This is a genomic window from Geodermatophilus sp. DF01-2, assembly GCF_004571065.1.
Classification (GTDB): Bacteria; Actinomycetota; Actinomycetes; order Mycobacteriales; family Geodermatophilaceae; genus Geodermatophilus.
Map to the genome: position 1 here is coordinate 1 of NZ_SPQN01000020.1, position 50080 is coordinate 50080.

47 protein-coding genes and 4 tRNA genes are annotated in these 50080 nt (G+C 74.2%); 20 read left to right on the forward strand and 31 right to left on the reverse strand.

Annotation, left to right across the window (positions count from 1 at the left end; all coding sequences use genetic code 11):
• The 8 genes from E4P41_RS22640 to E4P41_RS07970 form a co-directional block, all read right to left on the reverse strand.
• Positions 1-1673: DUF222 domain-containing protein (locus E4P41_RS22640; RefSeq protein ID WP_209307593.1), on the reverse strand; the 1673-nt coding region annotated here is incomplete at its 3' end.
• Between the two features lie 194 nt (positions 1674-1867).
• Complete coding sequence (locus E4P41_RS07940) at positions 1868-2569, reverse strand: PIG-L deacetylase family protein (RefSeq protein WP_135140360.1); 702 nt, start codon at positions 2567-2569, stop codon at positions 1868-1870.
• Positions 2562-3125, reverse strand: coding sequence for a hypothetical protein (locus tag E4P41_RS07945; protein ID WP_135140361.1), 564 nt, complete (start codon positions 3123-3125; stop codon positions 2562-2564). Before E4P41_RS07945 ends, E4P41_RS07940 begins: the two co-directional genes overlap by 8 nt.
• 109 nt (positions 3126-3234) lie before the next feature.
• Positions 3235-3963 carry an HAD family hydrolase gene (locus tag E4P41_RS07950; RefSeq protein WP_245177180.1) on the reverse strand — a complete coding sequence of 243 codons (729 nt, stop codon included), beginning with the start codon at positions 3961-3963 and terminating at the stop codon, positions 3235-3237.
• On the reverse strand, positions 3957-5138 hold the full coding sequence (gene wecB / locus E4P41_RS07955) for a UDP-N-acetylglucosamine 2-epimerase (non-hydrolyzing) (protein WP_135140362.1): 1182 nt from the start codon (positions 5136-5138) through the stop codon (positions 3957-3959). The genes E4P41_RS07950 and wecB overlap by 7 nt, the downstream gene beginning before the upstream one ends.
• Positions 5135-6190, reverse strand: a complete 1056-nt coding sequence (locus E4P41_RS07960; protein ID WP_135140363.1) for an ATP-grasp domain-containing protein — start codon at positions 6188-6190, stop codon at positions 5135-5137. The genes wecB and E4P41_RS07960 overlap by 4 nt, the downstream gene beginning before the upstream one ends.
• Positions 6187-7344, reverse strand: a complete 1158-nt coding sequence (locus E4P41_RS07965) for an exosortase/archaeosortase family protein (protein WP_135140364.1) — start codon at positions 7342-7344, stop codon at positions 6187-6189. The genes E4P41_RS07960 and E4P41_RS07965 overlap by 4 nt, the downstream gene beginning before the upstream one ends.
• Positions 7344-8675 carry a glycosyltransferase family 2 protein gene (locus E4P41_RS07970; RefSeq protein WP_245177181.1) on the reverse strand — a complete coding sequence of 444 codons (1332 nt, stop codon included), beginning with the start codon at positions 8673-8675 and terminating at the stop codon, positions 7344-7346. The genes E4P41_RS07965 and E4P41_RS07970 overlap by 1 nt, the downstream gene beginning before the upstream one ends.
• Positions 8676-9068: 393 nt before the next feature.
• On the opposite strand from E4P41_RS07970, the gene E4P41_RS07975 reads away from it, so the two are divergent.
• Positions 9069-10673 (forward strand): EAL domain-containing protein, encoded by a 1605-nt coding sequence (locus E4P41_RS07975; RefSeq protein ID WP_245177186.1) that lies wholly within the window; start codon positions 9069-9071, stop codon positions 10671-10673.
• A gap of 24 nt (positions 10674-10697) precedes the next feature.
• On the opposite strand, the gene E4P41_RS07980 is transcribed toward E4P41_RS07975, so the two are convergent.
• Both E4P41_RS07980 and arsB read right to left on the reverse strand, forming a co-directional pair.
• Entirely contained in the window at positions 10698-11117 is a 420-nt protein-coding gene (locus E4P41_RS07980) for an arsenate reductase ArsC (RefSeq protein WP_135140366.1), read from the reverse strand.
• Complete coding sequence (gene arsB / locus E4P41_RS07985; RefSeq protein WP_135140367.1) at positions 11114-12232, reverse strand: ACR3 family arsenite efflux transporter; 1119 nt, start codon at positions 12230-12232, stop codon at positions 11114-11116. The genes E4P41_RS07980 and arsB overlap by 4 nt, the downstream gene beginning before the upstream one ends.
• A 112-nt stretch (positions 12233-12344) precedes the next feature.
• Between arsB and E4P41_RS07990 the strand changes: the two genes are divergently transcribed.
• On the forward strand, positions 12345-12719 hold the full coding sequence (locus E4P41_RS07990) for a metalloregulator ArsR/SmtB family transcription factor (RefSeq protein WP_209307594.1): 375 nt from the start codon (positions 12345-12347) through the stop codon (positions 12717-12719).
• 333 nt (positions 12720-13052) lie between these two features.
• Positions 13053-13613: a Panacea domain-containing protein gene (locus E4P41_RS07995; protein ID WP_245177182.1), complete on the forward strand. Its 561-nt coding sequence runs from the start codon at positions 13053-13055 to the stop codon at positions 13611-13613.
• Between the two features lie 85 nt (positions 13614-13698).
• On the opposite strand, the gene E4P41_RS08000 is transcribed toward E4P41_RS07995, so the two are convergent.
• The 3 genes from E4P41_RS08000 to E4P41_RS08010 all read right to left on the reverse strand — a co-directional run bounded on the left by E4P41_RS08000 (position 13699) and on the right by E4P41_RS08010 (position 16117).
• Complete coding sequence (locus E4P41_RS08000; protein ID WP_135140371.1) at positions 13699-14853, reverse strand: SPFH domain-containing protein; 1155 nt, start codon at positions 14851-14853, stop codon at positions 13699-13701.
• A gap of 291 nt (positions 14854-15144) precedes the next feature.
• Positions 15145-15909, reverse strand: coding sequence for a hypothetical protein (locus E4P41_RS08005; protein WP_135140373.1), 765 nt, complete (start codon positions 15907-15909; stop codon positions 15145-15147).
• Positions 15899-16117, reverse strand: coding sequence for a hypothetical protein (locus tag E4P41_RS08010; protein WP_135140374.1), 219 nt, complete (start codon positions 16115-16117; stop codon positions 15899-15901). The genes E4P41_RS08005 and E4P41_RS08010 overlap by 11 nt, the downstream gene beginning before the upstream one ends.
• 496 nt (positions 16118-16613) lie before the next feature.
• Here E4P41_RS08010 and E4P41_RS08015 point away from each other — a divergent pair, with 496 nt between their 5' ends.
• Positions 16614-17447 carry an alpha/beta fold hydrolase gene (locus E4P41_RS08015; protein WP_135140375.1) on the forward strand — a complete coding sequence of 278 codons (834 nt, stop codon included), beginning with the start codon at positions 16614-16616 and terminating at the stop codon, positions 17445-17447.
• A gap of 211 nt (positions 17448-17658) precedes the next feature.
• Entirely contained in the window at positions 17659-19176 is a 1518-nt protein-coding gene (locus E4P41_RS08020) for an NAD(P)/FAD-dependent oxidoreductase (RefSeq protein WP_135140377.1), read from the forward strand.
• Positions 19177-19317: 141 nt separating this feature from the next.
• On the opposite strand, the gene E4P41_RS08025 is transcribed toward E4P41_RS08020, so the two are convergent.
• The 3 genes from E4P41_RS08025 to E4P41_RS08035 form a co-directional block, all read right to left on the reverse strand.
• Positions 19318-19390: transfer RNA gene (locus tag E4P41_RS08025), tRNA-Lys, on the reverse strand.
• Positions 19391-19754: 364 nt separating this feature from the next.
• Entirely contained in the window at positions 19755-20600 is an 846-nt protein-coding gene (locus tag E4P41_RS08030) for a hypothetical protein (RefSeq protein ID WP_135140379.1), read from the reverse strand.
• Between the two features lie 39 nt (positions 20601-20639).
• Complete coding sequence (locus E4P41_RS08035) at positions 20640-21521, reverse strand: Rieske (2Fe-2S) protein (RefSeq protein WP_135140381.1); 882 nt, start codon at positions 21519-21521, stop codon at positions 20640-20642.
• A 192-nt stretch (positions 21522-21713) separates the two neighbouring features.
• Here E4P41_RS08035 and E4P41_RS08040 point away from each other — a divergent pair, with 192 nt between their 5' ends.
• From E4P41_RS08040 to E4P41_RS08080, 9 genes are all read left to right on the forward strand, one after another.
• The gene (locus E4P41_RS08040) at positions 21714-22214 is read left to right on the forward strand and encodes a GtrA family protein (RefSeq protein ID WP_245177183.1); all 501 of its coding nucleotides are present in this window, start codon (positions 21714-21716) and stop codon (positions 22212-22214) included.
• A gap of 194 nt (positions 22215-22408) precedes the next feature.
• Positions 22409-23011, forward strand: coding sequence for an NAD(P)H:quinone oxidoreductase (gene wrbA, locus E4P41_RS08045; protein WP_209307595.1), 603 nt, complete (start codon positions 22409-22411; stop codon positions 23009-23011).
• 87 nt (positions 23012-23098) lie between these two features.
• Positions 23099-24604: a metallophosphoesterase gene (locus E4P41_RS08050; RefSeq protein ID WP_135140382.1), complete on the forward strand. Its 1506-nt coding sequence runs from the start codon at positions 23099-23101 to the stop codon at positions 24602-24604.
• A 23-nt stretch (positions 24605-24627) separates the two neighbouring features.
• Positions 24628-24963 carry a hypothetical protein gene (locus E4P41_RS08055; RefSeq protein ID WP_135140384.1) on the forward strand — a complete coding sequence of 112 codons (336 nt, stop codon included), beginning with the start codon at positions 24628-24630 and terminating at the stop codon, positions 24961-24963.
• A 10-nt stretch (positions 24964-24973) separates the two neighbouring features.
• The gene (locus E4P41_RS08060) at positions 24974-25312 is read left to right on the forward strand and encodes a hypothetical protein (protein WP_135140385.1); all 339 of its coding nucleotides are present in this window, start codon (positions 24974-24976) and stop codon (positions 25310-25312) included.
• Positions 25313-25430: 118 nt separating this feature from the next.
• Positions 25431-25503 (forward strand) — tRNA-Glu (locus E4P41_RS08065).
• A gap of 14 nt (positions 25504-25517) precedes the next feature.
• Positions 25518-25591 (forward strand) — tRNA-Asp (locus E4P41_RS08070).
• 23 nt (positions 25592-25614) lie between these two features.
• A tRNA-Phe gene (locus E4P41_RS08075) sits at positions 25615-25688 on the forward strand.
• 162 nt (positions 25689-25850) lie between these two features.
• Positions 25851-26213: a GNAT family N-acetyltransferase gene (locus E4P41_RS08080; RefSeq protein WP_167760973.1), complete on the forward strand. Its 363-nt coding sequence runs from the start codon at positions 25851-25853 to the stop codon at positions 26211-26213.
• Between the two features lie 7 nt (positions 26214-26220).
• On the opposite strand, the gene E4P41_RS08085 is transcribed toward E4P41_RS08080, so the two are convergent.
• On the reverse strand, positions 26221-27225 hold the full coding sequence (locus tag E4P41_RS08085; protein ID WP_135140389.1) for a glycosyltransferase: 1005 nt from the start codon (positions 27223-27225) through the stop codon (positions 26221-26223).
• 220 nt (positions 27226-27445) lie between these two features.
• Positions 27446-28147 carry a phosphodiesterase gene (locus E4P41_RS08090; RefSeq protein ID WP_135140391.1) on the reverse strand — a complete coding sequence of 234 codons (702 nt, stop codon included), beginning with the start codon at positions 28145-28147 and terminating at the stop codon, positions 27446-27448.
• Between the two features lie 188 nt (positions 28148-28335).
• On the opposite strand from E4P41_RS08090, the gene E4P41_RS08095 reads away from it, so the two are divergent.
• On the forward strand, positions 28336-28524 hold the full coding sequence (locus E4P41_RS08095; RefSeq protein ID WP_135140392.1) for a hypothetical protein: 189 nt from the start codon (positions 28336-28338) through the stop codon (positions 28522-28524).
• A 164-nt stretch (positions 28525-28688) separates the two neighbouring features.
• Positions 28689-30725, forward strand: a complete 2037-nt coding sequence (locus E4P41_RS08100) for a transglycosylase domain-containing protein (RefSeq protein WP_135140394.1) — start codon at positions 28689-28691, stop codon at positions 30723-30725.
• Positions 30726-30738: 13 nt separating this feature from the next.
• Here the strand turns inward: E4P41_RS08100 and E4P41_RS08105 are convergent, their stop codons facing one another.
• The 5 genes from E4P41_RS08105 to E4P41_RS08125 are packed head-to-tail and all read right to left on the reverse strand — an operon-like array spanning position 30739 to position 37025.
• The gene (locus E4P41_RS08105; protein WP_135140396.1) at positions 30739-32247 is read right to left on the reverse strand and encodes an AMP-binding protein; all 1509 of its coding nucleotides are present in this window, start codon (positions 32245-32247) and stop codon (positions 30739-30741) included.
• Positions 32247-33233, reverse strand: a complete 987-nt coding sequence (locus E4P41_RS08110; RefSeq protein ID WP_135140397.1) for a phosphotriesterase — start codon at positions 33231-33233, stop codon at positions 32247-32249. Before E4P41_RS08110 ends, E4P41_RS08105 begins: the two co-directional genes overlap by 1 nt.
• Positions 33234-33250: 17 nt before the next feature.
• Positions 33251-34312, reverse strand: coding sequence for an ABC transporter permease (locus tag E4P41_RS08115; protein WP_135140399.1), 1062 nt, complete (start codon positions 34310-34312; stop codon positions 33251-33253).
• The gene (locus E4P41_RS08120) at positions 34309-35835 is read right to left on the reverse strand and encodes a sugar ABC transporter ATP-binding protein (RefSeq protein WP_135140401.1); all 1527 of its coding nucleotides are present in this window, start codon (positions 35833-35835) and stop codon (positions 34309-34311) included. Before E4P41_RS08120 ends, E4P41_RS08115 begins: the two co-directional genes overlap by 4 nt.
• Positions 35836-35852: 17 nt before the next feature.
• The gene (locus E4P41_RS08125; protein ID WP_135140403.1) at positions 35853-37025 is read right to left on the reverse strand and encodes a substrate-binding domain-containing protein; all 1173 of its coding nucleotides are present in this window, start codon (positions 37023-37025) and stop codon (positions 35853-35855) included.
• A gap of 206 nt (positions 37026-37231) precedes the next feature.
• Here E4P41_RS08125 and E4P41_RS08130 point away from each other — a divergent pair, with 206 nt between their 5' ends.
• Both E4P41_RS08130 and E4P41_RS08135 read left to right on the forward strand, forming a co-directional pair.
• The gene (locus E4P41_RS08130) at positions 37232-38509 is read left to right on the forward strand and encodes a helix-turn-helix domain-containing protein (RefSeq protein WP_135140404.1); all 1278 of its coding nucleotides are present in this window, start codon (positions 37232-37234) and stop codon (positions 38507-38509) included.
• Between the two features lie 108 nt (positions 38510-38617).
• Positions 38618-39451 (forward strand): alpha/beta fold hydrolase, encoded by an 834-nt coding sequence (locus tag E4P41_RS08135; protein ID WP_135140406.1) that lies wholly within the window; start codon positions 38618-38620, stop codon positions 39449-39451.
• 61 nt (positions 39452-39512) lie between these two features.
• On the opposite strand, the gene E4P41_RS08140 is transcribed toward E4P41_RS08135, so the two are convergent.
• The 4 genes from E4P41_RS08140 to E4P41_RS08155 form a co-directional block, all read right to left on the reverse strand.
• Entirely contained in the window at positions 39513-40451 is a 939-nt protein-coding gene (locus E4P41_RS08140; RefSeq protein WP_209307596.1) for a vWA domain-containing protein, read from the reverse strand.
• Complete coding sequence (locus E4P41_RS08145; protein WP_348536471.1) at positions 40433-41431, reverse strand: MoxR family ATPase; 999 nt, start codon at positions 41429-41431, stop codon at positions 40433-40435. Before E4P41_RS08145 ends, E4P41_RS08140 begins: the two co-directional genes overlap by 19 nt.
• On the reverse strand, positions 41428-42564 hold the full coding sequence (locus E4P41_RS08150; protein WP_135140408.1) for an NDMA-dependent alcohol dehydrogenase: 1137 nt from the start codon (positions 42562-42564) through the stop codon (positions 41428-41430). The genes E4P41_RS08145 and E4P41_RS08150 overlap by 4 nt, the downstream gene beginning before the upstream one ends.
• Positions 42565-42684: 120 nt before the next feature.
• Positions 42685-43287 (reverse strand): QsdR family transcriptional regulator, encoded by a 603-nt coding sequence (locus E4P41_RS08155; protein ID WP_135140410.1) that lies wholly within the window; start codon positions 43285-43287, stop codon positions 42685-42687.
• 132 nt (positions 43288-43419) lie between these two features.
• Between E4P41_RS08155 and E4P41_RS08160 the strand changes: the two genes are divergently transcribed.
• Positions 43420-44892 carry an NAD(P)/FAD-dependent oxidoreductase gene (locus tag E4P41_RS08160; protein WP_135140412.1) on the forward strand — a complete coding sequence of 491 codons (1473 nt, stop codon included), beginning with the start codon at positions 43420-43422 and terminating at the stop codon, positions 44890-44892.
• Positions 44893-44933: 41 nt separating this feature from the next.
• On the opposite strand, the gene mftG is transcribed toward E4P41_RS08160, so the two are convergent.
• From mftG to E4P41_RS08175, 3 genes are all read right to left on the reverse strand, one after another.
• Positions 44934-46556 (reverse strand): mycofactocin system GMC family oxidoreductase MftG, encoded by a 1623-nt coding sequence (gene mftG, locus E4P41_RS08165; RefSeq protein WP_135140413.1) that lies wholly within the window; start codon positions 46554-46556, stop codon positions 44934-44936.
• Positions 46553-47869, reverse strand: coding sequence for an AMP-binding protein (locus E4P41_RS08170; protein WP_245177185.1), 1317 nt, complete (start codon positions 47867-47869; stop codon positions 46553-46555). The genes mftG and E4P41_RS08170 overlap by 4 nt, the downstream gene beginning before the upstream one ends.
• Positions 47870-47936: 67 nt before the next feature.
• Positions 47937-48803, reverse strand: a complete 867-nt coding sequence (locus E4P41_RS08175) for an MBL fold metallo-hydrolase (RefSeq protein ID WP_135140415.1) — start codon at positions 48801-48803, stop codon at positions 47937-47939.
• Positions 48804-48959: 156 nt separating this feature from the next.
• Between E4P41_RS08175 and E4P41_RS08180 the strand changes: the two genes are divergently transcribed.
• Positions 48960-49478, forward strand: coding sequence for a hypothetical protein (locus E4P41_RS08180; protein ID WP_135140417.1), 519 nt, complete (start codon positions 48960-48962; stop codon positions 49476-49478).
• A 59-nt stretch (positions 49479-49537) separates the two neighbouring features.
• Here the strand turns inward: E4P41_RS08180 and E4P41_RS21985 are convergent.
• The coding region (locus E4P41_RS21985) for a M23 family metallopeptidase (RefSeq protein WP_167760974.1) at positions 49538-50080 on the reverse strand (543 nt) is incomplete at its 5' end.

Sequence of the window (50080 nt, forward strand, 5' to 3'; positions counted from 1 at the left end):
AACCGCGCGGCGTGCACCGCGGCCCCGGCGTCGTCCACCGCGCGGTCGGCGGCCGCCCACCAACCATCCGACGGTGGCCGGTCGGCATCTGGCGGTGGCGGCCCGGCCGCGTGCGGCGGCGGGTCGGCGTCCGGGGATGCGGCCTGCGGTGGCGGCCCGGCGTGCGGAGGTCGAGCCGGGATCGCCGGCTGGAGGTCCAGGCTCCACTCCAACTCCTGCCCGGCGGCGATCCACTCCGCCCGCTCGACCGGATCGGTGACCCAGTCCGGCGGGTGGATGGTCTCCGACCGGTACGGCTCGCCGGGTTCGACCGCATCCCCGAGGAACGCCGACCAGCCGGGCAGCCCGGCGCCGGAGAAGTCACCGGCGGCGATCCGGCGTTCGGCCTCGGCCCACCACGCCGGATCGTCGAACCAGTCGCTCGGCCCGGTCGGCACGGCCTCGGCGCCCGGGCCGACCGGGTGCTCGTCCGGGGCGTTCACCGGCTCATCGGCCTTACCGCCCGAGCCGGCCGGCTCCTCCTCCGGCGCGCCGACCGGCTCGCCGGCCTCGGCGCCCAGACCGGCCGGGTCCTCCTCCGAGGCGTCGACCGGCTCATCGACCCCAACGCCCGAACCGGCCGGAGCGGACTCGGCCGGGGCGGCCGGGTCGGCGGGCTCCGTCGGGTTCGCCGGATCGGCGGCGTCCGTCGCAGCAGGTGTGGAAACCCGGCCCAGGCCGGCGAAGGCGCGCACCAGCTGGCGGGCCATCTCCGCGGGCACCAGCTCCCCATCCACCTCCGCCGGAGCGTCCCCACCCAGCAGCGTGCCCACCGACGCCACGACGGACAGCAGCACCCGCACCGGCGGCAGGTCGGTCTCACCGGGGCGCAGCACCAGGTCCAGCAGCGCGTCGACCATCTTCTGCCCCCGCGTCCGCACCGGCCCCTCCGACCCCTCCGGACCGTCCGGACCGTCGGGGTCGTCGGCCAGCGCGTCGGCGTACCGCACCAGCGCGGCGTGCAGCGCCCGCGCCTCGGGCATCGTGCACACCACGGTCAGCGCGGCCATCCCCTCGGCCCGCTCCGGCCGCAACGAGATCCCCCGCTCCGTCAGCGCCCGGGCCAACCGCCGCGCCGCCGCGGCCGCGTCGCGCTGGGCGACGATCCGGCGGGCCTTGTCCCCCAGCTGCGCCGGCGAGGTGACCGTCTGCCGCCGGCCCATCCAGGCGATCAGCTCGGCCTCGACCTCCGCCCGCACCACGTCGTCGGCGACCGGGGCGACCTTGTCGATCAGATGCCACAGATGCCCGGCGTGCAGCACCCCGGCCTCCAGCGCCGCCAGCGTCGCCGGCAGCCGGTGCACCAGGATCAGCGACTCGGCCAGCAGCCGCTCGGCGCCCTGCCGGGTCAGGTTCAGCGCGATCGCCACCTCCGGCGTGGCCCACTCCGAGATCGGGCGCAACACCTCGGCCCGCGCCGCCCACCGCTCGGCACTCATCGCACCGCGCTCACCCTGCGCCCGATCCGCCGACGCCGGCCGGGAGGCGGCGAACTCCGCCACCGCCCGCGCCCGCACCGCCGTGGCCCGGGCGATCTCCCGTGACGCGGCCTGCACCACCCCCAGCGGCCCCGACGCCCACCCCACGGCAGGCGCGCCAGCACCCGGAGTGCCGGTCTGCGTCCCGCCGTCCATGCCCTCGATCATACGTTCGAGCGACGACAGTCGCAAGCCGCGCGGCGGAGAACGGGCTGGTCACCGGCACGAGCCGGGTGCACGAGAGGGAGCCGAACCGGGCACCCGGCTCGAGATGGGGGCGGGTAACGGCTCGAGGCCGGTGCTCGGGACGGAAGTACCGGTCTCGAGCACCGGGCTACGCGGGAGGGACGTCAGCGGCTCGTGGCCGCCAGCGAGGCCGACAGGGTCAGCCGGTAGGCATCGGGCACCTCGGCCGCCGGGCGACGCGGGGTGGGCATCAGGTCGATCACCATCCGGGTCGGCGCGAAGGCCTCGGCGTAACCGATCCGCGCCTGTGCACCCCAGTGCCTCGCCGAGGCCACCACCGCGTCCGGCTCCACCATCGCCGACATCTCCACCTGCGAGGCGTGCGCGCCCAGCGCCGCCAACTTCCCCGACAGATACGCCGTCACGTCCACGAACGTCGTCGGGGTGAAGGTCAGCGTCGACGGGCTCTGGTAGTGCATGACTCGCGACAGTCGGCGCGCCGCCGACAACGTCGCCGCCGCCACCGCCCGGTGGTCCTGATGACTGTCCTCCGGTGCATGCACGTACACCACGTCGGCGTCGGTCTCCCGCAGCGCGCGCTCCACCACCGCGACCGTCGCCGCATCCGGAACGACCGTGCAGTCCCGCAGCCCGCCCCAGAGCAGCCGGGCGCCCAGCGTCCGCGCCGCCTGCTCCTGCTCGACCCGGCGACCCACGACCGCGGCGTCGTCCCCCGGGCCGTTCTCGCCGCCGGTCATCACGAGCATCGTCACCGCGTCCCCGGCCGCGGCGTGCGCGAGCAGAGTGGCGCCACACCCCAGCTCGATGTCGTCGGGGTGCGCCCCGACCGCCAGGACCCTACGCATCGGAGCGGCCCGCCCCAGCCAGCGCACGAGCCCGCCGGTTCGCCCGGTGCACCAGCACCGCGCCGACCATCCCAGCCGCCACCAGCCCGATCGCCGGCCCGGTCCCGTTGCCCTCCTCCGGCAGCTCCGTCGACGAGGGGCAGGCCGGGGAGGTGCCGGAGGCGGCCGCGAAGTCGAGGACATAGCCGTCGAGTTCCCACCGCGCCCCCGCGCCGAGCTCGGCCGCGGTCACGCGAACCGTGAAGGCGCCGTGCACGGTGCCCGATTCGAAGACGGTCGGCTGCACGCCCTGGAGCCGCGACGGGAACAGGCCGTTCTTCTTGCCGTGCTGGATGCGCCACCCGTCCCTGGTGTAGCTCGTGTATCCGACGACGAGCGTCCGGGAGCCGTCCTGGTTCTCCACGTGGCAGTCCAGGATCGGCTGCACCTTCCAGTTGGCCGACGCCGTGCCGGGTGCGGCGAGCAGCCCCACCGCGGCGATGACCGCGACCAGCGCGGCACGGGTGACACGCGCGCCAGCGCGCCGTGCCCTCGAAGACCTCTTGCGGCCGTCCATGACATGCGTCCTCGTGTCCGGGGCGGCCGATCCGCCCGTCGGGGACGCATCGGCATCCCCGGGCTCGCGCTGTAGAACCGACAGCGCGATCTCCCCCGGAGGGGTGAGGTCATCCCGGAGACAGCGCCGCCGCGTCGGCCCCGAGCAGACCCAGGGCGAGCTCGGCCGCGGCGGGGAAGGTGTCGGTGACCGCCCAGGCGCGCGGCTCGTCGGGGGCGGTGGCGTACTCGCCCTGCCGGATGCGGACGGCGCGGGCGCCGACGGCGGCCGCCACGGCGACGTCCTTGCCCGGGCGGTCGCCGATCACCAGCAGCCGGTCGGGCGGCAGTCCCAGCCGCGCGGCGACGGCGACGAGGCCGGTCGGGTGCGGCTTGCGGACGGCGCGCCCGCCGAGGGCGTCGGTGACGACGACGACCGGCAGCAGGCGCCCCAGGCCGGTCGCGGCCACCTTCGCCGCCTGGATGGCCGGGTTGCCGTCGGTGAGACAGGCCAGCGGTGCGGCCGCGGCCAGCGCGCACAGCGCCTCCTCGGCGCCCGGGTACGGCGACAGCCGCGGTGGCGTGTGCTGTGTGAACGCCGCCACCAGCGGTGGCACCAGGGCGGACAGGGACGACGCCGGCACGCCCACCGCGAGCAGCGCCCGGTCGATCGTGCCCCCGGCGTCCGACCCCGCGGCGAGCTCCTTCCGCAGCGCGGCGTGCACGGCCGCGCCGTCCAGCCCCGCGTGGCCCGCCGCGACCCCGACCGCGGCAGCGGCGGAGGCGAGGTAGTCGGCCTGCGGGTAGAGCGTGTCGTCGAGGTCGACGACCACACCCAGCGGCGCGGGTCCCGTCACCACGGCAGCCGACCGTCGGTGAAGTCCGGCTCGTCGAGGGCCAGCAGAGCGTCGGTGCGCTCGTCGGCGAGGACGGCGGCCACCTGCGGCCCGGTCGTGCCGTCGCCGTACGGGCACGGCGCCGTCGCGGCCCGCTCCTGCCCCTCCGGGCTGGTGTGCCCGGCCGCGGCGGACAGCACCGCGGCCGCCGCCCGGTCGTCGGCCAGCGAGGCGAGGGTCGTCGTCCCCGCCTCCACCCCCTCCCAGCGCGGCGTCGAGCCGCGCAGCACCACCACTGGGACGCCGAGGTAGGCGGCCTCCTCCTGGATGCCGCCCGAGTCGGTGACCGCCAACCGCGCCGTGGCCAGCGCGGCCAGGAGGACGTCGTACGAGACGGGGCCGGTCAGCCTCACGCCCGGGTGCTCCAGCTGCGTACCGAGGCCGGTGTCCGACAGGCGGGCCGCCGTGCGGGGGTGCACCGGGAAGGTCACCGGCCCCACCTGCTCGGCCAGCGCCCGCACCACGCCGACGAGACGGGCCAGGCGGACCGGGTCGTCGACGTTGGTCGGCCGGTGCGCGGTGACCAGCACGCCGGACCGCTCGGCGAGCGGCACCCGACGGACGCCACGGGCGACGAGCGTGTCGATGACCGGGTTGCCGACGACGAAGACGCGCTCCGCGGCGACCCCCTCGTCGGCCAGGAAGGCCGCGGCGCGCTTGGTCGGCGCGAAGTGCAGCTGGGCGACCGCGGCGGCGACCCGGCGGTTGACCTCCTCGACGCTGCGCGGGTTGAGGCTGCGCAGCCCGGCCTCGAGGTGGGCGAAGGGCACCCCCGCGGCTCGGGCGGCCAGCGCGTAGGCCGGCACGGTGTTGGTGTCGCCGAGGGCGAGCACCAGGTCGGGAGCGAACAGGCGGAACGCCCGGAACGCGTCGGCGTGCAGGGCGCCGGTCCGGCCGGCCGGGTCGGTCGGCAGCCCGAAGCGGTGCCCGGGGACGAGGCCGAGCGCAGCCTGCAGCTGCGCGCCCATCTCCGGGTCGGTGTGCTGGCCGGTGTCGACGACGCTCACCCGGTGACCGGCGCTCCGCAGGGCGGCGACGACCGGGGCCAGCTTGACCACCTCGGGCCGGGTGCCGAACGGCACCAGGACGTGCCGGCTGCGGCTGCCCTGCCCGTTCCGTGACCTCGCGAGCTCGGTCACGCGGTCACCGCCGCGGGCGCGCAGGGGTCGACGACGGGGCTGCCGTCGTCGCTGGTGTAGGTCTCGGCGAAGTAGCGGCTCATCGCCACGCCCGGCCGGAAGGACAGCTCCGGTACCGGGGCGCCACGGACACCGGACAGGTACGCGCCGACGACGTCCGCCCCGGCCGCGAGCGTGAGCGGCAGGCCTCCGGAGAAGCGCGGATTGATCTCCACGACGGTTGCGGCGCCGTCGTCGGCGACGAAGCCCTGCACGTTGGCCGGCCCGGTGAGCCCGACGGCGGCCAGCGCCGCGGCGACGACGTCGGTCACCGCCCGGGACTCGAAGGTGCGGCCCTTCACCGAGATCCCGGCCTTGGTCTCCTCCCGCCACCGCGGCACGGCCGCGCGCAGCGCGCCGTCCCGGTCCACCAGGGCATCGGCGGTGAACTCGCGGCCCGCGAGGCGGGTCTGGGCGATGAGACCGGCGTCCTCGCAGAGCGCGGCGACCACCGTGTCCCGGTCGTCGAGCAGCCGGACGCCGCGGCTGCCCCGGCCGGCCAGCGGCTTGACCACCCACGGGCCGGGGACGCCGGCGACCTCGGCGGCGCAAGTGGCGGTCGCCGGGTGCGGCACGCCGGCGGCCGCCATGGCCCGGGCGAAGGCCGCCTTGTCGCAACACAGGGCCACCGCGGCCACGGGGGGCAGCCAGGTGGCGACGCCGGCCGCGGTCAGCCGGCCGGCGCCGGCGGCCAGGTACGGCAGCTCCTCGGCGACCGTGCCGACCAGCGCGTCGACCCCGGAGTCGGTGCAGACCGCGATGAGCGCGTCGACGAAGCGGGGGTGGTCGCCGCGGGGCACGGTGACGCGCACGTGCGCGAGCGCTCCCCCGGCGGCGGCGGGATCGGCGTCGGCGGCGACGACCCGGTGGCCGAGGGCGACCAGCCGGCGGACCACCGCCACGCCGGCCGGGCCACCGGCGCCGGTCACGAGCACGGCGGGACCGTCGGTCGGGTCGGCGAGCGGCGGCGGAGCAGCCGCGGGCGGGCGGGGCTGGGGCAGGGAGGGGGTCATCGGTCGTCCTGGGTCGTCGGGGCGGGGGTGGGGGCGGAGCTGCGCGGCCGGGGGGTCGGCGGTCGGAGGGCGGGGCGGACGGCGGTGGGCGGCAGCCGGTCGGTGGCCGGCTCGGGCGCCGCGACGGCGGGTCCGGGGGCGGCGTCCCGCTCCGAGCGCTGCAACAGCCAGCCCCGCGCCCACAGCCGCAGGGCGCCCACCCGGTGGTTGGTCACCGGCTCCCACTGCCGGGCCGCGATCGCCTCGGCGAGGGCATCGAGCACGGCCGGGTCGTCGTCGTAGGTCGCCACCGCCACCAGGGAGGCGGCGTGTGCGCCCAGCCCGTCGCCGGCCAGCGCCCGGACCCGTGCGGCCCGCTCGACGGGAGGCAGGTGCCCGATCCGGTAGTCGATGCGCCCCGCCTCCCGGCGCGCCCCCATCCACCGGGAGACCCGGCGCGGGAGCACGTAGCGGTGCATCAGGCCGGCGAGGTTGACCCGACGGGAGACGACGCGCACGTCGCCGTCCGCCAGCCGGTAGCCCAGGCCGGGCCGCGCCCAGCTGTCGGGACGGCGGGCCGTGTGCCGGCCGGCGACGTCCTGCTCGGCCCGCTCCGCGGTCGGCAGCGTGATGCAGACCATGAGCAGGAAGCCGCCGAGGGTGGCCGCCAGGTTCCAGACGGTGCCCACCCAGTCGTGGAAGAGGACCAGCGCGGGGGTGCCCCACACCAGGCCGGCGACGGTGCTGCCGGCCAGCCGGACGTGGTTGAGCACCAGCAGGGCGGCGACGGCGACGACGAGCCCGGCGACCGCGTGCTGGCGCCGGCCGCGCAGGACGACGGCGGTCAGCGCGGTGAGACCCAGGACCGACAGGATCGACGAGCAGGACTCGGTGACCTCGGCCAGGATGATCTCGCCGTCGGGGCGGAACACCAGGACGTGCCGTTCCAGGGACGCCGACACCGAGTCCACGCCGAGGAACATCAGCACGTTCGCGACCCACCGGGCCTCGTGCACCTGCAGGAACCCGGCGCCGTATCGGAAGCCGACGGCGCAGATGACCACCGCCAGGCCCAGGTCCAGCAGCACCGGGACGAGGCGCCGGCCACTGCGCCGGGGACGGCGGTACCGGTGCCGGCCGCGCGGGAGCGGGGCCACGGCGACGGCGGTCGCCATCAGGACGCCGTCCCGGCGGGCGCGACCACCGGCGGGTCCACCGTGACCGTGGACGTCGCGCCCGACCGGGAGGTCTTCACCCAGGTGTAGGGGCGGCCGAGCATGCCGTCGACGTAGGCGCGGGTGGTGATCCAGATGGACAGCGCGAACGCGGGCAGGAAGCCGAGCAGCCGCCAGGCGGCCCGCCGCTCCACCCGGCCGATGAGCAGCCCCACGGACAGCTCGGCCAGGGGGCCGACGAAGAGCAGCATCGACAACGGCAGCAGCGCGACGATCGGCAGGTCGCCGATGCCGAAGGCGCGCAGCACGGTCAGCAGCAGGCCGATCCCGCTGAGCAGCGGCACGTGGTAGACGAGCAGGAAGAGCGTCGTCTCGACCTTCTCGACCAGCGACAGGTGCGGGCACCGCATCAGCGGGCGCCAGTAGTCGCGGAAGCACTTCTGGTGGCCCCGGGCCCAGCGGTACCGCTGCTTCCAGAAGCGCTGGGCGCTGACCACCGCCTCCTCGAAGTCGACGGCGGAGAGGTCGTACCGGACGCGCTGGCCGGCCAGCAGCACCCGCAGCGTCAGGTCGGTGTCCTCGGTGACCGTGTGCGGGTTCCACCCGCCGAGCGCGCGGAGCGTGGACATCCGCACCGCGCAGTTGGCCCCGCCGTACGCGGGCAGCTCGAACAGCGCCTGCCGGCCGTACTCGTTGACCAGGTAGCCGGAGAGGAAGTCGACGAAGACCGTCGAGGCCATCTGCGAGTCGCGGCCGTTGCGGATGACGCAGCGCCCCATCACCGCGCCGACGACCGGGTCGCGGAAGTGGCGGACGAGACGGCGCAGCGCCGTCGGCTCCGGCTCGTGGTCGGCATCGAAGACCACGGCGACCTCGGCGTCCACCAGGTGGAGGGCGTCGTTGAGCGCGCCGGACTTCCCGCCGCCGGAGCCCGGCGGCCGGTGCAGCACCCGCAGCCGCGGCTCGCGGGCGGCCCACGCGTCCAGCCGGGCGCCGGTGCTGTCGTCCGAGCCGTCGTCGACGACGACGAGGGTGAGCCGGTCGGCCGGGTAGTCGAGCGCGAGCAGCGCGGTGACCATCCCGTCGACGACGAGCTCCTCGTTCTTGCAGCCGACGAAGACCGCGACCGTGGGCGTGTAGGTGGACAGCCCGACGTCGGCGGCCAGCATGTCCCGCTCGGCCCAGCGGGCGGCGGCCACCGCGAACCCGAGGTGCCGGCAGAAGTAGATGCCGAAGACGACGTTGAGCACGCCGGCGACGACACCGAGGGTCTCGTCGAGACCGTGGAAGAGGGCCACCATGGCGAAGCCGCAGGCGTAGGCGAGCAACACCAGTGGCCGGCCCTCGGGCCGGCCGGCGTGGGGGTCCCCGGCGGGCGCGCCGCCTCCTGGGGGGACGGCAGCCGGGGGGACGTCGGCCGCAGGCGGGGGCCCGGGGCCGAGCGTCGACGGTCCGCGGACCACGGCCTCCCCTCCCACCCTCGGCGGCCTGTGGCGGAGCGCGGACTCCGCCGTTGTGCGTCATCGGCACGGAGCGGACGTGGCTCAAGTCGAAGCCCCCGGCACCCGGGCAGCTGGGCCGCCCGGAGGGAGCGGCACGCCACCTGCTGACCCCGGCGGGGGAACCGGCCGTCCCGCCGGCTCAAGTCCTCCTCCGTTCGTGCCGTCGGGGAAGCGGGACGTGCGCGGGGACGGACGTCCGCGATCAGGGAGGAAGCCGTGGGCATGCCGACGCCGGGCAACCGGCCGGAGACACTCACCGGGCTGCGGTCGGCCGTGGCCCGCGAGGCGGCCGTGGTGGCGCTGCTCACGCTCGTCGTCGCGGTGGCGAGTGGGCTGTGGGACCTGCCCGGACGGGTCTGGGCCTGGTCGCGGTCGACCGTCGGCCCGCTGGACGACGTCGTCCTGCTGCTGGCCGTCTCGCACCTGTTCATGGTCTTCTTCGGGAAGCGGCGCGCCGCCGACCTCAAGGCCGAGTGCGTCCGTCGGGAGCAGGCCGAGCGGGACCTGCGCGAGCGAGCGCGCACGGACCCGCTGACCGGCCTGCTCAACCGGGCCGGACTGGCCGAGGAGCTCGCCGCAGCGGTCGACGACGTGGCCTCCGGCGGCCGGGAACTGGCCGTCGTCATGCTGGACCTCGACCGGTTCAAGGAGGTCAACGACACCCTGGGACACGCCGTCGGGGACGCGTTGCTGCGCGCCGTCGCCGACCGGCTGGCCGGCGAGCTGCGCCAGGACGACGTGCTCGCGCGGCTGGGTGGTGACGAGTTCGTGGTGCTGCTCCGCGGCGCCGCCCCCGACGCCGTCCATCGCAGCACCGGCCGGCTGCTCGACGCGCTCCGGCTCCCCTTCGAGGTCGACGGCCTCGCCCTGGAGGTCGACGGCAGCCTGGGCGTGGCCACCTCCGGTGCCGACCCGGCCGAGCTCCTGCGCGCCGCGGACGTGGCCATGTACGCCGCCAAGGCCGACCGGCGCGGGGTCGTCGTCCACTCGCCGGAACTGGACCGGCACGACCCGGCCCAGCTGCGCGTCTTCGGCGACCTGCGCCGCGGCATCCGCGACGGTGAGCTGCGCGTCCACTACCAGCCCAAGGCCGCCCTGCTCGACGGGCAGGTGCGGGGCGTGGAGGCCCTGGTCCGGTGGGAGCACCCGGAGCGGGGCCTGCTCCCCCCGGCGGAGTTCATCGGCCTGGCCGAGGCCACCGGGCTCATCCGTCCGCTGACCGACGTCGTCCTCGCCCGGGCGCTGGCCGACTGCCGCCGCTGGCGCGCCGAGGGCCGGGCGCTCACCGTCGCGGTGAACCTGTCCGCCCGGGTCCTGCTCGACACGGCGCTGCCCGAACGGATCGCCGGGCTGTTGTCCGACCACGACCTGCCGGCGGCCTGCCTGGAGCTGGAGGTCACCGAGAGCGCGGCGATGCAGGACCCCACCCAGGCGCTCGACGTCCTGCACCGGCTGCGCGCGCTCGGCGTGACGCTGTCCGTGGACGACTACGGCACCGGGCACGCGTCGCTGTCCTACCTGAGCCGCCTGCCGGTCAGCACGCTCAAGATCGACCGCTCCTTCGTCTCCACCATGGAACTCGACGACGACGGGCAGGTCATCGTCCGCAGCACCATCGAGCTGGCGCACGCCCTCGGGCTGCGGGTGGTCGCCGAGGGGGTCGAGACCCGACGGACGTGGGAGCGGCTGGTCGCGTTCGGCTGCGACGAGGCCCAGGGGTACTGGCTGGGCCGGCCGGGTCCGGCCGAGGAGGTGGTCGCGCAGGTGGCCGCGATCGAGTCCTCGACCACCGGGTCCGGCCCGGCGCCGGCGGCGCTGCGCTCCTGAGTCGACGGGGTCGGCCGGCCGCCGTCAGACCGGAGCGCCGCGGACCGGGACCTCCAGCTCGGCCAGCAGCCCGCGGATCCGGAACCCGATCTCGTCCCGGATGGGGCGCACCGACTCGACGCCCTTGCCGGCCGGGTCCTCCAGCGCCCAGTCCAGGTAGCGCTTCCCCGGGAGGACCGGGCAGGCGTCACCGCAACCCATGGTGATCACCACGTCGGAGGCCTCGACCGCCGCAGGAGTGAGCACCTTCGGCTGCTGGCCGGTGATGTCGATGCCGACCTCGGCCATCGCCTCGACCGCCGCGGGGTTGACCCGGTCGGCGGGCAGGGAGCCGGCCGAGCGGACCTCGACGGCGTCCCCCGCGAGGGAGCGCAGCCAGCCGGCGGCCATCTGGGAGCGGCCGGCGTTGTGCACGCAGACGAACAGGACGCTGGGCTTGCTCACGGAGTGCTCCTGACGGGAACGGTCGGGTCGCCGGGGAAGAAGCGGCGGGCGGCCCACAGGGCCACGTGGACCAGCGCGACCAGGACCGGCACCTCGATCAGCGGGCCGACGACGCCGGCGAGAGCCTGGCCGCTGGCGACGCCGAAGGTGCCGATGGCCACGGCGATGGCCAGCTCGAAGTTGTTGCCGGCGGCGGTGAAGGCCAGCGTCGAGGTCTTCGCGTAGCCCAGGCGCAGGCGCATCCCGAGCAGGAACGAGCCGCCGAACACGAGCGCGAAGTAGGCCAGCAGCGGCAGCGCGATCCGGACGACGTCCCAGGGCCGCGAGGTGATCGTCTCGCCCTGCAGCGCGAAGAGCACCACGATCGTGAACAGCAGGCCGTGGAGGGCGATCGGCCCGATCCTGGGCAGGAATCGGCTCTCGTACCAGGCACGGCCCCCCGTGCGCTCCCCGACCGTGCGGGTGAGGAAGCCGGCGAGCAGCGGGATGCCCAGGAAGACCAGGACCGAGAGCACGATCGCCCCGACGCTGAACTCGGCCGACGTCGTCGGCAGGCCGAGCCAACCGGGCAGCACCTGGAGGTAGAACCAGCCCAGCGCCGCGAAGGCGGCGATCTGGAAGACCGAGTTGATCGCGACCAGCACCGCGGCGGCCTCCCGGTCGCCGCAGGACAGGTCGTTCCAGACGAGGACCATGGCGATGCACCGGGCCAGGCCGACGATGATCAGCCCGGTGCGGTACTCGGGCAGGTCGGGCAACAGCAGCCAGGCCAGGGCGAACATCAGCGCCGGGCCGACCACCCAGTTGAGCACCAGGCTGGCGACCAGCAGCCTCCGGTCACCGGTCACCCGGCCCAGCTCGGAGTACCGGACCTTCGCCAGCACCGGGTACATCATCAGCAGCAGGCCGACGGCGATCGGCAGGCTGACGTTGCCGACCTCGACCGCGGACAGGACGTCGCCCAGGGCGGGGACCCAGCGGCCCAGCGCCAGGCCGAGCGCCATCGCGGCGACGATCCAGACCGGCAGGAAGCGGTCCAGGGTCGACAGCCGCGCGAGGACCGGCGTCTCGACGTCGGTGGCCGGGCGTGGGGTCTCGGCGACGGTGTCGCTCATGGGACGGCACGGTCCTTCCGGACGGGGGAGCTCGGGCGGGCATCGACCCGCATCGATCCCTCAGCCTGCCCGGCGCATCGACGCCCGTCAATCTCGTCGGCATACTGGTCCCGTGAGCGTCGACGCCACTCCCCCGCCGGCCGCCGTCTGCTGCGCCCCGCTGGTTCGCCGTCCACTCTCGACCGAGGAGGCCACCGACCTCTCCCGGCTGCTCAAGGCGATCGCCGACCCCGCCCGGCTGCGGCTGCTCTCCCTGGTCGCCGCCCACACCGGCGGCGAGGCCTGTGCCTGCGACCTCACCGAGCCGCTCGGCCTGTCCCAGCCGACGGTGTCGCACCACCTCAAGGTGCTCGTGGACGCCGGGCTGCTCACCCGGGACAAGCGCGGCGTCTGGGCGTACTACGCGCTCGTCCCGGGGGCCCTCGACGCCTTGGCCGGGGTGCTCAGCACCGCCGACGCCGGGAGCCTGCCCCCGTCCGCCTGCTGACGTCTCGCCGGAACCGCCGGCGTACCGGAAAATCCCGTGGCGCCCGCACCGTGAGCATCGGCCGATTCTCGATGTCGACGAGTAGGTCCCCGGCCGATCACCCACCCAGGACGGCGCAGCGAGGCCGAGACCGGGATCTGTCGGCCCGGCCGTGCCACCTGCAGGCCCGCATCGATCACTCCTCGGATCACCCCTTGGGTGATCGCGACCCGCGCATCCGGATCCAGCGGTACAGCCGGGCGGGACTCATCACACCCGAGCTGTAGCATCGAACGCATGTTCGATGCGGCGAGGCCCACACACCCCCGAGGCGAAACTGGCTACTCTCCGGGCGTGGCCTTCGTCAGCGCGCACGTGATCGCGGAAGAGTTGCGCCGCAGGCTCCCCGGACTTGGCAAGAAGAAGCAGCACAAGCTGCTGTACTACTGCCAGGGTCACCACCTCGCCACATTCGGTGAGCCGATGTTCCGAGAGACCATCTCCGCTTGGGACATGGGACCAGTGGTCGGGCAGCTCTGGTACGAGGAGCGGACCGGAGAGGTCCCCATGAACCTCGAAGAACTCGATGAAGCCACGCTCAACACGATTGGCTATGTCATCAGCCGCTACGGCGCGTTGTCGGGGGCCGATCTGGAGCACTTGACCCACAGCGAGGCCCCCTGGCGCGAGGCCAATCGAAGTCGGCGCCCCGGCGAGAGCGTCAGGATCCCGAACGAATCCATCCGCTCCTACTTCGAGGTTGCGGACGAGGACGAGGGCGACAGTCAGACGCCCCCACCCGACTCCCACGCGGTGACCACTTGGCTGAAAGATGTCAATCCCCGCCATGCCCAACAGTCGCGGCCTCGGGATTCCATCGAAGCCTTGCGCCGTTTCCTGTCGGCCGGTGACTAGCTCCGGGCTCCCATGGATTTCTGAAGGCTTCGATGAATGCCTCCAGACCTGGGATGAACTCGAGCGCCCGCCGGACGATCTCCGTTCATGGGTCGTCGAATGGATCTTCACGCGCCTGGACGATCCATACCAGGGCGTCAAGCGAGAACCTGGCTTTCCCAACCTGTGGTGGGGCGTCGTGCCCGGCACGCTGCACCGCGACGGCATGGTGGTGGTCTGTAGCTACTGGGTCGTCGAGTTGGCTCACATTGTCCGCTGCGAGAGCCTCGCCAGTCTCAGCTGGCCGGTGTAGGCAGGGAGCTCGGCAGCCCGCGAGGACCTGAGGTCGGCGGCTCGATCGAGTGACGTTCAGCAGTAGCCGAAGTCGCGTTTCGCGAGGCGGCCGAGGTCCATGGCTCGCTCGGCGACGCTCCGCGTCGGGCGGTGAACGCCTGTCCCATGCGCCCGCGCCGGCGGAACGGTCTCTCCGCCCGGCCTGCCGGCATCCGTCAACACCCCGCACGGGGTGCTGACGGATCCGCGGCGGTGATGCGTGCCCTTGGCTGCTCCGCGCTGATCGCTCAGCCTGCGGGCCGGACGCCCGGCTCCGCGCCGTGGGTGGTCGAGAGCACGACGGTCGCCCCGCGCCGGCCTCCACGGCCTGCAGCGTGCGGAGCTGGAGCAGCGCGGGCTGCTCGGCCACCATCCGGGCGGCGTTGGCCAGCGCCCTGGTGGCCGCCACCTCCGAGCGCGCCCGCTCCAGCGCGGCCTGCCCCTGCGCGCGGGCGGTCGCGACCTCGGCGGCTGCCCGCCGCAGCTCGGCGGGGACCATCACGTCGCGCAGGAAGAGGCTCTCGACGACCACGCCGACCGCCTCGGCCGCCGTCCCGACCCGCTCCCGCACGTCCTGCGGGACGGTGTCCCGCGCGGTCAGCAGCTCGTCGAGCGTCCGGCCGGCCACCGCCTCGCGCAGAGCGACCTGCAGTGCCGCGTAGACGAAGGCATCGGTGTCCTCCACGACCTCGTACCAGCGCCGCGGGTCGGCCGTCCGGCAGGCGACGGTGAGACTGACCTTAACCGACAGGCCGTCGGCGGTGAGGACCTCCTGGCCGGGGACGGCGAGCAGCCGGGGCCGGACGACCACGCGGACGCGGCGGCGCCGCCATCGCAGCCGGCGGTGCCGGCCCGGCTCGAGCGTCTCCTCGAACCGGCCGTCCCGGTAGAGCAGCACGCGTTCCCACTGCTGCACCACGATCCGCATCCCGCTGCCCTCCTCTCGGTCGTCCCGCGCGCGGTGACCGCCCGGCGCACCGTCGGGCGCCGGCGAGGAGCGCACGGGTCGCTGCAGACCGCCGGAACCGGGATGACCGCGCGTCGGACGGCCTCGGGAGTCGAACCCGCGCGTCGGACAGACGCTCGACCATCTGGCACGCCGTGACCGACCCGCAGGACCCGCGGCGGCGATGCCGCCCGGCTGCTGGTCACGGGCGAGCGGGACGGTAGCCGCGGACGGCGGTCGGGCCCGCCCTCTCTTCCCGGCGACCGGGGCACGTCAGGAGGTCGACGCCGACTGCTCGGAGGCCACCAGGTGGCACCCGGACGTCCCGACGGGTGTGACAGGGAAACCCATCTGTGCCAGGACGTCGGCGACCGCGGCGTTCATCGTCCGCTGCACCGCCGTCTCCAGCGCAGCACCGTGGACGTGGTCGACGCTCATCCGGTCGTGCTGGCGCCAGGTGACCAGGATGCCGCCGCCTCCGGGTTCGGGGATCAGGCACACGCCGCCGGCCGCGCTGTCCTCGGCGCAGTCGTAGAGGGCGAGTCCGGCCTCGACCAGCGCCGCGCTCACCTCCACCAGGAGCGTGGTCAACTCGTCGGTGTCCGTCAGCCGCTCGTCCCAGTCGGTGGACAGCCGGTCCAGCTGACCGCCGAGCTCGGCGAGCCAGGCACGCTCCTGGGGCGACTGCCGCCGGCCCAGTACGCCGTCGGCCTGCCGCACGCCGTAGACGGCGTGCGCCGAGGCGGGCAGCGCGCCGGAGAGCGCGGCCCAGTCGGCCGCGATCCGGTCCGGGAAGGGGCCGGCCAGGACCCGGGCGCCCGACCGGTCCTCCGCCTGCCCGTCGGCCAGCCACCAGCCCGCACGCTGACGGGTACGCCGCCCGGCGGGATGGGTCACGGCGACCTCGGACTGCTGCTGCGGTGCCTGCGCCTGGGCGCGCTCGGCCTCGTACCGGGCGGTCGAGCTCCTGCCCAGCACGACGACCAGCCCGAGCAGCCCGAGGAAGGCCAGCACGGTCACGACCGGCTCACCAGGCACGCCAGGCCCCCTCGGGACCGGCGCCCCAGGCGGCCGCGCGACGCACCCACCGCTGCACCCGGGCCCTCAGCTCGAACCGGTGCCAGTCGGCCGGACGACCCGAGCGCGCCTCCGTGGAGGGCTCGACCGCGAACAGGTCCATCAGCAGGCTCAGCCCCTCGTCCGTCGCTCTCGAGAAGCGGAGGAGGGATACAGAAGGCGCGCTCACGCAGGTCTCCTCAGGCGTGTCCCGTCGCGGCTGGGAAGTGCCGCGGACAGCCGGAAACGTAGGTCCCGTCCAGCCGTGACCGGCCCCGTCGGCGGAGGTCAGGGAGGCCCCGTCACTGGATCGTTGTGTGGGCCCCGATCAGCGGCCGACGACCCGCTCTTGCGCGCACTGCCTTGTCGACTTGCCACCCTCTGCCGAGCGTGGAACGGCTCCCGGCGGCACCCGGTCACGCCTCGCCCCGGCGGACCACCGGCGAGTCGTACCGGCGGATCGGCGCAGCGGCCGCTGGTGCGGCGAGCCGACGACGAGACGTGACGGCACACGAAGCCCCGTGGCCACCCTGTCCGGAGCCCGTGACCGCCGGCGCTCGGACAGGGCCGAGGGCAGGGCCGGCCGCGTCGGCCGGGCTCGAGGGGAGTCCTTCCCGAACGGCTCGCGCCTGTGGTGTGCTCAGCCCCGTCCTCCCCTCCCGCCACCGACCAGCGATGGAGACGCCGTGACCCCACCCACCACGCACCCGCAGCGGACCGTCCGGGTCGGCGACATCGCCGTCGCGGTCCAGGAGTACGGCGAGGGGGAACCGCTGCTGATCGTCAACGGGACGACCCAGTCCCTGGGCTTCTGGGCAGAGCCCGCGCCGGTCCTGGCCAGCCGCCACCGCGTGGTCACGTACGACCTGCGCGGCATGGGCGGGTCCGAGCGAGGCTCGGGAGACATCAGCGTCGCTTCGCTGGCGTCGGACGCCCTGGGGCTGCTCGAGGCGCTCGACATCGAGCGGGCACACGTCCTGGGCTACTCCCTGGGCAGCGCCATCGCGCAGGAGCTCGCCCTGGCCGCTCCGGAGCGGGTGGCCTCGCTCGTCCTCTACTGCACCTGGGCCCGCACCGACGGCTTCCAGCGCGCGGTGATCACAGGGCTCGCGCACCCCTGGCGCACCGGCGACCTCGAGGCCGCGCTCGGAGCCCTCGGGATCGCCTTCTCACCCCAGCTGCTCGACAGCCCGCAGTTCGGCGAGCTGGTCGAGCAGCTGCTGCCGCTGTTCCCCAGCACCGAGCAGCAGGTCCGGACCACCGTGGAGCAGTGGGACGCCGACATGGCCCACGACACGCTGGACCGGCTCGGCGGCATCACGACGCCCACACTGGTCATCGCCGGCGAGCAGGACCTGCTCACCCCGCCGTGGCACGGCCGGCAGGTGGCCGAGTCCATCCCCGGCGCGAAGCTGCACCTGTTCACCGGCCCGGGCTCCAGCCATGCCCTCGGCGTCGAGCGCGCCGAGGAGTTCCTCCCTCTGGTGCAGGACTTCCTCGCGGAGCACCCGCTCTCCTGACGAGCGACGGAGGAGTTTCGCCGGCCCGCGGGAGCCGGTCGCCGTGGGCCGTGGCCGACCGGTCCACGGTGGGACCGGGCGGAATCCCGTCTCTGCGGGGCGGTACGGCGCGGGTTCGCCGCGAGGACGGGGTGGGGCTTCGCTCCTCAGGGCGCTCGCGTCGGGCATTAGTGTGGTCTGCGTCACTCCGCGCGCACTGGAGGTCCCAGTCATGACGACGACCACCGAACCGGCGACCGCCCGGGAGCCACGCAGCGACAGGTCCCAGACGGAGCACGTCGATGTCCTCATCGTCGGGGCGGGGGTCTCCGGGATCGGCGCCGCCCACCACCTGCAGGAGCAGTTCCCCGACCGGTCCTTCGTCATCCTGGACGCACAGGACAACCGAGGCGGCACCTGGTGGACCCACCGGTACCCGGGCGTGCGCTCCGACAGCGACCTGTTCACGTACGGCTACCGGTTCAAGCCCTGGCGCGGCCCGTCGATCGCCGCGGGGGAAGAGATCCTCAACTACCTCGACGAGGTCATCGACGAGGACGACCTCGGCCGCCACATCCGCTACCACCACCGGGTCACCGCGGCCAGCTGGTCCACCGAGGACCGCCGGTGGACCGTGGAGGTCACGCGCGGCGACACCGGCGAGCAGCTGCAGTTCACCACCGACTTCCTGTGGATGTGCCAGGGCTACTACAACCACACCAAGCCCTACCAGCCGCAGTGGGAGGGCATGGACCGGTTCGAGGGACTGCTCGTGCACCCGCAGCAGTGGCCCCAGGACCTCGACCTCGCCGGCAAGCGCGTCGTCGTCATCGGCTCCGGGTCCACGGCCGCCACGCTGATCCCGGCGATCGCGCAGGAGGCGGCGCACGTGACGATGCTGCAGCGCTCCCCCTCCTACTTCCTGGCCCCGCCCCTGACCCACGAGCTCGCCGTGACGCTGCGCCAGCTGGACATCCCCGAGGACTGGACGCACGAGATTCTCCGCCGGGCCTACGCCGCCCAGTTCAACGAGCTGGCGCGCATGTCGCACGAGGCGCCCGACGAGCTGCACGTGTTCCTCATGGAGTCCTTGAAGCCGCTGCTGCCCGAGGGCTTCGACGTCGAGAAGCACTTCACCCCTCGCTACCGCCCGTGGCAGCAGCGCATCGCGATCGTCCCGGAGGGCGACCTGTTCGCGGCGCTGCGGGAGGGGAAGGCCTCGATCGTCACCGACACCATCGAGACGTTCACCGAGAAAGGGATCCGCGTCAGCTCCGGCGAGGAGCTCGAGGCCGACGTCGTCGTCACCGCCACGGGGTTCAACCTGTCGGTCCTCGGCGACGTCGCCTTCACCGTGGACGGCGAACCGGTCGACTTCCCGCAGCGGGTCACCTGGCGCGGCATCATGATCAGCGGGGTGCCGAACATGGCCTACGTGTTCGGCTACTTCCGGCACAGCTGGACGCTGCGTGCCGACCTCGTCAGCGACCTGGTCTGCCGGCTGTTCGAGACGATGAAGGCGAAGGGCACCACCATGGTCGTCTCGACCCTCCGGCCGGAGGACGCCGACATGCAGATCCGGCCGTGGTCCGACCCGGAGAACTTCAACGCCGGATACGTCATGCGCTCGCAGCACGTGCTGTTCAAGCAGGGCGACCGGGAGCCCTGGACCCACATGATGGAGCACGCGCAGGAGATGGAGGTCCTGCCGAAGGCCGACCTCGACGACGGGACCCTCGTCTACCGCTGAGCCGGCTGCCGGAGGGGCGGGTGGGTGTGGGACTCCACCCACTCCACGACCCCGGCGAGGAGGTCACGGGGGGCGGACCCCAGTTCGAGTCAGCAAGGATGGCCATGGCGCGGGACCCCGGGAGGTCAGCGAGCTTCAGGGTGGGCCCCCGGGGGATCGAACCCCGAACCCGCTGATTAAAAGTCAGCTGCTCTGCCGGTTGAGCTAGAGGCCCCGTGTCAGGCCGAGGCTACCCGGGTGACCGCCGCCGCTCAGATGACGTCGAACAGCAGCAGGACCAGCAGGGTCAGCAGCGCGGAGATGGCCAGCGAGCCGAGACAGCCGAGCCGGTTGGAGAAGAAGAAGAACACGAGCGCGGCAGTGCCCCGACGGATCGCCGGCGAACCCGAACCTCACGGTCCGTGCTCTTCACCACGGCGTTTCACCTGCTCAGGTGATGACTGGAGACCCTCAAGTCACCTACCGTCGCGTCCGCCCGGTTGCCGCAGACCCCGGGCGCGCGCCCCGAGCGGCGCCCCCAGGCCCCGGCCCGGTCGTCGCGTTCCCCCCGTGACGGCCGGGCCGGACCCATCCCCGGATCAGCACATCCGGTCCAGCAGGCCCCAGAGCAGGACCTCCTGCGCCGCGTCGACCGGCAGGGGCAGCGGCACCGGCTCGGCGTTCCCCACCGCGACGGCCAGCGGGAAGACGAACGGCTGCTTGGTCTCGGCCAGCACGTGCGGCTCGCAGGACGCCGCGGTGAACTCCACCTCCGCCGCCGTCCGCTCCTCCCCCGGCTCGAGCTCCATCGGCAGTCCGTCGACGGCGACGTCCAGGACGATGCTGCGCCGGGCGTCGACCACCGTGACGGCGCGGTCGTCGTCCCCGACCCGGGTGAGGACGACCGTCCCGGTGACCGACTCGGCCGTCGCGGCCAGCCCGGTGAGGCCGACCTCGGCGGCGGCGCGCAGCGAGGCGACCGCGCACTCCTCCCGGTGGACGGCGTCCAGGTCGTCGCCGGCCAACGGCACGCGCACCTCCTCCACCGTGCCATCGGGCCGGATCAGGGTCAGCCACGCGGCGACCGGCCCGACCTCCGCGGCGCAGACCGGCTCGCCGTAGGAGGTGCGCAGGTCGATGGCCCGGCCGGGCTCGAACGCGGCGGTCAGCGCGCTCGGCGGCAGCGGAGCGAATCCCGGCGAGTCGATCGCCACCCCGGTCACCGTGAACGGCTCCTCACCGGTGCCGGTCACCCGCACGTGCACCTGCCCGTCGACCACGGCGTCGGTGCGCAGGCGCACCACCTCCGCCGCGATCCCGGGCACGGCCGGCAGCGCCGGCGTCGCGGACGTCGTCCCCGCAGCGGACCGCGGCACGGCCCCGCCCTCCGCGCCGGAGCAGGCGGCGCACAGCAGCGCGACCGCCACCAGCGCCGTCCGCCGCATGGCCCCGCAGCGTAGGGACGGCGGCGCCCGCCGTGGGCCCTACCGGTCGCGGCCGGGGAGCCGGGCCATGACCCGCCCGGCCTGCATGCGGATCTCGAGCTTGTCCTGCGGGTTGGCCGCCGGGCCGCGCCGCGGCTGGCCGTCGTCCAGGTCGAACGCCGAGCCGTGCCACGGGCAGACCAGGCAGTCCGTGCCGCGCACCTGCTGCACGGTCCCCTCGTAGAGGGGCCCGGACAGGTGTGAGCAGGCCCCGACGAAGGCGTCGACCCGCGTCCCGCGGCGGACGACGACCAGCGGGACGTCGACGCTCGCGCCCTGGCCCTTGCGCAGCGCCGGCCGCCCCTCGGGCAGGTCGTCGAGCGGCCCGCAGTCGATCCAGTCCGAGCTCAGCGCGCGGGCCGCCGTCGCCGCGTGGGAGGCGCCGGAGGACTGCGCGTAGGACATGTGCCCACCGATGGCCGCCGCCCCGGTCGCCAGGCCCAGCCCGCCGTAGGAGAGCACCCGCCCCAGCCCGCCGCGCCCCTTCGCGCGGGCGACGAGCGAGCCGACGTAGAGACCGAGCGCGACCGTGTTGCCCATGGCGTGGATCGCGCCGAGCCGCCGGACGCCGATGCCCTGCTCCGACCAGTCGGCCGCGCCGGACAGCGCCGCGGGGACGGCGGCGACCACCCCGGTCCCGATCAGGGCGGTGGCGGCCGGCCGCAGAGGTGGGATCGCGTCGAGCAGGCCGGCCGACGTCCAGGTCCCCACGGGGAGCTGGACGAGGACCGGATGCAGCGGGTGCCCCAGCCACGTGCCGTGCAGCAGGTCCTTGAACGTCTGTGGCTTGAGGGCGGCCTGCACGGCGCGCCGGGCCGGCTCGATCGCCTTGTCGAAGGTCGCCGTGTCCGCGACCCGGTCGAGGATCCCCATGAGGCTCATGGCGGCGTCCTACCCCCGTCGACCGGCGGCGATGCCGTCTCCGGTCGGCAGTAGCGGGAAACGATCCGACAGTGACGGCCACGCCGAAGGCTCGGCGAGTGGTGATCGACTCCACAGCGCTTCTTTCCCTTCCCAGTGCGATAACCACTGGTGCGCAGCCGACTTCCAGGTGGACCGTGCACAAAGGAGCACGTGACCACCCGAGGAGACCTCGTGACCTGCCCGTCGATGCTGTCCCGCCGCCCGGCGGTCGGCGACGCCGTGGGCAGCTTCGCGACCCGGGTCCGGGCGGAGGACACCCTGGGGCAGTTCGTCCGCTTCGTCCTCGTCGGCGGGGCGACGACCCTCCTCTACGCCGCGATCTTCACCGTTCTCGAGGGGCTGGGCTACCTGCCGGCGCACGTCGTCGCCACGGCCGCCTCGACCGTGCTGGCCAACGAGATGCACCGCCGGCTCACCTTCCACGCCGGCGAGCGGGTGCACTGGTTCACCGCCCAGTGGGAGGCCGGCGGCGTCACGGTCATCGGCCTGCTGGCGACCAGCGCCGCGCTCGGCATCCTCGACTCGACGGTCCCCGACGCGACCGTCGTCGTCCAGGTCTCCCTCGTCGCCGCGGTGACCGGTCTGATCGGCCTGATGCGATTCGTGGCGCTGCGCTGGCTGTTCCGTCCGCGGATGGCCGAGGCCGCCTGACGACAGCCGCGGGAGCATCACAGCGAGCTCTGCGAGCGAGGAGCGGACCGGGGGCGCGGATGGGGGCACCTCCCGCGTGCGGGGGACAGGCCATGGACATCGCCGGTGTCCCGTCGGCGTGTTTGAGCCACGCGCCGGTTGAGCACACGACCACTGCACGTGGTTGAACGTGCAACCAGGAACGGAGGCTCCTCGTGTCGAACATCGCTGTCGTCTACTACTCGTCCACCGGGAACACCCACCAGCTCGCCGCCGCGGTGGCCGACGGTGCCCGCGAGGCCGGGGCGGAGGTGCGCCTGCGCCGGGTCCCGGAGCTCGCGCCGCAGGAGGCCATCGACTCCAACCCGCTGTGGCGGGCCCACGTCGACGCCACGGCCGGCGAGGTGGAGGAGGCCACGCCGGCGGACATGGAGTGGGCCGACGGCTACGCCCTCGGGACGCCGACCCGCTTCGGCACCCCGGCCGCCCAGATGAAGCAGTTCATCGACACCCTCGGCGGTCTGTGGTTCACCGGGAAGCTGGCGAACAAGGGCGCGACCGCGTTCACCAGCGCCCAGAACGTCCACGGCGGGAACGAGTCGACGATCCTCACGCTGTTCAACGTCTTCTCGCACTTCGGCGCCGTGATCGTGCCGCCCGGTTACACCGACCCGCTGTTGTTCGAGGCCGGTGGCAATCCCTACGGCGTCTCCAACGCCTCCGGCGGCAAGTCCGCCACCGCCAGCGAGGCCGAGCTGACCGCCGCGCGCTACCAGGGCCGCCGGCTGGCCGAGGTGACCGCCAAGCTCGTGGCGTGACACCGGCGCCCCGCGACGGCCGGCCGGGACACGCCCGCCACCGGCCGTCGCGCCGCGCCGCCCCGCCCCGCCGTTAGGTTGGCGCGGATGAGCGAGCCGAGCACCGCGGGACCCTCGGCCCGCTCCGCCGTCCTGCGCGACGTGGGTCGGTGGGCGACCCGCCTGTCCGTGGTCGTGGCCGGAGCGTGGCTGGGCGTCCTGCTGCTCGGCCGGGTGGCCGCGCCGATCGGACCGTTCGACGCGACGGTGGCGTTCCGGCCCTTCGGCGGCGGGGCCGCCCTCGACATCCCTCCGCTGGGCGCCCTCCAGGTCGACGCCTACGACGGGCCGCTGCGGCTGGAGATCCAGCTCAGCCGGGTCGACGAGATCCGGGCGACGGCGCTGGCCACCGACCCGGCCCGGCTCGACGGCCTCGTCGACCGGGTGAGCGACGACCTGCGCGACGCCGTCGAGCGGCTGGCGTGGCTGACCGCGCTCGCCGCGGTCGGCGGGGCGACGACGACGTCCCTGCTGGTGCTGCGGCGACGCCGGGAGCCGCTGATCGCCCTCGGCCTGTCCACCGCGCTGGTCGCCGGGATCGGCGGCCTGGCCGGAGCCACGTGGCGCCCCGAGGCGCTGTCGCAGCCGACCTACACCGGGCTGCTGGTCAACGCGAACAGCCTGATCGGCAGCGCGCAGGACATCGCGGCCCGCTTCGACGCCTACCGCTCCTCCCTCGAGGACCTGGTGTCGAACGTCAGCACGCTGTACTCGACGCTGTCCACGCTGCCCCCGCCCGGCGGCGCCGACGACAGCGTGGCCCTGCTGCACGTCTCCGACGTCCACCTCAACCCCGCCGGCTTCGACCTGGTGCGGCAGGTGGTCACCCAGTTCGACGTGGACGGCGTCCTCGACACCGGGGACCTCACCGACTGGGGCAGCTCCCCGGAGAACAACCTGATCAGCTCGGTCGGCACCCTCGGCGTGCCCTACGTCTTCATCCGCGGCAACCACGACTCCGCCGTCACCGCCGGCCTGGTCGCCGCACAGCCGAACGCCACCGTGCTGGACGACTCCGCCGTGACGGTGGCCGGCATCCAGGTCGTCGGCACACCGGACCCCCGCTTCACCCCCGACCCGGACGCCGACGACGGCGCCGAGACGCTCGAGGAGACCGGCGAGGGCCTCGCCGAGTTCGTCGAGACGCTGCCCGAGCCGCCGGCGATCGCGATGGTGCACGACCCCGGGCAGGCGACGCCGCTGGACGGCGCCGTCCCCCTGGTCCTGGCCGGGCACACCCACGAGCGGAAGGTCACCCGGCTCGACGAGGGCACGCTGCTGATGGTGCAGGGCTCGACCGGCGGGGCCGGGCTGCGTGCCCTGCAGGGTGAGTTCCCCGAGCCGCTGACCTGCACGGTGCTCTACCTCGACCCGACCTCCGGCGAGCTCACCGCCTACGACGAGATCACCCTCGGGGGCCTCGGACAGACCGAGGTGACCATCGAGCGGGAGGTCGTCGCCGCGGCGGACGTCGGCGAGGCGGACGGCGCCCCGTCGACCCCCGCCCCCTCGACGCCGGCCCGGACGACGGCCCCCGCCTCCCCGACGGGGTGACCCGGCGGACCTACCCTCGGCGCATGCCCACGACGACCTCGCGTGCCGCCCGGCTCGCTGCCGGAGCCCTCGCCGGCGGCCTCACGCTGCTGCCACTGACCGCCTGCTCGTTCAGCACGGACAACCTCTCCTGCAGCGGCAGCGAGTGCTCGGTGACGCTGTCCGGCGACGCGCCGGAGGTCGAGATCCTCGGGACGTCGCTGTCCTTCGACGGCGTCCAGGACGGACGCGCGTCCCTCGGCGTGGGCAACGCCGGCGTCTCCTGCGCCGAGGGCGAGACGGTGAGCGCCGGGCCCCTGACCCTGGAGTGCACCACCGTCGAGGCGGACTCCGTGGAGCTGACCGCCTCGCTGGGCTGAGGCCCCGGGCATGGCCCTGCCGCAGCTGCTGCTCCGGCTGGTCGACCCGGCACAGGCGTACCTGGACCGGCACTCCCCGACCGCTCGGCGGTGGGGACCGCTGCTCGAACGAGCCGTGGACGAGCTCTTCGGAAACGGCAGCACGACGCTGCACCTGGCCGATCGGACGGTGGAGGCGCGGGTCGTCCGGTTCCGGCGCGAGGACTCCCTCGTGCACACCGTGCCCCCGGGCCCGGACGGCGGCGGGCAGTCGCTCTCGCGCATCAGGCGAGATCCGGGTCGCGCCCGTCCCGACGTCCTCGAGCGCGTCACCGCGGCCGCAGGACCGAGGTACGACATCCGGCGCTGACCAGGGAGAACGGCGAGCGCGAGGGGCACCGAAGCGGCGGTGGCGAGGGACACGGGCCCCCCGCGCCGAGCGCGCTCCACGAAGCATGTAGAGTTCTCGCTGCCCCCGGCGAACACGAGCCCCCATCGTCTAGCGGTCCAGGACGCCGCCCTTTCAAGGCGGTAGCACGGGTTCGAACCCCGTTGGGGGCACAGCACCACAGCAAGGCCCTGTAGCGCAGTTGGTTAGCGCGCCGCCCTGTCACGGCGGAGGTCGCGGGTTCGAGTCCCGTCAGGGTCGCTCTCCGGTGGAGACACCGGGAGGGGCAGGTAGCTCAGTCGGTACGAGCGCTCGCCTGAAAAGCGAGAGGTCGGCGGTTCGACCCCGCCCCTGCCCACACATCCCCCGCGCAGGCCACCGCACCGGCCGGGCAGACTGCCGGGGTGACCGAACTCCCCACCACGCTCGCCCCCGGCGGCATGGCCGTCGGACTGCGGCGGGCGACGACGGACGACGTCCCCGTGGCCCCCTCCAGGGCACCGCCCCGAGCTTGCGAGGGGTGGGGAGGAGGGGGTCCTTCTGCTACCGCCGGGCCTTCGCCGCGATCGACGCCGATCCCGCCCAGCTGCTGCTCGCCGTCACGTACGGCCAGGACGTCGTCGGCACGATGCAGCTGACCGAGATCCCAGGGCTGTCCCGGGGCGGGGCGACGCGGCTGGAGGTCGAGGCCGTGCGGGTGCGGTCCGACCTCCGTGGGCGCGGCATCGGCGCGGCCGTCCTCGGCTGGACCCGCGACGAGGCCCGCCGGCGCGGCTGCGGCCTCGTCCAGCTCACCACCGACACCCGGCGTCCGGAGGCGCACCGCTTCTACGAGCGGCTGGGGTTCACCGCCTCGCACGTGGGGTTCAAGCTGCAGCTGTGAGCGGGTGTCAGCCCGACGACAGCCGGTCGGCGGCCACCTGGGCGTACACCTGCTCGTGCACGGCCCGGACGGCGGCGCGCTGTTCGTCCCGCCAGGCCCGGTCGGCCGGCCGGGGCACCGGCCGGGTGAGCGCCGCGGCGACCGCGGCGTCCAGCGACACGGGATCCAGGCCGCGCTCCTCGTCGTTGTCGTAGGTCACGACGTCGGACCACTGGTCGGCGAACCAGCCGCAGCTGGGCGCCACCACCCGGGTGCCGACGTCCCGGCAGACCTCCAGGTCCCGGGAGTGCGTGCCGCAGCACTCGGGCAGGACGACGGCGTGCAGCTCCTGCAGCTGCGCCGCCCAGGAGTCCGCCTTCCGCGGCAGGTACTCCAGGGTGTCCCCGGCCGCGAAGACCGGTGGCGGCTCGACGTCGTCGTCGAGGAAGACCCGCAACCGCCCGCCGCCGTTCACCGCGCCCGACAGCGCCGCGCGCACCAGGCCCGCGGGGTCGGGCAGCGCGGAGCACGGGGCGCGCAGCGGCAGTCCGACCAGGCCTCGCTCGGCGCCCAGCTCGGGCAGCGGTTCGACGATCGTGGGGTGCGCCACCACGATCGCCGTCCGGCCGAAGCGGGCGGCGATCTCGTCGGCCGCGCCCGGGGTGAGCGTGAAGACCACCTCCGCCGTCGACAGCAGCGCCTCCAGGTGGGCGTCGTGCCGGCGCCGGGTCGACTGCTCCGGGTCCCGCAGCTGGTGCACGGTCAGGACCAGCGGGACGTCGTTCCGGCGCAGCGTCTCCGCCCAGCTCACGACCTCGTCCTCCGGCAGGTGCCCGAAACCGGAGTGCAGGTGCACCACGTCCACGCCGTCGGCGTGCGCGGTGAGGTAGGCCGGGTCCAGCCAGGGGCTGGGGCCCTGCGTCGGCCCCACCCGGACGACGCCCGCCGGCAGCACGGCGTCGACGTAGGGATCCGAGTACGGGACCGCCACCACCCGGATCCCGGGACCCTCCGGGGCTTCGGCGGGGTTCACGCGGCGGTACTCCTCCTGCGGCCGCGCACTGCGACGGCAGGGGCGGGACTCCGACGGAACTGGCTCGTGCTGGTGTACTACCCACCGGCCTCCCATCCAACCCGTGCGGTCACCCGGAGTGCACATGGCCACCCGAACGGGTCACGTCCGGGGAGCCGACCCGGCCGGGCGGTCAGCCGGAGTCGGCGGCCGCGGACTCCCGGCGCGCGGCCCGGCGCGGTCATCCCGCGGCCTCGCGAGCGTCGCGCGCCTCGCGTGCCGCCGCGTAGGCCGGCGCCCGGAACCGGGCCATCGGCCCGTCGGGGACCAGGTCCGGCGGCGGGTTCCGGACGGCGTCGAAGCGCAGGTCGGGGTCGACCCCGGGGACCGGGCCGTGCAGCCGCAGCCGGCCGAACGGCTGCCAGGCCCCTGTCCCGCGGGCCGCGGCGAGGGTGTAGGCGAGCCGGCCGGCGCGCGCCGCCGCCACCACCGGCCCCGGTTCTGCGGTCACCGGCCCGGACGCGGGCCCGGGCAGGGCCGCGAGGAACACCGGCCCGGCGGCCGAGCGGTAGCCCATGATCGAGGTGAACGTGGCGGCGGCGTCCCTGCGGAGCACCGGGACCCAGCGGGTCAGCCGGCCCCGTCCGGAGGTCGAGAGCAGCAGGTCCACGGGGCTCTGCGGCCCGGGCAGGCGGACGGCGAGGCCCAGCAGGTCCGGCAGCGGCGCGGGCAGCCCCGCCCCGCGCGAGAGCCGCACGAGCGCCTCCTGCTCGCCGGCGCCCGCCAGCCAGGGCACCCCCCACCCGGCCGGCCCACCGGAGCGCTCCAGCACCGCCTCGAGGACCACGCCCCGCGGGTGCATCGGCTTGCCGCGACGCCACCGGGCCAGCGCACCGAGTGGGACGGCGACGGCGCGCCCGGCCGTCGCGAGCAGGTCGCTCACGGGCGTCCTCCTGTCGACGGGATGCCGGGCCCATACCCAGTCCGGCGAGCCTGCGTCCAGCGGTGCCGATCCGCCTGGGACGGATGTGGCGGGTGAGACCGAGTCCGCAGAACATGGCCAACTCCGGCCCCGTGCTCGGTGGACTTCCGCCACGTGACACGGAAGAGCCCGGCGCCTACGTTCAGTACATGCTCACGACGTTCCTGGTGATCGGTGGTGTCCTCGTCGGGCTCGTCGGCCTGCTCGCCCTCATCGTGGCGCTGAGCGCCCGCCCGGCTCCCCGGTCGCGCACCGGCAACGGCTGGGTCGCCGACACCGGCCGCCGCCACCCCGACGCCTGGTCCGCGCCGACGTCGGAGCTCCCGGCCGCCCCCTGATCCGGCGCCCCCTGGTCCGGCGTCCCGGCGGCTGCGGGCAGCGCGCCGCCGGGACGCTCCGACACCTCCGAGACCGTTCCCCTGTCCCGGGTCGTCGCCCTGCGCGATGATCGGACCGCGGCCTACCACTTCCCCCGGGTGGCCCCAGGCGCGGCGAGGACGACATGGCACGGTCGGACAGGTCAGGCCATCCCCACCCCCGGCTGCGCGCGGCCGGAGGGCTGCTGCTGGCCCTGCCGCTGACCGGGGCGCTGCTCGCCGCCCTGCTGGTGCCCTGGGTGGTCGGACCGGGCCTGGCCGCCAGCAGCTCGGCCGCGCTGCTCGCCCCGCTCCCGGTCGAGCTGACCGACGCCACCCCGCCCGGCAACACCGCCGTCCTGGCCGCCGACGGGTCGGTGATCACGTACTTCTACCGGAACAGCCGCACGCCGGTGGGTGCCGACCGGATCGCCGACGTCATGGAACAGGCGCTGGTCTCGATCGAGGACGAGCGCTTCCACGAGCACAACGGCCTCGACGTCCAGGGCACGCTACGGGCGCTGGTGCGCAACGTCAGCTCCGGCTCCGTCGAGGAAGGCGGCTCGACGATCACCCAGCAGCTGGTCAAGCAGACGCTGCTGCAGACCGCCGTCACCCCCGAGGAGCGGCAGGCGGCCACCGAGCAGAGCCTGACCCGCAAGCTGCGCGAGGCGCGGCTGGCCCTCGCGCTCGAGGAGGAGTACTCGAAGGAGGAGATCCTCACCCGGTACCTCAACGTCGTGTACTTCGGCGAGGGTGCGTACGGCGTGCAGGCCGCCGCGCAGGCCTACTTCGGCGTCGATGCCGCCGACCTCACCCTGCCGCAGGCGGCGATGCTCGCCGGGCTGGTGCGGACGCCGGCGTCGGACAGCCCGCTGGCCGACCCCGAGCGCGCCCAGGAGCGGCGCAACGTGGTGCTCGAGCGGATGCACGCCCACGGCCACATCACCGACCAGGAGCTCGCCGAGGTCTCGGCCCGGCCGGTCGAGACCTCCCCGGCCCCCGCGCCGCCCAACGGCTGCGCCGGGGCCGCGCTCGGCGGCTTCTTCTGCGACTTCCTGCAGCAGTACCTCATCGGGACGCTCGGCCTCACCCAGGAACAGCTTGAGGACGGCGGGCTGACCATCCGCACCACCCTGCGGCCGGACCTGCAGCGCGCCGGTGACGCGGCCGTGCTCGCCAGCCTGCCGATGGGCGACCCGGTGGCGGTGACGTTCACCGCGGTCGAGCCCGGCACCGGAAACGTGCAGGCGATGAGCGTCAACCGGGTGTTCGGCTACGACGCCGACGACCCGGCGCAGGAGTCGGTGAACCTGAACGTGGCCGCCAGCAAGGGCGCCGGCTCGACCTACAAGGTGTTCGTGGCCACCGCGGCGCTGGAGCGCGGCCTGCCGCCCTGGCACACGATCACCACCAGCGATCCCTACACCTCGCGCGTCTACCGGAACGGCACCGATCCCTACACGGTCTCCAACGTCGGGGACGGCATCCCGCCGACCCTTTCCATGCACGAGGCGATCGTCCGTTCCTCCAACACCTACGTCGTGGCCCTGACGGACGAGCTGGGCAGCGTCGAGGGACCGGTCCGCGCCGCCCAGCGGATGGGCCTGTTCTCCCTCGACCCGGTCGCCGACCAGGTCGTCGCCGAGCAGCGCGGGTCCTTTCCGCTCGGTCCGGAGGCGACCAGCCCGCTCGCGCTGGCCGGCGCCTACTCCACCCTCGCCGCCAACGGAACGCAGTGCGACCCCGTCCCGGTGACCGAGGTGCTCGACCGGCACGGGCAGCCGCTGACCCGGCAGGACGGCAGCCCGGTGGGCACCGGCGCCTCGTGCACGCCGGAGGCGGTGTCGCCGCAGATCGCGACGACGCTCAACCAGATGCTCGTCGGCGGCACGACCCTGCCCTTCGGCACGGGGCTGCGGGCCGCGATCCCCGGCCACCAGGTCGCGTCCAAGACCGGCACCAGCCAGGACCGCTTCTCCGTCGCCTTCGTCGGCTACACGCCGCAGTACGCCGCCAGCGTGATGCTGTTCCACCCGACGGCGAACGTGGACGTCGGCGGGTTCGGCGGCGGGCTGGGCGGCCAGGTCTGGCACGACGCGATGCTGCCGGTCCTCTCGGCCCAGCCGCCGGCGCTCTTCCCACCACCCGGCATCCCGCTCGACCCGCCGCCGCCCGCCTGACCGCCGGGGACGGTCACCGCAGGGGCGCGCCCCACTCCGTCTCCCGGCGCAGCACCGGCTTGAGCACCTTGCCGCCGGGGTTGCGGGGCAGCACCTCCGTGCGGACCGCGACGTACTGGGGGACCTTGAAGTCCGCCAGGTGGGCGCGGGCGTGCTCGAGGACGGCCGCGACGTCGACGTCGGCCCCCGGCGTGGGGACGACGACGCAGCCGACCTTCTCCCCCATCATCGAGTCCGGCACACCGACCACCGCGACCTCGAAGACGCCGGGTGCCGCGGCGAGGACGTTCTCGACCTCGACGCAGTACACGTTCTCCCCGCCGCGGTTGATCATGTCCTTGGCCCGGTCGACGATGTAGGTGAAGCCGTCGGCGTCGATGCGGGCCAGGTCGCCCGTGCGCAACCAGCCCCCCGCGAACGCCTGCTCGGTGGCCTCCGGCTTGTTCCAGTAGCCCTGCACCACGTGGGCGCCCCGGATGAGCAGCTCTCCCACGCCGGTGGACGGGTCGACGTCGGCCAGGTCGAGGTCGACGACGGGGGCGGGGAAACCGACCGAGTCCGCGTGGGTGTCGGCGTACTCGTGCGGCAGGAAGGTGGAGATGGAGGAGGTCTCCGACAGCCCGAACCCGTTGCCGACCCGCGCCGACGGGAAGCTGCGCTTGATCGCCTGGACCAGGTCCGGGGCGATCGGCGCGCCGCCGTAGGTCGCGTACCGGACGCCGCTGACGTCGACGGAGGAGAACTCCTCCTGGCCGATCGCCAGCCAGAAGATCGCCGGCACGGTCGTGACGACGGCGATCCGCTCCTCCGGGATGACCCGCAGGAACCGCCCGACCTCGAACACCGGCATGACCACCGCCGCCGCGCCGGCCTGCAGGGTGGGCAGCAACTGGCTGTTGCAACCGGTGACGTGGAACAGCGGGACCGAGATGAGATTGCGCAGCGTCGGGTCCTCGTGCGGCAGCCCCACCACCCGGCGCGCGTTCTCCACGTTGGTCAGGAAGTTCTCGTGGCTGGTCATCGCCCCCTTGGGGAACCCGGTCGTGCCCGAGGTGTAGAAGATCGCCGCCAGGTCGCCGCGCCCCAGCCCCTCCTCCACGGTGGGCGCCCCGTCCGGCAGGGACGAGCCCGGCTCGAGCACCACCCGGGCGCCGCTGTCCTCGACGACGTAGCGGGCCTCCTCGTCGGTGAACCGGGTGTTGACCGGGACAGCGACGCCGCCGGCCATCAGGGTGCCGAGGAACCCGAGCACCCAGTCGACGCCGTTGCCGAGCCGGATCGCGACCCGGTCGCCACGACCGACCCCGGCCTCGCGCAGCCCGCCGGCCACCCGGGCGGCGGCGTCCCACAGCTCCCGGTAGGTCAGCCGCGGACCGTCGACCTCGACGACGGCCTCCGCCTCCGGATCCCGCTCGACCGACGTCCGCACCATCGCGACGACGGAGTCGGGGAGGTCGACGTAGCGCTTGACCCCCGCCGCGTCGCGCTCGATCCCCGCCTCGTCGAAGGGCCGCAGCACCATCAGTACGCCCCCACGTTCTCGAAGTAGCGCCGCGGGTTGGCCACCAGCATGGTCTCGATCTGCTCCTCGGTGACCCCGTGCTGTCGTAGGTACGGGAGCACCTCCTCGTGGATGTGCGTGTAGTGCCACTGCGGGAGCAGGTCCATGACCCCCGGCGCGAGCCAGTCGATGTAGCAGGAGGCGTCCTGCGACAGCACCATCTGCTCCGCGTACCCCCGGCGGCACATCTCCACGACGATGTCGGCCCGCGCCTCGAACGTGGTGTCCAGGTTGATGCCGAACCGGTCCATCCCCAGGACGAAGCCCGCCTCGGCCAGCTCCGAGAGGTGGTCGGCGTCGGTGGTGTCGCCGCTGTGACCCAGGACGACGCGCCGCGGGTCGACGCCCTCGTCGTCGAGGACCTCCTTGGCCGCCAGCCCCTGCCGGCTGCCGGGGTGCGTGTGCACGGTGATCGGGACCCCGGTCGCGCGGTGCGCCTTGGCGACGGCGCGCATCACCCGCTCGACACCGGCGGTCATGCCCTGGTGGTCGATGGCGCACTTGAGGACGCCGGCCCGCACTCCTGTGCCGGCGATGCCGTTCTCGATGTCGCCCACGAACATGTCGACCATCGGGTCGGGCACCTCGGCGCCGACGGCCTCGTTCAGCGCCGGGCCCCGGTAGTGGAAGAAGAACGGGACGTCGTCGTATGTGTAGCAGCCGGTGGCCACGACGATGTTGAGGTCGACCTGCTCGGCGATCCGCTGGATCCGGGGGATGTAGCGACCCAGCCCGATGACCGTCGGGTCGACGATCGTCCGGACGCCCGTGCCGGCCAGCTTGCTGAGTTTCGCCACCGCGTCGGCGACCCGGTCGTCCTCGCTGCCCCACTCCTCCGGGTAGTTCTGCTGCACGTCGGCGTTGAGCACGAAGACGTGCTCGTGCATGAGGGTCTGGCCGAGCTCGGCGGTGTCGACGGGGCCCTTGACGGTCTGGACCTGGGGCACGGTTCTCCTCCTGGGGGTCAGCGGCCGGCGCGGCGCCGGGCGATCGCGGTGGACAGCGCGACGGCGATGATGAGCGCCGCGCCGTTGAACGTAGGCTGCACCCAGTCCGCTGCCCCCGCCAGCACCAGGCCGTTGACGCTGACGGCGACGAAGAGCACCCCCAGCAGGGTGCCGACCACGTTGAAGGTGCCGGGCTTGATCGCCGTCGCCCCCAGGAACGCGGCGGACAGGGCGGCCAGTGTGAACCCGGGTCCCACCGCCGGATTGGCCGTGCCAGCCCGGGCCAGCAGCAGGACGCCGGCGACCCCGGCCAGGCCGCCGGACAGCACGAAGCTCGACAGGACGTACCGGTCGACCCGCAGGCCGACCAGCCGGGCCGAGCCCGGGCTGACCCCGACCGAGGTCAGGTAGCGACCGTACGGGGTCTGCGTGAGGACGTACCAGACGGCGAACGCGACGACGGCGAGCGTGAAGACCGTCCGCGGCAGCCCGAGCCAGGTACCCGAACCGAGCGCCGTGATGCTCTCGGGGATGCCGATGCTGATGACCTGGTTGGCGGTGTAGAGGGAGATCAGCCCGGCGACCAGCGTGGCCGTGCCCAGCGTCGCGATGAGCGCGTTGACCCCGATCCGCGCGACGAGCACGCCGTTGAAGAGCCCGACCAGGCAGCCGGAGAGGACGCCGAGGCCGATCGCCACAGCGACCGGCAGGTCGTGCTCGGCGGCCGCACTCGCGGTGACGATCGAGGAGAGCCCCACCACGGACCCGACGGACAGGTCGAACTGCCCGCAGGTGAGCGGGATGATCGAGGCGAGCGCGGTGATCGCGATGACCGCCTCGTTGCCGAGGATGTTGCGCCAGTTGGCCGAGCTCGCGAACGTGCCGCTCGTCGGCTCGTAGACGCTGAAGAACAGGCACAGCAGCAGGAACAGGATCAGCAGCGCGTACCGCTCGACGAACGGCATGGCCCGGGCGGTCCACGGTGCGGGTGGCCCGGTGACCGGGGTCTCCGACCGGATGGCGTCGCTGTCGGTGGCCGGGACCTGCTCCGAGGTCTCCTGGGTGGAGCCGGTCGTCATGCGGGGACCTCCGCGGTCAGGTAGGAGAGCTCGGTGAGACGGTCAGCGGTGATGTCGGGAGCACGCAGCTCGGCGGCCACCCGACCCTCGCGCAGGACGACGACCCGGTCGGCGACGTGCGCCATCTCCTCGAAGTCCGAGGTCACGAGCAGGACGGCGGTGCCGCGGTCGGCCGCGGCCCGCACGTGGGTGTAGATGTCCGCGCGGGCGTTGACGTCGACGCCCTGGGTCGGCTCGTCGAGCAGCAGGACCGCGGGCTCGCGGCGCAGCCAGCGGCCCAGGACGACCTTCTGCTGGTTGCCGCCGGACAGCGTGCCGGCCGGCGGCAGGTCGCTGGCCGGCTTGACCCCGTAGCGGTGCACGAGCCGGCGGGCGTCGTCGCGCTCGGCGCGGTGCCGGAGCCGCCCGCGGCGCCAGTAGGAGGGGACGACGGTGGCCGACAGGTTCGCGCGCACAGACATGCCGGCGAACAACCCCTCCGCCCCCCGGTCCTCGGGGACGAGGGCGAGCCCGGCCCGCATCGCCTCGCGCGGCCCGCGGACCCGCAGCGGCCGGCCGTCCAGCAGGAGCTCGCCGGAGGTCGTGGGGAGGTCACCGAACAGTGCGTGCAGCAGCTCGGTGCGCCCGGACCCCAGCAGACCGGCGACGCCGAGCACCTCCCCGCGGTGCAGCTCCAGGTCGACGCCCCGCAGTGGCCCGGCAACCAGACCGCGCACCGACAGCGCAACCTCGCCCGGCGGTGCGGTACGCGGCTCCGGGAAGACCCGGTCCAGCGGTCGCCCGACGATCATCTCGACCAGCCCGGACTCGGTCATCCCGGACACCGCGCGCGACCCGACCACGTGCCCGTCGCGCAGCACGGTGACCGTGTCCGCCAGGCCGAGGACCTCGCCCAGCCGGTGGCTGACGTACACGATGGTCTGGCCGGCCTCCGCATAGCGGCGCAGCGCCGTGAGCAGGACCTCGACCTCCCAGGCGGGGAGCGAGGCGGTGGGCTCGTCCAGCACGAGGACGCCGTCGTGGGCGTCCTCCTGGTCCTGCAGCGCGCGGGCGATGGCCACCATGACCCGGTCGGCCGGCCGCAGGGCCGCCACCGGCATGTCCGGCGTCGCCGGGATGGAGAAGCGCTCCAGCACCTCGGCAGTGCGCCGGCGGGTCGCCCTCCGGTCGATGCGGCCGGTCCGGCCGGTCACGAACCCGTGCCCGATGGCGATGTTCTCCGCGACGCTGAGCGCAGGGAAGACCGCCGGGTCCTGGTGCACGAAGTGCAGCCCGTGCTGCCTGGCCACCTCGGCCGACCAGCGCTCGGCCGGCGTCGACGCCCCTCCGACGGAGATCGTGCCGCCCGGGTCGGCCCGGTGGACGCCGGCGAGCAGCTTGACCAGCGTCGACTTCCCCGATCCGTTCCCGCCGAGCAGCGCGTGCACCTCGCCCCGGCCGACCGCGAGCGAGGCGTCGGTGAGGACCGTCGTCGGGCCGAAGGTCTTGCTCAGCCCGGAGGCGTGCAGGACGACGTCCGGCACGCCTCCGCTGCCAGCGGTCAGGACAGGCCCCAGATGCGCCGGTAGTTGGCCTCGTAGTCCTGCGTCGGCTTGCCCTCCTCGTCGATGTTGCCGTCGTAGAAGGTCGTCTCCGTCGGCAGGGAGGGGGAGGAGGTGTCGAGGGTCTGCAGGCCGATGCCTGGGTCGACCTGCTCCTCGCCCTGCAGGAGCCGGTTCATGCCGTCGATCGCGGCCCAGCCGACCCAGCGGGCGGGGGCGCCGGCGATCATGTCCTGGCCCTTGCCCTCGCGGACGAACCCGATGTTGGGCGACAGCCCCTCGCCACCGGTGACCAGCAGCTCGTCGTCGCGGCCCGAGGCCGTCACGGCCTGCGCGATGCCGAGGGTCAGCGCCGCGTCGTAGGGGACGTAGACGACGTTGGCGTCCGGGTGCTGGGTCAGCGCGGCCGCGGCCTTGGCCCGCAGCTGCCCGGTGGCCAGGTCGGTCAGCGTGAAGGGGACCTGCGCGACGATCTCGCACCCGCCACACGGCTCGAGGTGACGCGCGAACCCCTTGTACAGGTGCTGGGCGACCAGGATGTCGTCCTCGATGAACTGGATGACCTTCGCCTGGCCGTCGGTCTCCGCGATCACGTAGTCCGCGACGCTCTTGGAGTAGACGTCCTCGACCTGCTCGGCGTAGGTGCGCCCCTCCTCGTACTGCAGTTCGGCGTCGAAGAGCGGCTCGCCGCCCTCGCCGAGCAGCGGGTCGTCGCAGTCGAGCGAGTAGAAGGCGTAGATCGGGATCCCCGCGGCCTTGGCCTCCTCGAGCGCGCTCTTGGCCGCGACGCAGTCGACGACGTCGAGGATGATCCCGTCGGCCTGGTCGGCGATCGCCGTGCGGATACCTTCGGCGAATCCGTCCGGGGTGCCCTTGCCGTCGAAGACGGTCACGTCCCAGCCGAGCGCCTCGCCCGCCTCCTTGGCTCCGGCAGCGGGTGCCGAGCACCCCTCACCGGCCTCCAGGCACGAGATGACCCAGATGTTCTGGTCGGGGAGGGGAGCCGGGGAGCTGTCGGGCAGGGCGCGGTCGGTGCCGCGACGGTTCTGCTCGACGGCGGCCTGGGCTTCGGCGACGATCTCGCTGTCGGTGCCGGAACCCTCCGCGCCGGCGCCGGCCTCGGCGTCGGCTTCGGAGCCACCGCAGGCCGCGACGAGTGAGAGAGAGGCCACGGCGGCGAGAGCCGCGAGACGGGACCGTGGGGATCGGGACACAGACTCCTCCTCGACGCAGCACGACCGGCCGCGAGTGGCACGAGTGTGTCCAGGACCACTCCGAGGGGGCAGGGGTTGTGCTCCTACCCTTGAGGACGCGACTGTGTGAGGGGTCACACTGGACGGGTGACGATCCGCCGCTCCCACCGCCAGCCGAGGAGACCGTGAGCAGCCTCTCCCCGGTCCTGTCGCCGTCGCCCCCACCCCCGCCGCCCGACCTGGTGCAGGCCGTCTACCGCCGGCTGGGTGAGGCAGTGCGGCGCATGCTCACCGGGTTCGTCGAGGAGATCCCCTTCTACCGCCGGCTGCCCGAGGAGCAGCTCCGCGGCGAGATCGCGCAGGTGTGCCGGGACAACATGGCGGCCTTCGTGCGCTGCTGCCGCGAGGATCGGCTGCCTGCGCACGGCGAGCTCACCGCGGCCTCGGCAGGCGCGGCCCGCCGGGCCGAGGAGGGGGTGCCGCTAGACGCCGTCCTGATGGCGTACGTGATCGGCAACCGGGTGACGTGGCAGATGCTCGTCGAGCAGGTTCCCCGTGGGTGCGAGGCGCAGGTGGCGGGCTTCACCGAGTACCTCCAGCGCTACCTGCAGGCGATGCTGCAGGCGGTCACCGAGGCCTACATGGAGGAGCGACGGTCCATCGAGCACCACGAGGGTTCGGCCTGGCGCAGCCTCGTACAGGACGTGCTCGACGGCCGGACGCCGGCCGCACTCGCGCAGCGGCTGGGCGTCGTGATCGCCGAGGCCTACCTCGTGGTGTCGCTCCACGTGGGAGCGACCGACGACGAACGCGACGAGGCCGTCGACCCCGAGGTGGCCGGACGGCGGAAGGTCCGGCGGGTGCAGGCGGTGGTCGACCGGCTGCCCGGGCGTGCGGCCACCTTGTCGTCGCTGTCCCCGGCCGGCGGTCTGGTGCTCCTGCCCGGCACGGCGACACACCTGCCCGGCCCCGCGGAGACCGCGCAGGTGGTGCAGCTGCTCGGCCGGGCGGCAGGAGCGCAACCCACGGCCGTCGCCGTGCCGGCGACGTCCCTGACCGCGCTGCCCGCTGCGGCAGGCCAGGCCCGCGAGCTGCTGCACCTGGTCCGGCTCCTCGGCCGTCCGGCCGGCCTGTACTCCTCCGACGACCTCGTCCTGGAGCACCAGTACGCCCAGCCCGGACCGGCCCGCGAGCGGTTGGCCGCGCTGCTCGAACCGTTGACCGCACACCCCGAGCTGCTCACCACGGCCCGGTGCTGGCTGGCACACGAGCGCAGCCGGCGGGACACTGCCGAGGCGCTCCACGTCCACCCCAACACCCTGGACAAGCGACTGGACCGGATCGTGGCCCTGACCGGCGTCCAGCTCTCGACCAGCCGGGGGGTGGGGCTGCTGCAGGCGGGGCTGGTCGCCCTGCAGATGCAGCAGGTGGACGGCGGGACGCTCCCGGGCCTCGAGGTCTGACCGAGCTGTGCGGTCGCCATCCGGGGCTGGCTCCGGGACCCCGGATGTGGTGGAGTGCGCCACACCGTCCGCCGTAACAGAACGGCGGAGCGTTGCAGGGGAGGCCCGTTGAGCGCACCGACCGTCCACGACGCCCGCACCGTCCAGGTCGGCGACATCGCCGTCGCCGTGCAGGAGTACGGAGACGGAGACCCGCTGCTCATCGTCAACGGCACCAGCCAGTCGCTGGGCTTCTGGACCGAGACCGCTCAGGTCTGGGCGAGCAGCCACCGGGTCATCACCTACGACCTGCGGGGCATGGGTGGCTCCGAGCGCGGCGCGGGCGAGATCAGCGTCAGCACGTTGGCCGCCGATGCGCAGGGGCTGCTCGAGGCGCTGGGCATCGAGCGGGCGCACGTCCTCGGTTACTCCCTGGGCAGCGCCGTCGCCCAGGAGCTCGCCCTCACCGCGCCGGAGCGGGTGGCCTCGCTGGTCCTGCTGTGCACCTGGGGACGGACCGACGGCCTGCAGCGGTCGGTGTTCACCGCGCTGGCCCATCCCTGGCGCACCGGCGACCTCGAGGCCGCCCTCGGGGCGCTGGGGATGGCGTTCTCCCCGCAGCTGCTCGACAGCCCGGAGTTCGGGGCGCTGGTCGAGCAGCTCCTGCCGCTGTTCCCGAGCACGGAGGCCCAGATGGCCACGACCGCCGAGCAGTGGGATGCCGACATCGCCCACGACACCCAGGACCGGCTCGGGAGGATCGCCGCCCCGACCCTCGTCGTGGCCGGCGAGCAGGACCTGCTGACCCCGCCGTGGCAGGGACAGCGCGTCGCCGAGCAGATCCCGGGAGCGCGGCTGGAGATGTTCACCGGCCCGGGGTCCAGCCACGCCCTCGGCGTCGAGCGTGCCGAGGAGTTCGTCCCCATGGTGCTCGAGTTCCTCGGCCAGCACCGCCTCTCCTGACCCGCCGCCGCTCCTGACCCTGCGCCGTAGCCCCGGAGTGCTCCCGGACTACGGCGCAGGGTCAGCCCTCGGCGAGGAACTCCAGGGCGCGCGGGATGCCCGAGGGGCCGGCAACCGTGGACAACCGCGCTCCGGACGCCGCGGCGAAGGCCCGGGCCTCCACCGCGTCGTCCGCCGGTGCCACGACGACGAGTTCCTCGAGTCGGCGCGCGTAGGGAACCGGGTCGGGGCCGCTCGTCGGCCGGCCGTCCGACAGCAGGACGGTCAGCCGGCGAGGTGCCACCGACCGCTCGAGCTGGGCCCGTGCGGTGTCCAGCGCGTGCGCGAGGTCGGTGAGCCCGTGTCCGCGCAACTGCAGCAGGTCGTCGACCACGGCTGCGGCCGGCCGGGGCCGGTCCTGGGATTTGACCACGATCGCCCGGTCGCTGAACGCCACGACGCTGTAGTCGTCCGGGGCGCGCAGCGCCACGGCCGCCGCGGCCAGCGACGCCGCTGCCAGGCGTGCACCGCCCACCGACCCGCTGCGGTCCACGAGCAGGCACAGGGCGGTCGCCGGCCTCGCCCACGCGGTGCCGCGCAGGTCCTCCACCGCTGGCGGCTGCCCGCTCGCGGCCGCCGTGAGCAGCGCGTCGAGACTGCCCTCGACGTCGAGGTCCCCGCCCGGCTCCAGCCGGATCCGGCGCAACCTCCCGATGCCGCGCTGCCGCGCCGGCCCCCGGCGCCCCAACCGCACCGCCACCCGGCCGGCGAGCCGGCGGGCCAGGGCGCGCAGCCGCGGGTCAGTGGCTCCGGCCATGTCGGCGAGCAGACCGAGGGCCGCGTCGGGGTCCGCAGCCAGCGCGTCCTCGAAGGCCGTCTCGTCGAGCTCCCCGAGCCGCGGGGACAGCTGCTCGAACACCGGCGCCCGCGCCAGATCCCGGCGGGAGGTCGTGCGACGCCCGGCCTCGGCGATCTCGGCCTGTGCGTCCTCGCCCTCGAGGGTCAGGTCGGGGCGCTGCACCCCGGTGGGGTCTGGGCCGGCCGGGCCCGGCGGTACGCCGGGCCCGGCCGGCGGGCTTCCCCCGGGGCCTCGTCCTCCTCCGCGCCCGGCGGGGGCGGCCCGAAGACCTGGGCCCACAGCTCCCGGACGACGTCCTCGGCGGTGCGGGACGACCCTTCCTGCATCCGGAGGCGTCCAGAAAGGGCAGTGAGGGCCGCGTCGAGCGAGACGGCCGGGTCGACCGGCGCGGCCTTCCGCAGCCCGGCCAGTGCGGCGGCCACCAGGACCAGGTCGATGGCCCCGCGCACGGAGGAGCCGACCCGCACGTCCGGGTGCGACCGCGTGCGGCGGACCAGGTCCACCACCTGTGCCCGAAACCCGTCGTCCACCGCCACCCGCGCGGCGTTGCGACGGACGATCTCCGTCTCGTCCTCGGCGTCCTGGTAGTCCATCCGGACGCGGCAGGTCCGGTCGTAGATGGCCGAGGCGATCCGGGCGGTGCCGACGGCATCGAACGGGTTCATGGCCGCAACCAGCCGGAACCCGTCGGCCGCGACGAGCCGCCCCAGCCGCGGCACGTGCAGCTCCCCCTCGCTCATCACCGTGATCAGGACGTTGAGCGTCTCCTCCGGAACGCGGTTGATCTCCTCCACGTACAGCAGGGCGCCACTGCGCATGGCCGCGCTGAGCGGCCCGTCGACGAAGACCTCCTCGGCGTAGCCCTCGCTCATGACCCTCGAGGGGTCGTGGTGGCCCACCAGCCGGGCGGGTGTCAGCTCGGCGTTGCCCTCGACGAACTCGAACGGCAACCCTGCCGCCTGCGCCAGCCCGCGCAGCAACGTGGACTTGCCCGTGCCCGGCGGCCCCTCCAGGAGCATGTGCCGGCCGGCCAGCAGCGCGGCGAGGACCAGCTCGACCTCGCGGCGCCGTCCGACCACCTGCTCCCGCAGGCGGTCGGACAGCGCGGCGTCGAGCCCGACGCCGCCCTCCGGAGCGGTCAGTAGTCCTCCTCGCCGTACATGATCACGCCGCGGACGTTCTTGCCGGCGAGCATGTCGGCGTAGCCCTGGTTGATGTCCTCGAGGCGGTAGGTCTTGGTGATCAGCTCGTCGAGCTTGAGCTGACCCTCCTGGTAGAGCCCCAGCAGCTTGGGGATGTCGAAGCGGGGGTTGGCGCTGCCGAAGATCGAGCCCTGCAGCCGCTTCTGCATCATCGCCAGGTCGAACAGGCTCAGGCTGACGTCCGAGGCGGTCATGTCGCCCATGCCGGTCACGACCCCGGTGCCGTTCTTCTTGATCAAGGCCATCATCTCGGCGATCTGGGCGCCCTCGATCCGGCCGACGGTGATGATGGCCTTGTCCGCCATCTTCCCGCGGGTGAGCTCCCGCAGCGGTTCCACGGCCTCCTCCATGCTGGCGAAGGTGTGGGTCGCCCCGAGCGCCATGGCCTGCTCGCGCTTGAACTCCACCGGGTCGATGGCGACGACCCGCTTGGCGCCGGCCAGGGCGGCGCCCTGCACGGCGTTGGACCCGACGCCGCCGATGCCGATGACCACGACGGTGTCCCCGGCCTCGACTTGGGCGGCGTAGACCGCCGAGCCCCATCCGGTCGTCACGCCACAGCCGACCAGCGCCGCCTTGTCCAGCGGGATGTCCTCGTCGATCTTGATGACCGACGACTCGTGGGCCACCACGTACGGCGAGAAGGTGCCGAGCAGGCACATGGTGGCGGCGTCCTTGCCGTTGACGTGCGCCCGGTAACCGCCGTCGGCGATCATCTGGCCGGTGATCAGCGTGGCCCCGTTGTCACACAGGTTCTGGTGCCCGGTCGAGCAGGACTCGCAGCGGCCACACGCCGGGATGAAGCCGAGGACGACGTGGTCGCCCTCTTTCAGGCTGGTCACCCCGGGGCCGACCTTGTCGATGATGCCGGCGCCCTCGTGCCCGCCGATGAACGGGAAATCGCCGGGCGGGAGGATTTGGATGTCCCCCTCCCGGATGTGCTCGTCGGAGTGGCACATCCCCGAGGCGGCCAGCTTGATCCGCACCTCCCCGGCCACCGGGTCGTCGAGCTCGACCTCCTCGATCTGCCAGTCCTGGTGCGTTCCCCAGAGCACTGCGGCCTTCGTCTTCACCGGTTCTCCTCACGGACGGGGTGAGTCTCCTCACATCGTCGGCGACGGTAACCAGAGCGCGCCGGCTAGACAACGGCACCCCGTTGCGAGGGCCGGACGCACCACACCGGGACCGACCGGTCAGGACGGTCCCTCGATGAGCGCCCGCTGCAGCCGGTTGGCGGTGTCGACATCGGGCACCCGGTTGGCGAGGACGTCGGCATAGAGGAACGACTCGCCGATGCGGACGAGCGCGAACGCGAGCGCACCGGGCTCGGCGAGGAGGGGCAGGCCGGCGTCCTCCGCATCGCGCCGAAGCAGCGCCTCCACCGCGGCGACGACGCCGGACTGGATCGCGCCCCTCGGGTCGGTCAGCACGCGGATGGTCAGCGCGGGCTCCTGGTCCAGGAGCCGGCGTAGAGCCGGGGCCGACGAGACAGCCTCGTTGAACATCCGGATGACGCCGACCGAGCGCAGCCCGCCGTCGGGTGCGAGGTCCCACTGCCGCTCCGCCGCGGCGAAGGTCCGCCGGGTGAGCAGCCACAACGCCGCACCGAGCACGGCCTCGCGGCCCCCTGCGTGCCGGAAGAGGGTCACCCGCGAGATCCCGAGCTCGGCCGCGAGCGCCTGCATATCCAGCCGCCGACCGTGGACGAGCCACTCGGCAGCCAGCTCGTGCGCTCGCGCGGCGAGAGCGCCTGAAACAGAGTCCTTGACTGTTTCAGGCCTCTCGGGCAGCGTCATGGCACAGATCACACTTCCGGTCGTTCGCGGGGCCGCAGCCGGTCATCGACGACCTCAGCAGCCGGCGCGCCCCGTCGGCAAGACCGTCTCTCCCCGGGCGGCAGGCCAGGGGACCCTTCCCCGAGGAGTGTCATGAGCGACGAGTACAAGGTGGCGATCCTGGGCGCCGGCATCGGAGGCCTCGGCATGGCCGCCCGGCTCCGGATGGAGGGCGAGACGTCCTTCGTGATCCTGGAGAAGGCCGACGCCATCGGAGGCACGTGGCGGGAGAACACCTACCCCGGCGCCGCCTGCGACGTGCAGTCGCACCTGTACTGGTACGCCTTCGACGACGAGCAGCCCAACTGGAGCCGGCTCTACGGGCAGCAGCCCGAGATCCGGGCGAACATCGACTCCTTCGTGGAGCGCCACGGGCTGGCCGAGCACATCCGGCTCGACGCCGAGGTGAGTCGGGCCACCTGGGACGACGCCGGCGGCGCGTGGGTGATCGAGACGGTCTCGGGCGAGCAGATCCGCGCCGAGCTCTTCATCGGGGCCTGGGGCCAGCTCAACCGTCCCTCCTTCAAGGGCATCCCCGGCCGGGAGAGCTTCCGCGGGGAAGCCTTCCACTCGGCGCAGTGGCGGCACGACGTGGACCTCACCGGCAAGCGGGTCGCCGTCGTGGGCAACGGCGCCAGTGCCGTGCAGATCGTCCCCGAGATCGCCGAGCAGGTCGCCTCCCTCACGGTCTTCCAGCGCTCGGCGAACTACCACGTGCCCCGGATGGACCGGCCCTACGACCCCGAGGAGCTGCGGACCTTCAGCGACCCCGCCCGCCTCCGGGAGAGCCGCGAGGCCTTCTACGCAGAGCACGAGAGCTGGGTCGGCGCGATGCAGCTCGAGAGCAACCCGGTGCTCGACGAGTTCTACCGGATCGCCCGCGAGCTGCTGGACACACAGGTCCCCGATCCGGTGCTCCGGGAGAAGCTGTGGCCGGACTACCCGTTGGGCTGCAAGCGCGTCCTGGTCGCCGACACCTACTACCCCGCGCTGATGCGGGACGACGTCGAGCTGGTCACCGACCGCATCGCCGAGGTCGTGCCGGAGGGCATCCGGACCCAGGACGGCACCGTCCACGAGTTCGACGTCGTCGTCTTCGCCACCGGGTTCGAGACGCTCTCCTTCCTCGGCAGTCTCGAGATCACCGGGCGCGACGGACGGTCACTGCGGGACATCTGGCAGGACGGCGCGCACGCCTACCTGGGCATAACCGTGAATGGCTTCCCCAACTTCTTCCTGCTCTACGGGCCCAACACCAACCTGGGGCACAACTCGATCATCCTCATGCTGGAGTGCCAGTACGACTACGTCCTCCAGGCACTGCGTGCCCGCGAGGCTCACTCCGCGGTCGCCCTCGACGTCCGCGCCGACGCGATGCAGCGGTACAACGACCAGCTGCAGGAGCAGCTCCGCAGCACCGCCTTCGCCGGCGGCTGCAACAGCTGGTACAAGACCGCGGAGGGCCACATCACCAACAACTGGTCGGGCAGCGTGGACGACTACCGCCAGGCGACCCGACAGCTGCAGGTCGAGGACTACGAGATGCTCCAGTCCGCCACGGCCTGACCGGGCGCTGGCGCCCGTCCGCCCCGCGCCAGGGACGGGCGTCAGGTCCCGGTCATCAGCTCCGCGGCCCGCTCACCGAGCATCACCGCGGTCGCCGCCGGGCCGCGTGAGGTGACCGTGGGCATGACGGAGGTGTCCACGACCCGCAGCCCCTGGACCCCGCGGACCCGCAGGTGCTGGTCGACCACGGCCCCGGGGTCGGAGTCCGGCCCCATCCGCGCCGTCCCCGCCAGGTGCACCGCGGTGGCCAGGGAGCGGCGGATCCAACGGTCCAGCTCCCGGTCGGAGGCGAGGACGTCGTCGGGCAGGCCGGTCCGCCCGGCGACCAGCGGGGCCATCGCCACCGTCCGCAGCAACTCGGCCGCCAGCCGCACCCCCTGCCGCATCCGCCGCCGGTCGGAGTCGGTCGTGAGGTAGCGGTACTCGATCCGCGGCTGGACCCGCGGGTCGGTGCCGGTCAGCGTCAGCCGGCCGCGGCTGTCCTCCCGCTGCAGCGCGACGCCGAGGAACAGGTCGTCGCGACGCCGCGCGGTGTCGAGCAGCCGGTGCAGCGAGGCGCCGCGCAGCGCCCGCAGCGTGGCACCCGGCCGGCGCAGCACCCGCGCGACCCCGGCGGAGGTCCGCGCCACCATCACCCGGCTGAACGGCTTGAGCCAGGGCAGCACCTCCAGGTCGCCGGGCACCGTCGAACCGTCGGCGGTGGCGTTGAGGACGCTGTGCAGCGGATGCAGGTCCCGGGGCATCGGCAGCCGCCGGGCCGGGCGCCAGGTGACGTAGACGTCCGGGTGGTCGGTGAAGTCCCTCCCCACCCCGGGGACGTCGGCCACCACGTCGATGCCCAGGGCGCGGAGCTCGTCGGCCGGCCCGATGCCCGAGCGCAGCAGCAGCGCCGGCGACCCGACCGCGCCGGCGGCGAGCACCACCTCGGCGGCGCGGACGACGCCGTCCGCCGTCTCGACGCCCACCGCGCGGCCGGACTCGACGACCACCCTGCGCACGTGCACGCCGCCGCGCACGGTCAGCCCGGGGTTCCCGCGGCGCGGCGAGAGGTAGGCCATGGCGGTGTTCACCCGGACCCCGCCGGCCACGTTGAGCGGAACCGGTCCCCAGCCGGGCGGCCCGCCGGCGTTCTTGTCCGGCTCCGCGGGGAAGCCCAGCTCGGCGGCGGCGGCGCCGAGCGCGTCGGACAGCGGGTGGTCGTGCTCCGGTCGCTGCACCGGGACCGGGCCGGACGCGCCGTGGCCGGGCCGGTCGCCGTACTCCCGGTCGGCCTCCAGCCGGACGAACGCCGGCAGCACCGCGTCGGCCGACCACAGGTCGTTGCCGGCGGCGGCCCAGCCGTCGAAGTCGGCCCGGGTGCCGCGGACGAAGTAGCCGCCGTTGAGCGCGCTGGACCCGCCGGCCACCCGGCCGCGCGGCACCGGGAAGGTCACCTCCTCGGTGAGCACCCCGGTGAGGTCCCAGTTGGCCGGGTGCCCGGGGACTGCCGCGCCCATCCGGGCGGCGTCGGTGAACACGTGCGGGAACTCGACGTGGTCCGCGCCGGCCTCCAGCACCAGCACCCGCCGTCCGGCGTCGGCCAATCGCGCGGCCAGCGGAGCGCCGGACGTGCCGGCCCCCACCACGACGACGTCCTCCCCGTCGACGTCCCACCCGCCCGTCACAGCCCCAGCGCCTCCGGCAGGTCCAGCCGGCGCACCTTGCCGGTCGAGGTGCGGGGCAGCTCGCCGAGCGGGTGCAGGCTCTTGGGCCGCTTGACCGGGCTCAGCCGCTCCCGGGCCCAGGCGGCGAGGTCGTCCGGGGCGGCGGTGCCCACGTAGGCGGCGACGACCCGCTGCCCCCACTGCTCGTCGGGGACGCCGACGACGGCGCTCTCCACGACACCGGGGTGCGCGTCGAGCACCGCCTCCACCTCGGCCGGGTAGACGTTCACCCCGCCGGAGATCACCAGGTCCTCGCGGCGGCCGTCCAGCCACACCGTCCCGTCGCCGTCCACCCGGCCCAGGTCGCCGACGGTCACCAGGTCGCCGCGCCGGGCCGCCGCGGTCTTCTCCGGCGCCCGCCAGTACTCGAACCGGGCCCAGCGCGGCACCGCGCACCACAGCTGCCCGCGCTCGTCGGTCACCAGCCGCCGCCCCGGCCGCGCCCGGCCGACGCTGCCGGGGTGGGCCAGCCAGTCCTCCGGCGAGCAGACGGTGAACTGGGCCTCGGTGGACCCGTAGAACTCCCACACGCTGCCCTCGGGCAGCGCGGCGAGCACCGCCCGCTTCAGCGGCTCCGGACAGGGCGCCCCGGCGTGCACGAGCCGCCGGAACGACGACCAGTCGACGCCGCCGTGCGCGAGGAGGCGCTGCAGGTGGGTGGGCACGCAGAACGTGGTGGTGGGTCGCTCCGTGGTGATGACCTCCGCCGCGCCAACGGCGTCGAACGGGCCGGGCAGCAGCACCTCCCCGCCGGCCAGCAGCGTGGAGACGGCGAACCGCAGCGGCGCCGAGTGGTGCAGCGGGGAGAGCACCAGGTGCCGGTCGGCCGGGCCGAAGCCCCACAGCTCGATCTCCTCGGCAGCCAGCGCGCGGGCGTCGTCGGCGGCCAGCACCCCGGACCACACGCCCTTGCGGCGACCGGTCGTGCCGGAGGTGTAGTGCATCGGCCGGGCCAGCGGGACGTCGGCCAGCTCGGCCTCGTCGTCCCCGCTCAGCAGCCGCGCCGGGTCGCTGCCGGCGTCGAGGGCCGGGTCGGCGTCCTCGGCGAGCGCGGCCCGTTCTGCGGCGGGCAGCGCAGGGTCGAGCACCACCGGGACGACGCCGGTGCGCAGCGCGCCCAGCACGACGGCCAGCAATGCGGGGGAGGCGGCGGCCGAGACGAGCAGCCGGTCGCCCGGACCCAGCCCGGCCGTCCGCAGCGCGGCCGCCGCCCGCCGCTGGTCGCGCTCGCTCCCGGCCGCGCGGACCACCGCGACGTCCCTCACGGCGCCCATGGTTCGCTCCCGCGGGGCGCTCCGCTCCTCGCTCCTTCCTCGCTGCGATGCTCACGCTCCTGCTCGCTCACGGGAGCCGCACCCGGTCGCCGTCCAGCACGACGTGCCCCTCGGCGGCCAGCTTGTCCAGCGTCGCCCGGGTGGACTGCGCCGCGGCCGGCCACACCTCCCGCGGCACCTCGGCGTAGACGTCGGCCACCAGCTCGTCGACCGTCCGGGCACCGCGCACCATCGCCGCGAGCAGCTGCCCCTCCCGGAACGCCCGGTGGGCCAGGTAGAAGTCCAGGACCGCGCCCGGGTCCTCGGTCAGCTCCGGTCCGTGCCCGCAGTACAGCGCGCTCGGGCCCAGGTCGTGCACCCGCCGCAGGGACGCCAGGTAGGCCAGCACGTCGCCCTCCGGGTGGGTGACCACCGAGGTCCCCCGGCCCAGCACGTGGTCGCCGACCAGCACCGCGCCGGACTCCAACCGGAAGGCCAGGTGATCGGCGGTGTGCCCGGGCGTGGGGACGACGGCGAGCGTCGTCCCGGCCAGTGCGAGCCGCTCCCCCGGCTCGAGCACCCGGCCGCCCGGCCCGGCCACCCGCGTGTCGGCGGCCGCCACCTGCGCGCCGAACCGCTCGCCCCACGGCAGCGCCGCCTCGGCGTGGTCGCCGTGGTGGTGGGTGACCAGGACGGCGACGCACCGGGCGTCCCGGGAGGCCAAGGCGGCCTCCACCGCGGCCAGGTGCGCCGGATCGTCGGGACCGGGGTCGACCAGCACGGCCTGCCCGCTGCCGGGGGCGCCCACCACGTAGGTGTTGGTGCCGTCGAGGGTCATCGGCGAGGGGTTCGGCGCCAGCACGCGGGTGACCAAGGGCTCCAGCCGCGCCGTCCGGAGCATGGTCCCCGGCGCGGGGAGGTCCCAGGTGCTGCGCGGGTCGGCCGGGGTGCTCACGTTCGGCACGGTAGCCGCCGGCCCCCTGCAGGGTCCCCGGCCCCGTCCCGGGTCCCGCCCCGAGCCTGCGAGGGGTGGGGAGGACGGGGTCCTCTTACGAGGGGCGGGGAGCAGGGGGCCCTCTTCCGGGGCGCGACCGGCGGATACCGTCGATGCATGCGCTCCCCCGCCCCGCTGCTCCGCTCGGCCCTCGCGGGGGCCGTCGCCGTCGTCCTGCTCACCGCCTGCGGCGGGTCCGGAGACGACGAGCCGGCCGCTGCGTCCAGCACCTCCGCGCCGGCGACGTCGTCGTCCGCCGCGCCCAGCGGGACGACGGCCCCCGACCCCGCCGCCGAGACGTTCTGCACCGACATCACCAGCGCCTTCACCGAGCTGCAGAGCACGCTCGGCGCGACCGCCCCCGAGGAGGTGGCCGGCCGGCTGCCGGACGTCGTCGCCCGGCTGGAGCAGGTCGAGGCCCCGGCCGAGATCGCCCCCGACTGGGAAGCCCTGCTCGACGCGTTCGGCCGGCTCTCCGACACGGCGGCCACCCTCGACCTCGGCACGCCGGCGGGACAGCAGGCCTACGCCGCGGCCGAGGCGGAGGTCAGCCAGGGCCTGGGACCGGCGCAAACCGCGCTGACCGAGTACGTCGTCGCCAACTGCGGCCTGACCTCGGCGGCGCCCACCGGCTGAGAGAGGCCCCCCTGCCCCCGCCACTCGCAGGCTCGCGGGTGGCGGGGACAGGGGGCCGCTCAGCAGCCGCCGATGCTCGCGCCGCGGGCACGCATCCACGGGACCGGGTCGACCTGACCGCCGTACATCGCGCCGCCGGGGTGGACCTCGAAGTGCAGGTGCGGTCCGGTGGACTGGCCCCGGTTGCCGACCTCGGCGATCTGCTCACCGGCGACGACCCGCTCGCCGGCACGGACGAAGTACTGGTTGACGTGCCCGTAGACGGTCACCGCGCCGTCGTCCCCGCGGATGTAGACGGCGTAGCCGAACCCGGTGGCCGTGCCGGCCCGCTGGACGATGCCGGAGTGCGCGGCATAGACCGGCGTCCCGATGGGCGCGGCGATGTCGACGCCGCCGTGCAGGGCGCCCCAGCGCCAGCCGAAGCAGCTGGAGGTGCGGCCCGAGGTCGGCTTGACGTAGGGCCCGGAGCCACCGGAGCCGCCCGCGCTCGCACCCGAACCCGAGCCCGAACCCGAACCCGAGCCCGAGCCCGAACCCGAGCCCGAGCCCGAGCTCGAGCTGCGGGCGGCCGCGCGGGCCGCGGCGGCCGCGGCGGCGAGATC

Excerpts from the sequence above, each read along its gene's own strand:
- E4P41_RS07940 (WP_135140360.1), bottom strand. The coding sequence starts at position 2,569 with ATGCGTAGGGTCCTGGCGGTCGGGGCGCACCCCGACGACATCGAGCTG.
- E4P41_RS08160 (WP_135140412.1), top strand. The coding sequence starts at position 43,420 with ATGAGCGACGAGTACAAGGTGGCGATCCTGGGCGCCGGCATCGGAGGC.
- E4P41_RS08050 (WP_135140382.1), top strand. The coding sequence starts at position 23,099 with ATGAGCGAGCCGAGCACCGCGGGACCCTCGGCCCGCTCCGCCGTCCTG.
- E4P41_RS07965 (WP_135140364.1), bottom strand. The coding sequence starts at position 7,344 with ATGGCGACCGCCGTCGCCGTGGCCCCGCTCCCGCGCGGCCGGCACCGG.
- E4P41_RS08105 (WP_135140396.1), bottom strand. The coding sequence starts at position 32,247 with ATGGTGCTGCGGCCCTTCGACGAGGCGGGGATCGAGCGCGACGCGGCG.
- E4P41_RS08000 (WP_135140371.1), bottom strand. The coding sequence starts at position 14,853 with ATGCGGATCGTGGTGCAGCAGTGGGAACGCGTGCTGCTCTACCGGGAC.
- E4P41_RS08060 (WP_135140385.1), top strand. The coding sequence starts at position 24,974 with ATGGCCCTGCCGCAGCTGCTGCTCCGGCTGGTCGACCCGGCACAGGCG.
- E4P41_RS08170 (WP_245177185.1), bottom strand. The coding sequence starts at position 47,869 with ATGGGCGCCGTGAGGGACGTCGCGGTGGTCCGCGCGGCCGGGAGCGAG.
- E4P41_RS08020 (WP_135140377.1), top strand. The coding sequence starts at position 17,659 with ATGACGACGACCACCGAACCGGCGACCGCCCGGGAGCCACGCAGCGAC.
- E4P41_RS08030 (WP_135140379.1), bottom strand. The coding sequence starts at position 20,600 with ATGCGGCGGACGGCGCTGGTGGCGGTCGCGCTGCTGTGCGCCGCCTGC.
- E4P41_RS07960 (WP_135140363.1), bottom strand. The coding sequence starts at position 6,190 with ATGACCCCCTCCCTGCCCCAGCCCCGCCCGCCCGCGGCTGCTCCGCCG.
- arsB (WP_135140367.1), bottom strand. The coding sequence starts at position 12,232 with ATGAGCGACACCGTCGCCGAGACCCCACGCCCGGCCACCGACGTCGAG.
- E4P41_RS08100 (WP_135140394.1), top strand. The coding sequence starts at position 28,689 with ATGGCACGGTCGGACAGGTCAGGCCATCCCCACCCCCGGCTGCGCGCG.
- E4P41_RS08115 (WP_135140399.1), bottom strand. The coding sequence starts at position 34,312 with ATGACGACCGGCTCCACCCAGGAGACCTCGGAGCAGGTCCCGGCCACC.
- E4P41_RS07945 (WP_135140361.1), bottom strand. The coding sequence starts at position 3,125 with ATGGACGGCCGCAAGAGGTCTTCGAGGGCACGGCGCGCTGGCGCGCGT.
- E4P41_RS07975 (WP_245177186.1), top strand. The coding sequence starts at position 9,069 with ATGCCGACGCCGGGCAACCGGCCGGAGACACTCACCGGGCTGCGGTCG.
- E4P41_RS08095 (WP_135140392.1), top strand. The coding sequence starts at position 28,336 with ATGCTCACGACGTTCCTGGTGATCGGTGGTGTCCTCGTCGGGCTCGTC.
- E4P41_RS08180 (WP_135140417.1), top strand. The coding sequence starts at position 48,960 with ATGCGCTCCCCCGCCCCGCTGCTCCGCTCGGCCCTCGCGGGGGCCGTC.
- E4P41_RS08035 (WP_135140381.1), bottom strand. The coding sequence starts at position 21,521 with ATGAGCCTCATGGGGATCCTCGACCGGGTCGCGGACACGGCGACCTTC.
- E4P41_RS08155 (WP_135140410.1), bottom strand. The coding sequence starts at position 43,287 with ATGACGCTGCCCGAGAGGCCTGAAACAGTCAAGGACTCTGTTTCAGGC.
- E4P41_RS08055 (WP_135140384.1), top strand. The coding sequence starts at position 24,628 with ATGCCCACGACGACCTCGCGTGCCGCCCGGCTCGCTGCCGGAGCCCTC.